The 42,959-nt window shown below is 61.0% G+C and carries 35 protein-coding genes (1 of these 35 only partly in view); 23 read left to right on the forward strand and 12 right to left on the reverse strand.

Going from position 1 to position 42,959, the window contains the following annotated elements; all coding sequences use genetic code 11:
• The 3 genes in view from DW112_RS08365 to DW112_RS08375 are tightly spaced (at most 2 nt apart) and all read left to right on the forward strand, a layout consistent with a single transcriptional unit that may run on beyond the window.
• Positions 1–1,564, forward strand: partial view of a hypothetical protein gene (locus DW112_RS08365; RefSeq protein ID WP_118328753.1) — the 3' end only. Its footprint begins 3,893 nt before the window's first position; the window shows 1,564 of its 5,457 coding nt (coding positions 3,894–5,457); its start codon lies off the left edge, out of view; it ends in the stop codon at positions 1,562–1,564.
• Position 1,565: 1 nt separating this feature from the next.
• The gene (locus tag DW112_RS08370; protein WP_118328754.1) at positions 1,566–2,135 is read left to right on the forward strand and encodes a hypothetical protein; all 570 of its coding nucleotides are present in this window, start codon (positions 1,566–1,568) and stop codon (positions 2,133–2,135) included.
• Between the two features lie 2 nt (positions 2,136–2,137).
• A complete protein-coding gene (locus DW112_RS08375) occupies positions 2,138–2,836 on the forward strand; it encodes a hypothetical protein (RefSeq protein WP_117848708.1) in 699 nt (232 codons plus the stop codon).
• Positions 2,837–3,539: 703 nt separating this feature from the next.
• On the opposite strand, the gene DW112_RS08380 is transcribed toward DW112_RS08375, so the two are convergent.
• Positions 3,540–5,840: an LTA synthase family protein gene (locus tag DW112_RS08380; RefSeq protein WP_118328755.1), complete on the reverse strand. Its 2,301-nt coding sequence runs from the start codon at positions 5,838–5,840 to the stop codon at positions 3,540–3,542.
• 213 nt (positions 5,841–6,053) lie between these two features.
• Between DW112_RS08380 and DW112_RS08385 the strand changes: the two genes are divergently transcribed.
• The 5 genes from DW112_RS08385 to DW112_RS08405 all read left to right on the forward strand — a co-directional run bounded on the left by DW112_RS08385 (position 6,054) and on the right by DW112_RS08405 (position 11,830).
• The gene (locus DW112_RS08385) at positions 6,054–6,926 is read left to right on the forward strand and encodes a nitroreductase family protein (protein ID WP_118328756.1); all 873 of its coding nucleotides are present in this window, start codon (positions 6,054–6,056) and stop codon (positions 6,924–6,926) included.
• Positions 6,927–7,085: 159 nt separating this feature from the next.
• Entirely contained in the window at positions 7,086–9,113 is a 2,028-nt protein-coding gene (locus DW112_RS08390; protein WP_118328757.1) for a KUP/HAK/KT family potassium transporter, read from the forward strand.
• A 68-nt stretch (positions 9,114–9,181) separates the two neighbouring features.
• Positions 9,182–9,376 carry a hypothetical protein gene (locus DW112_RS08395; protein WP_117582963.1) on the forward strand — a complete coding sequence of 65 codons (195 nt, stop codon included), beginning with the start codon at positions 9,182–9,184 and terminating at the stop codon, positions 9,374–9,376.
• 110 nt (positions 9,377–9,486) lie between these two features.
• Entirely contained in the window at positions 9,487–11,112 is a 1,626-nt protein-coding gene (locus DW112_RS08400) for an ATP-binding protein (protein WP_118328758.1), read from the forward strand.
• A gap of 4 nt (positions 11,113–11,116) precedes the next feature.
• Positions 11,117–11,830 (forward strand): response regulator, encoded by a 714-nt coding sequence (locus tag DW112_RS08405; RefSeq protein WP_118328759.1) that lies wholly within the window; start codon positions 11,117–11,119, stop codon positions 11,828–11,830.
• 92 nt (positions 11,831–11,922) lie between these two features.
• Here the strand turns inward: DW112_RS08405 and rlmKL are convergent, their stop codons facing one another.
• Entirely contained in the window at positions 11,923–14,508 is a 2,586-nt protein-coding gene (gene rlmKL, locus DW112_RS08410) for a bifunctional 23S rRNA (guanine(2069)-N(7))-methyltransferase RlmK/23S rRNA (guanine(2445)-N(2))-methyltransferase RlmL (protein ID WP_118328760.1), read from the reverse strand.
• Positions 14,509–14,583: 75 nt separating this feature from the next.
• On the opposite strand from rlmKL, the gene DW112_RS08415 reads away from it, so the two are divergent.
• Positions 14,584–15,411, forward strand: coding sequence for an HAD hydrolase family protein (locus tag DW112_RS08415; protein WP_158571746.1), 828 nt, complete (start codon positions 14,584–14,586; stop codon positions 15,409–15,411).
• Positions 15,412–15,456: 45 nt separating this feature from the next.
• Here the strand turns inward: DW112_RS08415 and DW112_RS08420 are convergent, their stop codons facing one another.
• The gene (locus DW112_RS08420) at positions 15,457–16,248 is read right to left on the reverse strand and encodes a DeoR/GlpR family DNA-binding transcription regulator (protein ID WP_128620070.1); all 792 of its coding nucleotides are present in this window, start codon (positions 16,246–16,248) and stop codon (positions 15,457–15,459) included.
• 348 nt (positions 16,249–16,596) lie between these two features.
• Here DW112_RS08420 and DW112_RS08425 point away from each other — a divergent pair, with 348 nt between their 5' ends.
• The 5 genes from DW112_RS08425 to DW112_RS08445 all read left to right on the forward strand — a co-directional run bounded on the left by DW112_RS08425 (position 16,597) and on the right by DW112_RS08445 (position 20,606).
• Positions 16,597–17,307: a transaldolase gene (locus tag DW112_RS08425; RefSeq protein WP_117564350.1), complete on the forward strand. Its 711-nt coding sequence runs from the start codon at positions 16,597–16,599 to the stop codon at positions 17,305–17,307.
• A 9-nt stretch (positions 17,308–17,316) separates the two neighbouring features.
• Positions 17,317–17,763: a PTS sugar transporter subunit IIA gene (locus DW112_RS08430; RefSeq protein WP_117582968.1), complete on the forward strand. Its 447-nt coding sequence runs from the start codon at positions 17,317–17,319 to the stop codon at positions 17,761–17,763.
• Positions 17,764–17,838: 75 nt separating this feature from the next.
• Positions 17,839–18,114 carry a PTS sugar transporter subunit IIB gene (locus DW112_RS08435; RefSeq protein WP_022094539.1) on the forward strand — a complete coding sequence of 92 codons (276 nt, stop codon included), beginning with the start codon at positions 17,839–17,841 and terminating at the stop codon, positions 18,112–18,114.
• A gap of 71 nt (positions 18,115–18,185) precedes the next feature.
• Positions 18,186–19,577, forward strand: coding sequence for a PTS ascorbate transporter subunit IIC (locus DW112_RS08440; RefSeq protein WP_117635569.1), 1,392 nt, complete (start codon positions 18,186–18,188; stop codon positions 19,575–19,577).
• 324 nt (positions 19,578–19,901) lie between these two features.
• Positions 19,902–20,606: a transaldolase gene (locus DW112_RS08445; RefSeq protein ID WP_199585354.1), complete on the forward strand. Its 705-nt coding sequence runs from the start codon at positions 19,902–19,904 to the stop codon at positions 20,604–20,606.
• A 381-nt stretch (positions 20,607–20,987) separates the two neighbouring features.
• Here the strand turns inward: DW112_RS08445 and DW112_RS08450 are convergent, their stop codons facing one another.
• The 4 genes from DW112_RS08450 to DW112_RS08465 form a co-directional block, all read right to left on the reverse strand.
• Positions 20,988–23,135 (reverse strand): Tex family protein, encoded by a 2,148-nt coding sequence (locus DW112_RS08450; RefSeq protein ID WP_118328763.1) that lies wholly within the window; start codon positions 23,133–23,135, stop codon positions 20,988–20,990.
• A 411-nt stretch (positions 23,136–23,546) separates the two neighbouring features.
• The gene (locus DW112_RS08455) at positions 23,547–24,587 is read right to left on the reverse strand and encodes a Gfo/Idh/MocA family protein (protein WP_117766751.1); all 1,041 of its coding nucleotides are present in this window, start codon (positions 24,585–24,587) and stop codon (positions 23,547–23,549) included.
• 69 nt (positions 24,588–24,656) lie between these two features.
• Complete coding sequence (locus tag DW112_RS08460) at positions 24,657–25,913, reverse strand: MFS transporter (RefSeq protein ID WP_118328764.1); 1,257 nt, start codon at positions 25,911–25,913, stop codon at positions 24,657–24,659.
• 84 nt (positions 25,914–25,997) lie between these two features.
• Complete coding sequence (locus DW112_RS08465) at positions 25,998–26,879, reverse strand: SDR family NAD(P)-dependent oxidoreductase (protein WP_118328765.1); 882 nt, start codon at positions 26,877–26,879, stop codon at positions 25,998–26,000.
• Between the two features lie 233 nt (positions 26,880–27,112).
• Here DW112_RS08465 and DW112_RS08470 point away from each other — a divergent pair, with 233 nt between their 5' ends.
• Positions 27,113–27,991 carry a LysR family transcriptional regulator gene (locus tag DW112_RS08470; protein WP_233514967.1) on the forward strand — a complete coding sequence of 293 codons (879 nt, stop codon included), beginning with the start codon at positions 27,113–27,115 and terminating at the stop codon, positions 27,989–27,991.
• A gap of 203 nt (positions 27,992–28,194) precedes the next feature.
• On the opposite strand, the gene DW112_RS08475 is transcribed toward DW112_RS08470, so the two are convergent.
• Genes DW112_RS08475 through DW112_RS08485 form a run of 3 tightly spaced genes read right to left on the reverse strand, consistent with a single transcriptional unit; the run spans position 28,195 to position 32,417 of the window.
• A complete protein-coding gene (locus DW112_RS08475) occupies positions 28,195–30,114 on the reverse strand; it encodes an ABC transporter ATP-binding protein (protein ID WP_118328766.1) in 1,920 nt (639 codons plus the stop codon).
• Positions 30,107–31,921: an ABC transporter ATP-binding protein gene (locus DW112_RS08480; protein ID WP_117637688.1), complete on the reverse strand. Its 1,815-nt coding sequence runs from the start codon at positions 31,919–31,921 to the stop codon at positions 30,107–30,109. The genes DW112_RS08475 and DW112_RS08480 overlap by 8 nt, the downstream gene beginning before the upstream one ends.
• Complete coding sequence (locus tag DW112_RS08485; protein WP_118328767.1) at positions 31,914–32,417, reverse strand: MarR family winged helix-turn-helix transcriptional regulator; 504 nt, start codon at positions 32,415–32,417, stop codon at positions 31,914–31,916. Before DW112_RS08485 ends, DW112_RS08480 begins: the two co-directional genes overlap by 8 nt.
• Before the next feature lie 695 nt (positions 32,418–33,112).
• Between DW112_RS08485 and DW112_RS08490 the strand changes: the two genes are divergently transcribed.
• Positions 33,113–33,937, forward strand: coding sequence for a PfkB family carbohydrate kinase (locus DW112_RS08490; RefSeq protein WP_118328768.1), 825 nt, complete (start codon positions 33,113–33,115; stop codon positions 33,935–33,937).
• Positions 33,930–34,259, forward strand: coding sequence for a TIGR04076 family protein (locus DW112_RS08495; protein ID WP_192934641.1), 330 nt, complete (start codon positions 33,930–33,932; stop codon positions 34,257–34,259). The genes DW112_RS08490 and DW112_RS08495 overlap by 8 nt, the downstream gene beginning before the upstream one ends.
• A 132-nt stretch (positions 34,260–34,391) precedes the next feature.
• Here DW112_RS08495 and DW112_RS08500 read toward each other — a convergent pair whose 3' ends face one another.
• Together DW112_RS08500 and DW112_RS08505 are read right to left on the reverse strand one after the other, a co-directional pair.
• Positions 34,392–34,838: a low molecular weight protein-tyrosine-phosphatase gene (locus DW112_RS08500; protein ID WP_199574594.1), complete on the reverse strand. Its 447-nt coding sequence runs from the start codon at positions 34,836–34,838 to the stop codon at positions 34,392–34,394.
• A gap of 51 nt (positions 34,839–34,889) precedes the next feature.
• A complete protein-coding gene (locus DW112_RS08505) occupies positions 34,890–36,134 on the reverse strand; it encodes an MFS transporter (protein ID WP_233539654.1) in 1,245 nt (414 codons plus the stop codon).
• 251 nt (positions 36,135–36,385) lie between these two features.
• Between DW112_RS08505 and DW112_RS08510 the strand changes: the two genes are divergently transcribed.
• From DW112_RS08510 to DW112_RS08535, 6 genes are all read left to right on the forward strand, one after another.
• Complete coding sequence (locus DW112_RS08510; RefSeq protein WP_118328769.1) at positions 36,386–37,255, forward strand: hypothetical protein; 870 nt, start codon at positions 36,386–36,388, stop codon at positions 37,253–37,255.
• 79 nt (positions 37,256–37,334) lie between these two features.
• Complete coding sequence (locus DW112_RS08515; RefSeq protein ID WP_118328770.1) at positions 37,335–38,228, forward strand: aldose 1-epimerase family protein; 894 nt, start codon at positions 37,335–37,337, stop codon at positions 38,226–38,228.
• 256 nt (positions 38,229–38,484) lie between these two features.
• Positions 38,485–39,411 carry a transporter substrate-binding domain-containing protein gene (locus tag DW112_RS08520; protein WP_117646267.1) on the forward strand — a complete coding sequence of 309 codons (927 nt, stop codon included), beginning with the start codon at positions 38,485–38,487 and terminating at the stop codon, positions 39,409–39,411.
• 9 nt (positions 39,412–39,420) lie between these two features.
• Positions 39,421–40,569, forward strand: a complete 1,149-nt coding sequence (locus DW112_RS08525) for an amino acid ABC transporter permease (protein ID WP_117640969.1) — start codon at positions 39,421–39,423, stop codon at positions 40,567–40,569.
• 22 nt (positions 40,570–40,591) lie between these two features.
• Positions 40,592–41,377 (forward strand): amino acid ABC transporter ATP-binding protein, encoded by a 786-nt coding sequence (locus tag DW112_RS08530; RefSeq protein ID WP_118328771.1) that lies wholly within the window; start codon positions 40,592–40,594, stop codon positions 41,375–41,377.
• A gap of 72 nt (positions 41,378–41,449) precedes the next feature.
• Entirely contained in the window at positions 41,450–42,877 is a 1,428-nt protein-coding gene (locus DW112_RS08535; protein WP_118328772.1) for a M20/M25/M40 family metallo-hydrolase, read from the forward strand.
• Positions 42,878–42,959 lie beyond the last annotated feature (82 nt).

Genomic DNA, 42,959 nt, shown 5'->3' on the forward strand with positions numbered 1-42,959 from the left:
ATACAACGCCTTCGTAGGTTGGACGGATAATAAGCCAGAGCCTAGCAGCGGTTATGTCGTTTGGTCGGACGGCGTTTCCATGGTGACTAAAAACACGGTGGTCAACGCCCCCATGGAGCTGTACCCGGTCTACCGTGCCAGCGCGGTAAGTGTCCAATCGAATATCGATGCTAATCTGGATGATCCCTATGCCGTACGCTCCCTTGCGCGTACCGACTCTGGTGATCAGATTTCGCTGGAGGTAAAAGCTGCAACTGAGGTTGTCGGCAAGGACGGCACCAAGTACGACTTTGTCGGCTGGTCGCGTGACTATACATCCGATGGCAACTACACCCTGATGACCGATGAGGAGAAGTATCCCCTCGAGGGTAATGAGCCCTTTAAGAACGTGACCTACACTGCGGTGTACAAGATTGCGCCGTATAAGGTGCGCTATCACGGTATCGACGGGTCGGTCATCTTTACGGCGACCGTCGACTCGGGCGATGAGCGCGCACAAGACGGCAAGTCCGGTTTTATCCACACGGTCGATGTCCCTAAAATGTACGAGAGCGGCAACCCCGTCTATGACAAGGACGGCAACCCCGTGATGGAGCAAAAATCCGTGGCATATGACCCGGATGCCCACTCCAAGATCGTTGCGCTACTCGATGAGCAGGCGGCCGCCAATGGCGATAAGCGTGAACTCTTCTTGGAATGGCGATATGTGGGTGCCGAAGGTGCTGCGGAGGCTTGGGATACGTTTAAGGACGAGCCGGTCAAGGGCGATATGGACCTGTATCCCGTGACGTATCGCGTGGTTGCCAACGATACGTCTGATGGAAAGCCCGAAAACATGACCGCGCAGCTTAAGTGGCTGCTCGATCCTTCCGCCGCCAACACCGTCGACGACGCCGCCGATAAGGCGCCGTTTAAGGTCTGCTTTGCCAAGCCGTTTATGGGAACGCAGTTGACCGTCACGGTAACGCGGGCAAGCTACGGCCCTGGTGCAGAGGAAGCTCCCGTGGACGGCAAGTTTGTCTCGCTCTACAGTCTGGGTTCGGGTAATGGTTCGTTTGACCTGGCCAACCGTCTGGAGTCCAAGAAGACAGGCGAAGGCGAGCAAGGTCCCGGTAATGCCGTGTTCAAATTTACCCAGAATCATGCGCTGACGATCGTTAAAAAGACTACCGACGCCAGCGCAATGGGGCAAACGTTCCGCTTCAAGGTAACGCGAAAGGCGTCGGAGGGTTCTCCTGCCGAGACGCGCATGGTCGAGGTGAAAGTTAGCGAGCAGCGCGACGAAAACGGTGAGGTCTGGTATGTCGGCAGCGTGCAATTTGCTGCTCCGGCGGGCACCTATACCGTCGAGGAAGACACGGCTTGGGCATGGCGCTACGAGGGTGAACTGAGTACGCCGGGCAAGGCGCCCGGCAAATCTGCCGAGCTCATCATCTCGTCTGCCTCGAGTGCGGGCGACACCGTGGTGACGTGCGTCAACACGCGCGCGAATGACAAATGGGTCGATGGTGGCTCGCGTGCCAAGAATGTTTGGAAAAACGGCACGCTGAAGAAGGAGGACTAGGATGACTAAGCGCAAGCAAATCGTCGCCCTCCTTGTTGGCGTTCTCCTGTTGGCTGGCGCTGCCGGTACCTTTGCGTGGCTTTCGGTTACGGGCGTGCTGGTCAACGAGTTTGGTTTTGGTTCGGTGGCGCCCTCGGTAGATGAGAAGCTCGATGGCAATGTGAAGAGCAACGTCATGATTACAAACAACGGCTCGGCCCCGGCATACCTGCGTGTTGCGGTGGATATCTACTGGCAGGACCAGAATGGCGCGCGCCTGTGGGATGAACCAGTTGCCGGCACCGACTACGTCATTGCGTGGGGCAGTGTGTCCAAGGCATCTGCTTCTAACACCGCCTCGTCTTGGGTTGTCGCGTCCGACGGGTACTACTACTGGACGTCTCCCGTTGCTCCGATGGGCAAAACCGATGTGCTCATCAAGAGCGTGACTGAGCAGAAGGCAGATAGGAAGAACCTGGTCGTTGACATTTCGACCCAGGCAATTCAATCCACGCCCGGCGATGCAGCTGCAGAGGCATGGGGCTGTGCAGTCAAGGATGGCGTGCTGGTGCCGCCGCATGGAGGTGCGTAAGTATGGCCTCTCCGATTCGTAAAGACGTTGCGTGTTTCTTGCATTGCGTGATGGCGGCAATCGTCTGCCTTATCGCGCTCGCCGTTCCTGCACGTGCGTTTGCTGACATTCCCACGATTGCCTATGACGGAAATGCACGCCAGCTAACGGTATCGGGAGCGACGGACTCCTCGGGGGAGCCCGATCTGTTTCCAGCCTTTAAAGATCTAATGCCCGGCGATGTACGCGAGCAACAGATTGGGGTTCGTGCCACGGGTGTAAAGTCCCAGGTACGTGTGTTTGTGCGGGCCGTTGTCGATCACGAGACGGCACATCTGCTGTCGCCCATTACCCTAACGGCGTCGGCGGCCGATGCGTCTGCCGGTTGGCTCCAGACGGGAACGCCGGGCAGCGTGTTTGCCTATCCCACGCAGGTCGCAACGTTTACGAGCGATGGCAGCACGGTACTCAATTTGCAACTAAGTGTCCCGACGTCGGTGGGCAACGAGCTTGCCGACGCAAACAAGGCAATTCGCTGGGAAATCACCGCCGAAGACGATGGCGAGAAGATCCCCGTACAACCTGCTGGCAGCAAGAAGCCCGGCTTGCTTGGTCTGGCGGCAACGGGCGACAACACGCTCGCTTTGCTTTTGGTGTTGCTGGCGCTTGCCATCATCGCTTTTATAGCCGCGCTTCTTTTGTCCCGGAGGAACAAGCGCTAGGTCCATCTTCTAAACGCAACGCCCTCCTGGGCGGCGGGCACGAAGTTCCCTGCTCTACAGTCCTGCGCAAGACGAAGGCCACATTAAGTGGCCTTCTTTGCGTGCGGAACTCGCGATGAACTTCGTGCCCGCCGCCCGGGAGGGTGTCTCTTTATTGATAGAAGGCCTAATAAGCTGATGATTTCATGCCTGGATGTATACGGAGTGGGACGGGCTTTCCGGATGGGCGGGGTTTCGGAAAGTGTGTCCCAGAATCGACGCTCAGAGTGGTCCCCACTTTCCGTTTGATGTCTTGTCCGGAAACTACGTCCCGGAATTAAGGCTTGGAATGGGATGCACTTTCCGCTTGAGAGCCTTAGCGGAAAGTGCGACCCGGAATTTACTCTTGAAGTGGGATGCGCTTTCCCGACAGGCCCTCAAGTGGAAACTGCGTCCCATTCCGAAGGCAGATTCCGGGATACACTTTCCGAATACAAAGAAGGCCACTTAATGTGGCCTTCAACTTATATATGTTGCGGATGCTTTCATGACAAGCCGCGCTTCAACACCGAGGCGTCTGCCCGGCGACGCGGAATGTAAGGTTCATCGCGAGTTCCGCACGAGCCGGAGAGCACTTAATGTGCTCTCCGTGCGAGCAGGACTGTCCGAGCAGGGAACCTTACGTTTCGCGCCGCCGGGCAGACGAACCAGTTAAGACGTGTCGCTACTTGATCTTGGTCGTACCCGGCGCCAGGTTGGGGTCGGTCTCGTTGGCCTCGGTCTGGAAGTGCTCGGTGTAGACGTTCTTGCCATCGCGGAACATCTCGTAGTACTGCATCTTGGCGTAATCCTCGCGCGCCTTGGTGGCGGCTGCGGCAGCGGCGTCGTCACCGGTGACGTTGGAGGAAAGCGCCCAACGCAGGCTGGCGTCCTCGTAGCCGACGGAGTTGATGGCGGGCAGCGACTCGCGCAGCGTCATATGCGCCTTCTGGTAGTCGGTCAGCGGTGCGCCGATCAGCTGCATGAGCTGGGTGGACAGGTAGTTGGTGGACAGGTCGTCGACCTCACTCGTCTGGTCGCAACCGGCAACGTCGTAGTTAGCCCAGATGATGTAGTCAGTCTGCCACAAGCGCTCCTGATGCGTGGCGTCGTCCTCGTCGGTAAACCACTTATCGTTGAACTTGGACGGGAAGAACGGCTGATGGTCGCCCCAGAACACCACGACCACCTTGCGGTCAAGCCTGCTCAAGGCGTTGAGGAAGTAGCGCAGCGCCTGGTCGGACTGCTCGATGCACGAGACGTACTCGTCGACATCGGACAGCGTGCCGTCCTCGACGGTCTTGGCGTCCAGATCGGTCGTGTCGATGTTGAGGTGCATCTGCTTATCTGCCGGCAGCAGGCCCGTGTCGTAGCCCGAGTGGTTCTGCATGGTCACATCGAAGATGAACTGCGGGTCGGCGTTCTGGTCGAGCAGCTCCAGAATCTTGTCGTAGGTAGCCTGGTCGGTCACCATGCCGCGCAGGGTATCGGCGCCCTGGAAATCGTTGATGGACAGGAACTGGTCAAAGCCAAAGTCCTTATAGACGTTCTCGCGGTTCCAGTTGGTGGCGTGGTTGGGGTGCATGGCCGTGGTGGAATAGCCGAGCGATTTGAACTGCTCTGCCAGGTTCCCGGTCGTCTCCATGTTGTAGATGGTGTAGGGGTACACGCCCGAACCCAGGTTGGCCATGGAGTTGCCGGTCATAAACTCAAACTCGGTATTGGCGGTGCCGCCGCCGTAGGCACTCACGTAGAGCTTGCCGCGGCTGAGGCAGTTGGACAGGTTCTTAAAGTACTGCGGGCCCTCGTAGCCGGCGCGCATTTTCTGGTAGATGGACAGGTCCGAGAAGGTCTCGTTCATGATGGCGATGACCGTGGGCTTCTCGCTGTCGAATTGCTCCTTTGCGGCGGCGCGCTCGTCGCTCTTGGCCGCGTCGGACTTGTCGTAGGCCTTGGCGTACTTTTTGAGCGTGGCCTTGGCATCGTCGACGGAGTAGTCGGCGGGTTTGGGCGGCTTGATGGACTGCGCCGCACTAATAAAGGCAGGCAGGTAGCCCTCGCGCCAGTAGCTCTCGAGCGGACGCCAGGTGTAGACGGTGATGCCGAGAGTGTTGTAGTAGTCGATGAGCGTGACATGCGCGGTCACACCGCCCAGGCATAGCACTGCCACGAGCAGGTTGGTGAGCAGCATGCGCTTGGCGCTGGCGGCACCCTTCTGACGGTGCGGTGCCACCAGGCCGGCGTACTCGCACAGCAGCATGGCGATGGCGGTAAAGCCCATGGACAGCACGCAGAACAGCGAGATCGAGAAGGTGTAGCCGTTGCCGGCGACCGCGGCGGCGGTGGAGATGGCCGAAAGGTCGCCCGGCTGGATGGGCATGGATTTAAACGTGATGACGAAGAACTCGGCAATGCCCAGGACAAAGAGGGCAAAGGCTAGGACGGCCGGTGCTGCGCCGTGGCGCTGGAACAGGAAGAACAGGCCGACCATGAGCACGGTGATGATGGCCCACTCGAGCAGGATGCACAGGGGGTAGACCCAGGTAAAGTCGTGGTTGGACGAGACCTCCATGCCCAGCAGCGCAAAGACGCCGGCGAGCAGCAGGCACAGGACGGCGGCGACGAGCGGTTTGCCCACAAAGGCACCGCGCAGGCGGGCGAGCTTGCCAGTGGGGGCGGGAGCGTCGGCCGAGGCGAACGCAAAGACGCGCGGTGCGATGCGGTCGCGGGCGATGCTGGCCCAAGCGCATCCGGTGAGAATGGCGTTGGTCAGGATGAGCATCACAAAGGCGAGCGGCTCGTTTTGAGCGACGAGGCCAATGGCGCCCCAAATGGTCAAAAAGAGCTGGAACAGGCCGAAGGCGACGCTCCACCCAAGAGCGCTTTTGGCAACGGTGCCCGACTTTGCGCAAATGGCCTTGGCCTCGCGCAAGACAAGGTAGACGGTCGCCGCAAGACCGACGAGCGAGATGGCGGCAGCGAACATGCTGAGACTCCTCACAAACTAAAACCTACGAAAGCGGGGATTTGCCCGATTGTTACCAAGATATGCGCAGCGATTGGTGGCTGCGCACAACAACCAGCCATATTAACGCGCGCGTGTGGCGGTGTGACGCAATGTAGTGGCGACCTGCGCGATAATGGACGGGAATTACACGGAAACGTAAAGGCTTCTTAAAGAAATGGCGAGGGTAGGGCGATGAGCGAGCAGGTTTGCGAGGCGGACATGGGCGGCGACGGAGCTGCGGGCGTGGATACGTACGGCTATCCGGTCGAGACTACGGGCAACGCGGTACTGGACATTTTGGAGCACCGTTCGTCCACGCGCGCTTTTGCGCGCGATGACAACGACCGTTCCGTGGCGGTGACCGACGAGCAGCGGGCGGCGGTTTTGCATGCGGCGAGTCGCGCACCGTCGGCGGGCGCCATGATGATGTATTCCATCGTGAGCATTCGCGAGCAGGCTACGCTGGACCGTCTGGCCGACCTGTGCGACCACCAGCCCATGATCGCCAAGGCGCCCTGGGCGCTCGTATTTGTGGTCGATTATGCCAAGTGGATCGATCTGTTTGAGCACGTGGGCTGCTTTGAGCCCGAGTTTGTCGAGCGCACGGGCAAGGCGCCCCGCCCCGCGCCGGGTTTGGGCGACTTTGCCATCGCGGCGCAGGATGCCGTGATCGCCGCTCAAAACGCCGTGGTTGCCGCCGAGGCCCTGGGGCTGGGGAGCTGCTACATCGGTGATATCGTCGAGAACGCCGAGGAAGTTGCCGCACTGCTGGACTTGCCTGCCTATACCATGCCGCTGTCGATGCTCATCATCGGCACGCCCCGTAAGGAGCGCCCGGCAATCGCACATCCCGTGGTGAACCTGGTGCACGAGGAGCATTATCGTCGCGCCGACGCCGCGACGATGGATGCGCAGGTGGCCGAGATGGATGCGATGTTTCGCCCGCACGCCCGCGAGGTGGGCGAGCGCGTCATCGACATCTACACCCGTAAGCACACGAGCCCCTTTATGGCCGAGATGAGCCGCTCTATGGAGTGGTGGTTCAAAAACTGGCTCGGAAAATGACGAATGTGACAAAGGGGGCGTCCCTTTGTCACATTCTATATCGCCGCGGTGGCCTAAAGGCCGCATAAATGTTTATCTAGCTGGGAAAACGGTGCCATTAAAATATGGGCTGATTACATATAATCCCGTCGAACGTTAAAATTGGGAGGAAACCGGCTTATGGAACAAAAGGCAAAGGAAGTAGCCTCGCACGCTGCGATTCCTGTGAGCATCTCGGCGATGCTCGTCACGCTGGGCGTGGTGTATGGCGATATCGGCACCAGCCCCATGTATGTAACCAAGGCACTCGTTGCCGGCAACGGCGGCATCGGAAGCGTCACGCAGGAGTTCGTGCTCGGCGCGCTCTCCCTTGTCGTGTGGACGGTCACGCTGCTGACGACCGTCAAGTACGTGCTGATCTCGCTGCGCGCCGACAACCACGGCGAGGGCGGCATCTTTGCCCTGTACAGCTTGGTCAAGCGCTGCGGCAAGTGGCTCATCATCCCCGCCATGCTGGGCGGCGCGGCGCTCCTCGCCGACGGCATCCTGACGCCTGCCGTTACCGTCACTACGGCCATCGAGGGCCTGCGCACCATCCCGGCGGTCCATGCCGTGCTCGGTGACGACCAGGGTCGTGTCGTCGCCATCACGCTTGCCATCATCATCGCGCTCTTCTTGGTGCAGCGCATCGGCACGGCCAAGATCGGTCACGCCTTCGGCCCCATCATGACGCTGTGGTTTTTGTTCCTGGGCGGCACGGGCCTGTTCTTTGTCTGCCAGTATCCCGCGGTGCTGCTGTGCCTCAACCCGTTGCGTGGCATCGCTTTTCTGCTGAGCCCCAACAACCATGCGGGCATCATGATTTTGGGCAGCTGCTTCCTCGCTACCACCGGTGCCGAGGCGCTCTATTCCGACATGGGCCATGTGGGCCGCGGCAACATCTATGCCACCTGGCCGTTCGTTAAGTGCTGCCTGCTGCTGTCCTACATGGGCCAGGGCGCGTGGCTTATCAACAACGCCGGCAACCCGGAGCTCATGGGTATCGCCGACCTCAACCCCTTCTACCAGATGCTCGCCCCGGGTCTGCGCCCCTTTGCCGTCGGCCTTTCCACCGTCGCGGCCATCATCGCCTCGCAGGCGCTCATCACCGGCGCATTCTCGCTGGTGTCCGAGGCCAGCCGCCTGGACCTCATGCCGCATATGCAGGTCTTCTATCCTGCCGAGACCAAGGGCCAGCTCTACATCCCCATGGTCAACAACGTCATGCTTGTCGGCTGCGTCATCGTGGTGCTGCTGTTCCAGAACTCGGCTCATATGGAAGCCGCCTACGGCCTGGCCATTACCCTGACCATGATGTGCACGACAATGCTGCTCTTCTTCTATCTGCACGTGGAGCGCAATCTCAAGGTCGCGCCGTGGATCTTTGCCGCCTTCTTCCTTTTGCTCGAGGGCTTCTTCTTTGTGAGCTCGCTCACCAAGTTCTTCCACGGTGGCTACTTCACCATCCTCATGGCTGCACTCATCATGGGCATTATGGTGTGCTGGTACAATGGCACGGCGGTCGAACAGCGCCAGTTTACGCTGCTGCCGCTGCGCAGCTATCTGCCGCAGCTCAAGCGCCTGCGCGACGACGACCGTTACGAGCGCATGAGCGACAACATCGTGTACCTGACCAAGGACACCCATACCGACTACATCGACCGTGATATCGTCTACTCGATCTTGGACAAGCATCCCAAGCGCGCTCGCGCCTGGTGGTTCGTGAATGTCGAGACCATGGAGGAGCCGCATACCTTTGCCTATTCGGTCGAGACGTTCGGCACCGACTACGTGTTCCGCGTGCATCTGTACCTGGGCTACAAGATTAACCAACGCGTCAATGCCTACCTGCGTCAGGTTGTTCAGGACCTGGCTGCCAGCGGCGAGCTGCCGGCGCAGACGCACGACTACTCGGTCTACAAGGATCCGGGCAACATCGGTACGTTTAAGTTCGTCATGATCCGCAAGCTGCTGGCGCCCGAAAGCGACGTTGAGCCCAGCGAGCGTACGGCCATCACGCTCAAGTACATCATCCGCCGCGCCGCCGGCACGCCTGCGCGCTGGTACGGCCTGGAGAACTCCAACGTGAGCTTTGAGTACGTGCCGCTGTTCACCAAGTTTAAGGCCGTGAGCAAGATGCAGCGCCTGGCTCCCGACGAGCGCCCGTAGTCGACGCTTAAGGTATGGCTGCGAACGGGCGGCTTGCAATGACAGGGTTTGAGCCTGGGGAGGAAACCATGGATGCAAAGGGGCTTGACGGTCGCGATCTTGCGGCCGAGCTGGTACGTGAGGCACGCGCCGACGCCGCCGAAGATCGGTTCTTTACGAATCGCGCCAACATGGACATGGCCGACCGCGTGATCTCGATCGTGGTGACGCTGCTTGTCGCGGCGTGCGTGTGCGCCCTGCTCGCGCACGTGCTGTTTGTCTAGCGACCGCCGGCTGCAAAGGCTATACACTTGGAACCACCACAAGGGAAACCACCACAAAGGTGCCTGTCCCTTTGTGGTGGTTTTTGTTTTGAGAGAGGGGCGGGGCGCTAATGGATGTCCATGCGGACGGCGATATTGCCGATAACTTTTGGTGGCGGCGCACAACGCAGACGCGACGCGGTCCTCTGTATGACGCTTGCGTATCGGCGGGGTTGCTGGTCGCGGCGACGATTGTGGGCGCGCTGCTCGACCATCCGGGTCTCGCGCCGAGCATCATGATCGTCTATGTGTTCGCCGTTCAGCTGTGCGCATTCTTTACCTGGAGTCGCCTGTATTGCTTGCTGAGCTCGGCTGCCGCCGTGGCGCTCTACAACTTCTTGTTTGTCGACCCGCGCTGCTCGCTGTCGTTTATCGACCGTGTCTATCCCGGCATGTTCTTCATCATGTTCGTGGTCTCGCTTGTATCGAGCTCGATTGCGTTGGCCCTGCGCCGTGCCTTGGCACAGGCTGCCGCCAGCGACCGCCGCACGCATATGGTGCTCGAGACCAACCGCATGCTGCAGCGGTGCGCTGATCAGCAGCAGATTGTCCATGCCATGGCAACGCAGCTGGCGCGTCTTTCGGGCTGTCCGGTCGTGTGGTACAGCGCCGACGCCGAGGGCGATGACCTGCTGCCGCGTGCGACATACACGGCCGTGGGCGATGCCGCGCCGGTGCATGAACTGGCGCCGCAGATGCCGCCGCGGCTCTCGGCGTCCGCCTATGTGGGAACGCCGCTCGATGCCACCTATGGCGGCTCGACGTTTTATGGCATCTACCTGACGGTTCGCACGGGCGACGGCTTCGTCCGTTCGGGCGACCCCGCCTCGGTGGTGGGCGTGCTGGCTATCGTTGCCGAGCCCGACGTGCTGACGCATGAGGAGCGGACGCTTGCCGATGCCATCGTGAGCGAAGGCGAGCTGGCGCTCGACCGCGCCCGCGCCATGGAGGCCCGCGAGGAGGCGGCGGTGCTCGCCAAAAACGAACAGCTGCGCGCCAACCTGCTGCGCTCCATCTCGCATGATCTGCGCACGCCGCTTACCAGTATTTCGGGTAATGCCGACGTGCTGCTCGATCAGGGCTCGACCGGCACCGCGGTGCTCGATGCCCAGACGCGCCGCGGCCTGCTTCTATCCATTCGCTCGGATGCGCTGTGGCTCAACGCCACCGTCGAGAATCTGCTCGCCATCACCAAGCTCGAGGGTGGCGGTATGCGCCTGTCGACCACGCTCGAGCTCATGGACGATATCGTCGAGGAGGCGCTGCGCCACGTGAACCCTGCCGTGCGCGAGCACGACCTTAAGGTGGTGGCGTGCGATGAGCCGGCGCTCGTCAACGTCGATGCACGCCTGATGGTGCAGCTGGTGGTCAATCTGGTGAACAACGCCATCACCTATACGCCCGCGGGCTCGCATATCATGATTTCGATTAGCGTCGACGATGGACGCGTGGCGTGCTCGGTGGCCGATGATGGTCCGGGCATCGCGCCCGAGGATCGCGAGCGGATCTTCGAGTCGTTCTATACCGCCAACCATGGTCTGGCCGACAGCCACCGCAGCGTTGGCCTGGGTCTTTCGCTCTGCCGTTCCATTGCGTTGGCACATGGCGGTAGCATAGAGGTTGCCGCGGCGGACCCGCACGGTTCGGTCTTTACGATTGAACTTCCCGCCGCCGACGTTTCGTTTGATAAGGAGTAGCGCTGTGCCGAACTCTGCCGTAAAACCGCTCATCTTGGTCGTTGAGGACGACCCCGCCGTTCGCAATCTTATTGTTGCCGCGCTCGAGGCGCACGGCTTGCGCCATATGGCTGTGGAGACCGCCCATGCCGCCATCGCCGCCGCCTCATCGCAGGCACCGAGCATTGTGCTGCTCGATCTGGGCCTGCCCGATATGGACGGCGTCAAGGTGGTGGAGTCGGTGCGTGCATGGTCGGGCATGCCGATTATCGTGGTCTCGGCGCGCAGCGAGGATGCGGACAAAATCCGCGCGCTCGATGCCGGCGCCGACGACTATCTGACCAAGCCGTTTTCGGTCGAGGAACTGCTCGCGCGCATTCGCACGACGCTCAGGCGCCTTTCGTATGCGCAGACGGGCGGCGTTGTCTCCGAGGGCTCGTTCGATACCGGTGAGCTGCATATCGATTTTGATGCCGGCATCGCCACAATGGATGGCGAGGAACTGCATCTGACGCCAATCGAGTATAAGCTCCTGTGCCTGCTGGCGCATAACGCCGACAAGGTACTGACGCACCAGTTTATCCTGCACGAGATTTGGGGCACGGCGACCAAGAGCGACCTGGCGAGCCTGCGTGTCTTTATGGGCACGCTGCGCAAGAAGATCGAGTCCGACCCCGCGCATCCGCGCTATATCCAGACGCGCGTGGGTATTGGTTACCGATTGGTCATCCAGGGATAGGTCGGCATCCGCCATCCCAATATGAGTTGCGGTGAAATACGGTCTAAATTTACCTAATTCCAGGCAAAAGTCCGTATTCCACCGCAACTTTGTTATCTGCCCTTGGGCTTGCTGGCGTAGAACTTCTTCTTTTTAGGTTTGCCGGCGGGGGAGGGCTTGCCGGCAAAGCTGGACTTGCCGTTGCCGCGCGGCCCTCGGTCGCCGGCCTGCGCGTGCGCGGGCGCTGCTGCACGTGTCTTGCGGGCCTCGGGGTTGCGCAGTTCCTCGACGCGCTCGGCAATTTCCTCGGCGCTAAAGCCGACCTCGGCCATGGCGTCCTCGATGGGCAGGCGGCGCACGATGTAGCAGTGGTGCACTTTCTGGTTGCGCGCGAAGTCCTCGGGGATGGTCTGCGCCGTAATGTCCTCCAGCACCACGCCCGCGCGGGCGAGCTTGCGCGTTTCGGGGCGGAAGCCGCGCAGGTTGCAGCTAAAGATGGCATGGCCGCCCTGCGCAAGCAGGCGCGATACGCCGGCCAAAAGCTCAACATGGTCGCGCTGGACATCCCAGGTGCGACGGCCCATCTTGGACGAGTTCGAGAACGTTGGCGGGTCGACAAAGATCAGGTCCCAGCGGTTGCGCGTCTGGCGCTGGTCGCGAATCCAGGCGAGCACGTCGTCGCGCACAAAATGATGCTGAGGCCCCACAAAGCCGTTCTGGCACATGTTGCGCTCGGCCCAGTCCAGATAGGTGTTGGAGAGGTCGACCGTCACGGTCTCCTCGACGCCGCCATCGGCCGCGTAGCAGGTGGCAGTGCCGGTGTAGGCAAACAGGTTGAGGAAGCGGCGCGCCTGCTTGGCGTGCTCGCGCACCAGGTTGCGGGTGACGCGGTGGTCCAAGAAGATGCCCACGTCCAGGTAGTCGTCAAAGTTGACGGCAAAGGTGAGGCCGCCCTCTTCGATGAGCGGGAGGCGACGGCGCGCGATGTTGGCGCGTTCGCCCGATCCGCCCTTGCCGGCGCCCTGCTTGCCGTACTGCGAGCCACCGCGCGAACGCATGCGGGCCTTGGCGTGCACATGCTCGGCGGGAACATCTAGGATGCGCGGCGCGATAGCCAGAATGTCGAGCATACGGGCCTGAGCCAGTGCGGGGTCGATGGTCTTGGGCGCGGCGTATTCGGCGATGACGAGCCAGCGGCCCGGAGTCTGCGGGCAACCCTCGTACAGATCGATGGCGGCGGAGTAGTCGGGCAGGTCGGCATCGTAGACGCGGTAGCAGCTCACGCCCTCGCGCTTGGCCCACTTGCGGCGCAGACGGGCATTCTTGCGCAGGCGGTTGGCGAACTGCCCGGACTCGGGGATGAGCACGGGCAGCGGCTTGCCGTCGCCCAGGTCGAGCGTGGCGGCAGGTTCGGGCATGGCGGAAGCGGCAGCTTTGTCGTTGACTTCGTTGGCATCCGCAACCTCGGCCTCGGTATCCGCACTGGTCGCAGCCTCAAACGCTGCGGCGGCGTGGTCGAGCGAAGGCCAGACTTCGACGGTCGCCTCTTCGTTGTTGGGCATGACGGCGATGGAGCGCGCGGGCTCGGCGTGGAGCGCGCGGGCCAGCAAGCCGTCGCGGGTGAGTGCGGCGACCGGCGCCGCGGCAAACTCGGGCGCGCGGCGCAGCTCGCCGACCAGCGTCATGGCGTCGTGCATGAGCGAAAGCGGTGTCTCGGTCGTATCCGCGACCACGGCGGCGCCGGCGACAGCGCCCGCGTGGTCCAGTACGGTGGCGGACTTGGCGGCGCAAAAATCGACAAAGCGCTTGTAGCCGGCACATTTAACCATGCGCTCAGCGGTCTTACGGGCGGCGGGGTCAACATCCACGGCCACGATGCGCGCCTGGCGCTCGCGCGCTGCCGCCTCGCGCTCGCGCGCCTCGGCAAGCAGCTGCTCCCACAGGGCGGCATCGTGCAGCTGCCAGCCCTCAAAACCCCAGCGCTCGCGTGCGGCGCCCGGGGCGCGGTCGGTCAGAATGTTCACGGCCTCCAGCAGCAGACCGCCGCCGGCGCACGAGGCATCGATCAGCGTGGGAAGGGCTTCGTTCTCGTAATCGTCGGCCGTCAGCTCGCGCTCGCATAGTGCGGTCCAGCCGACCTGCGCCAGCACCAGGGCGGCGTAGTCGGGGCGCAGCACGTGCGCGCCCTCGCCGGCGCGGGTCGCAGCGGGCGGCAGACGTTTGAACAGCGGGTCGCCCGAAAGGTCCAGGCTGATGCTCGCGCGGCGCTGACGCAGCGAAAGCAGTAGGTGAACACCGGGGTCGGCGGCATCGACGTCGGCGCGACGGCCCGTGGTCTCGGCCAGACGGTCGCACAGCGCGTCCTTGGCGCGCAGGGCCGAGAAGCGCGTGTTGCGCAGCTGCTCGGTCACGCCGCGGGCGGTGATGGCGATGGTAGCGCCCGGGCGGACGATGCTCTCCCAGGCGATGTCGTAAACGCTATCGTACAGTTCATCGGCATCCTGCGCCTCAAAGCGCCCGAGTACCACGAACACGCGGCTGGCCAGGCGCGACCACAGACAGGCGCGATAGCCTTCTTCGAGCTCGCTCTCAAATGTAGCGCGGCCCTTCAGGCGGCGGACATGCGAAAGCCCGAGGCGTTTAAGCTCATCGGCGAGTGCGGACTCAAAGCCCTCGGGGCAGCTTGCGTAAAATTCCATGGGTGACCTCTCTGGTTGCGTCGCTCCATTATATGATGGATGCTTCGTTTGCCCTTATCCTCGAAAGGAACCCATATGATTGATGCGTGTCCCGAACCCGCTGTGCTCTTTTTTGACGTGGACGGCACGCTGACGTCGTTCGATCCCGACGATATGACCGATAAGGACTTCAATGCAATCCATCCGTCGAAGGCCGTTGTCGATGCATTTGGTCGCCTGCGCAATGCGGGTCACCAGGCATTTATCTGCACGGGTCGCCCCTTGTGGCTGATTGCCGATGGCCTGCGCGCGCTGAACCCGGCGGGTATCGTTGCCATGGCGGGGGCCACGCTAGAGGTCGAGGGCCGCGTGGCACACGAGGACTGCATTGACGAGGACATTGTTGAGGAGCTCGCGCGTCGCATTACTGTGGCGGGCGGCGAGGCGTTGTTCGAGACGAACGGTGCCACCTATTCACTTGAGCCAGTTGGTGTCGAACAGTCATTTCTGCTAGGCGCCGGCGTGGTGCATGGCGTTGATCAGATGCGCGTCGATGGCCGCTTGCGCGTAGGCAAGGTGTGCATTAACGCGTGCGACCTGGCTCGCGTAGCCAACGATGACGGCTTTATCGAGCGCGAGTTTGAGCTGTGCAACACCGGTGGTCAGAATCGCGAGCTGAGCCCCAAGGGCATCGACAAGGGCGTGGGCGTGGCGCGGGCGCTGGAGTATCTGGGTCGCGCGGGAAATGCGCGCACCTTTGGCTTTGGCGATTCGGGCAACGACCTGGGCATGCTCGCCGCCGTCGAGACGGCTGTCGCCATGGGCAACGCCATGCCCGAGGTCAAGGCGATCGCCGACTACGTGACCGACGATGTCGCACACGATGGCACCGTCACAGCGATGCGCCATTTTGGGTTGATTTAATAAATGGCCGGGTCGCCCGCAGTGGGGGCGACCCGGCCATTTGAGCTATTTTGCAATATAGAGCTTGGGATGACTGCGACTGCTCTCGATCGCCGCCGTCATGATGCCCTCGTTGTCTCCATCAACGATGATGCCGTCGAGGTCATCGATCTGCGCGGACTGATAAAAACTGGTCTTGTTGAACTTTCCCTGGTCAACCATCATGTAGCCCTGGTTTGAGTTGGTAAGGTACATATGCTTGATCATGGCCGAGAAGTCGTGCTCGACGGTAAAACCGTGGTCGGGGTGGAATCCGTCAGCACTGACAAACGCCTTGTCGGCATGTAGTTTGCTCATGCAGTCGAGCGTCAGTGCGCCCGCGAGATAGAGGTGGCCCTTGCGCACGGAGCCGCCCAGCAGCACTACCGAAGCATTGGGGAGATTGAAGCTGGCGTAGTTCGCGATTGCAAGATCGCCGGTGATAATGGTGATCTCACGCTTGTCCATGAGGGCCTTAGCGAAGTAAAAGCCTGTGGTGCCGATATCAATTACCAGAACATCGCCATCATCAACAAGAGTTGCTGCGGTTGCGGCGATGGCTTCCTTGGCCTCGACTTGGACATTGATGCGCTCCTCGGGATACGAGATTGCGTTGGAGCGAGAAAGCGATACCGCTCCGCCGCGTACGCGACGCAGCTTGCCTTCGGATTCCAGCGAGATGAGGTCGTGTCGTGCGGTGACTTCCGAAACCGAAAAACGGCGAACGATGTCGGATACCGAGATATTTGGCTTTTCGGCCAGCCAATTCATGATAAATCGCTGACGCTCGGCCGGTGAAAGGTCTGAAGTAGATGCCATATGCCGCTCCTTTTGAACAAAAGGTAAAAGATGCGCCTTTCGTAATCGAAATATAACGTATCGATATGAAAAGAACAAGGCAAATTCGAATGAATCAAAAGAACGGAATGGCATGTCACAAATGCATGCGTAGCAGATAGTTCGCACGTAAACGGGCTATAAAGAGTCTCATTCTGAAGGTGCCGCCCAAAAGAAGTACGTTCACGCCCGATATTCGACCGTTCACGGAAAGTTGACAATTGAGCTTTCGATAGCTTTTGAAATGGTTTATAAAAGAAAACCGAAAAGCTTTTGAAACAAAGAAGAAGGCTTTCGATAGCAATAGTGTTAGATGAGAAAGGACCGAACATGGCGATCAAGGTGTTTGCCGACGGCGCTAACCTCGAGGGTATGCTTGACATGCATGACAATGGCAACGTTCAGGGCTTCACGACCAATCCTTCCCTTATGAAGGCCGGCGGCGTGACCGACTACCGCGCTTTTGCCAAGACGGTTCTTGAGCACATTACTGATGTGTCGGTCTCTTTTGAGGTATTCGCCGACGACGAGGCGGGTATGGAAGCCGAGGCTCGCGAGATCGCAACCTGGGCAGACAACGTCTACGTTAAGATCCCGGCGCTCAACACCAAGGGTGAGTCCACTGCCGCGCTGGTCAAGCGCCTTTCTGCCGACGGCATCAAGGTGAATGTCACCACTATCTTCACGCCCGAGCAGGTCGACGAGTTTGTCGATGCCGTCTCTGCTGAGACCCCCTCTATTCTGTCCATCTTCGCCGGTCGCATTGCCGATACCGGCGTCGATCCGCTGCCCCTCATGGCGGAGTCCGTAAAGAAGGCTGCCGTTAAGCCTGCTGCCGAGGTTCTCTGGGCGTCTACGCGCGAGGTCCTCAATATCTTCCAGGCGGAGTCCGTTGGATGCCAGATCATTACGGTCCCCAATGCCCTTCTTGCCAAGCGCAAGAATTTCGGGAAAGATTTGCTTGAGTACTCGCTTGATACGGTCAAGGGTTTTGCCCGCGACATTCAGGCGCTTGGTTTTCATATCCTGCCCGAGGAGTAGGGGACGAGCATGCTGACCGATCTTCTTAAGCCCGAGCTTGTTGCCTGCCACGTCGAGGCCTCCGACTGGGAGGAAGCGATCAGGGCATGCGGTAAGTTGCTCGTAGACGCTGGCAAATGCGATCAGAGCTATGTTGACGCCATGATTTCATCGGTTCACAAATTCGGCCCCTATATGGTCTTGGAAGAGGGCATCGCCATGCCCCACGCTCAGGCAGATGGCAATGTGAGCGAAGCGGGAATCTGTATCGTCACGCTTGACCCAGCCGTTGCGTTTGGACACGAGGATTTCGATCCGGTTCACGTGCTCGTGGGTATTTGCGCACCCGACCCCAAGGCTCATCTTGGCTGCTTGGCGGAGCTTTCGCAGATGTTCGAGGACGAGGACTGCGTTGCCAAGCTCAGCGCATGCGATACGCCCGAGCAGGTTTTGGAGACCATGCGTTCATTCTTTTAGGCCTTAATGGCACGGCGATGCGTCGCCGCTTTTGGATAGACGGAAAACCGTCACGTGTAGGAGAGGAAGGTTGCCATGCATATCATCACCGTATGCGGAAACGGCATCGGGTCCAGCCTGATGCTCGCTGGCAAAGTCGAGGAGCTTTGCGAGGAGGAGGGCATCAAGGCCGACGTTGAGTCTATGGACCTGAACGGTGCTTCTTCCGCAAATCCGGATCTGTTCATCACCGTTAAGGAACTCGCCCCCGAGCTCCACGGCAACGTTGTGATCGTTCGCAGCTATGTGAACAAGAAGAAGATCCGCGAAGACGCCCTCGAGGCAATCAAGGCGGCCGCCGCTAACGCCTAAAGCGGCACAAAAAAGGGCGGTTCCCTGTGGAAGAGGGAAACGCGCCCACGTTAGAGAGAAAGGAAGCGCAGATGCAAGCCATCCTTCCCATACTTGAGTTTATCCAATCGATTCTGACCAAGCCAGCGTGGATTATGGGTCTATTTGCCTTTGTGGGCCTTGTCGCGCTTAAGCGTCCTGCCCACAAGGTGATGACGGGCACCCTGAAGCCCATTCTTGGTTACATCATGCTGTCTGCCGGCGCCGCTGTTGTTCAGGAGAACCTTGCTCCGCTGGGTACCTTCATCGAGACCGGTTTCCACATCACCGGCGTCGTGCCCAACAACGAGGTCGTCGTTTCGATGGCTCAGAGCGTCCTCGGCGTTCAGACCATGATGATCCTGATTCTCGGCTATGTCGTGAACATTATCATTGCCCGCTTTACCAAGTTTAAGTACATCTTCCTGACGGGCCATCACAGCATGTTTATGGCCTGCCTGCTGTCTGCCGTTCTGCAGGCATCTGGCTTCCAGGATGTCCAGCTTGTCATCGTGGGCGGCATGTTCCTGGGCCTCGTGAGCGCTATGCTTCCCGCCGTTGGTCAGCGTTTCACCGAGAAGGTTACCGATGGCGATGAAATCGCCATGGGCCACTTCGGTTCACTCGCCTATTACATCTCCGCTGCAGTCGGTACGCTTTTTGCTAAGGACGCCGAGGAGAACAGCACCGAGAAGATCGAGGTTCCCGAGAAGTTCGCCTTCCTGCGCGACACTACCATCTCCACGGCTCTTACCATGGCCTTCTTCTACCTGGTTACCGCTTTCGCCGCTTACATCGCAGATCCTGCGGTCGTTACCAAGACCGCTGGCGGCGACAACGTGATTGTCTATGCCCTGACCTGTGCCCTGTCCTTCGCCGTCGGTGTCACTATCGTCTACAACGGCGTTCGTATGATCCTTGCCGACCTGGTCCCGGCTTTCCAGGGCATCTCCAACAAGCTGATCCCCGGTGCCATCCCCGCCGTCGACTGCGCCGTCTTCTTCCCCTATGCTCCCACCGCCGTCATCCTCGGCTTTGTCGCTTCCTTCATCGGTGGCGTGGTCGGTATGTTCATCGTGGGCGCTACCCTGGGCATCTTCATCATCCCGGGCATGGTTCCCCACTTCTTCTGCGGTGCTACCGCGGGCATCTACGGCAATGCTACCGGCGGTCGCAAGGGCGCAGCTCTTGGCGCTTTCGTCAACGGCCTGCTCATCACCTTTGCCCCGGCCCTGCTCCTGCCCGTTCTTGACGTCTTTGGCTTCAAGAACACTACGTTCGGCGACTTCGATTTCTCCGTCATTGGTATTACGCTTGGCCGCGCTGCCGAGGCCTTCGGTACCACCGGTGTCTACGCGATTCTTGCTGTCCTTCTGATCGTCGCCTTCGTCCCCAACTTCATCCACACCAAGGGTGCTGTGATCAATCACGTTGAGGAAGAGTAATCCAGGCATACGTTAAGCCCTAATCGGGCGGAGCTCCGATAACCGGCTCCTACACGGAAGCGGTGGCGTCTCAAATGAGGCGTCACCGCTTTTTGTTTTGGAGCGGTTGCGAAAACGCACCGGTGAAGTGCTGTCTCTGCGCCGCGAACGGAATCAACCGCGATGATCAGCAAAAACGTTTTGCCGCTGGGGTGTCGATATAAAAATGGTAAAACTGCAAAACCGTTCGCCGAGAAGATAAAAAACCGCAGTTCACGCCTTGGTAAACGTAGGTAAAGTGTTTAGCAGTTTAACGCCCATGTGCAAGCGAAAGGAATCAGGCAGATGGCAATCAAGGTGTTCGCTGACGGTGCAAACCTCGAGGGCATGCTCGACATGTACGAGAACGGCAACGTTCAGGGTTTCACGACCAACCCGTCCCTTATGAAAAAGGGTGGCGTGACGGATTACCGCGCGTTTGCCAAAGAGGTCTTGACCCACATCACCGATGTATCCGTGTCGTTTGAGGTCTTTGCCGACGACGTCGAGACCATGGAGGTCGAGGCGCGCGAGATCGCTACCTGGGCCGAGAACGTCTATGTCAAGATTCCGTGCGTGACTACCAAGGGCGAGTCCACCGCCGAGCTGGTCCGCAAGCTTTCGGCCGACGGCATCAAGGTCAACGTCACCACCATCTTTACGCCTGCGCAGGTCGACGAGATGGTCGAGGCCGTTGACGCCGAGACGCCGTCAATCATCTCGCTCTTTGCCGGCCGCATCGCCGACACCGGCGTCGATCCCATTCCGTTTATGACGGAGTCGGTCAAGAAGGCCGTCGCCAAGCCCAACTGCGAGGTCCTGTGGGCGTCCACGCGTGAGCTTATCAATATTTACCAGGCGGAAGGATGCGGTTGCCGGATCATCACGGTGCCCAACAGCATCCTGGCCAAGCGTAAGAACATCGGCCGTGACCCGTACGAGGTCTCGCTCGATACCGTGCGCGGTTTTGCCAAGGATATCGCCTCGCTCGGTTTCCATATCCTGCCGTAACGCGAACGCTGGCTACATCGCGGGTTGTTCGCCCCGGCCTTTCCTTTCCCTATCGCTCACGCGCTTCGCGAGGGTCGCGCTAGGCAAAGGAAAGGCCGGGGCTGCCGACACGAACTTGCCGGTAGGTTGGTGATAGGCTTCCATATCCTGCCGTGGACAAAGGTACCCCCGCCTGCGCCGTGCAAAATTGAGAGTATTCAGCAAGGTAAAGGCTTTTACCAGCTGGGTGAAGCATGGAACAGCCCCCGTTTTGGCTCTGATGACGCTAAAACGGGGGCTGTTTCTTGCTTTTTCGTCTCTGAGGGGCATCCGGAACGGTGGAATTTGCAGAATACTCGCGATTTTGCACGTCGCGAGAGGGGGGACCCTTGCTTTGGCGGTTTACTTCCCCTGCACCATGGTGAGGGAGATCTTCTTGCGGTCGCGATCGACCTTTTCAACCCACACCTTGACCGTGTCACCGACGCGCACCACGTCGCTGGGGTGCTTGACGAAGCGGTTGGCCAGCTTGGAGATGTGTACGAGGCCGTCCTGGTGCACGCCCACGTCGACGAAGGCGCCAAAGTCCACAACGTTGCGCACCGTGCCCTTGAGTTCCATGCCGGGCTCCAGGTCGTCGATCGAAAGCGCCGAGCGGCTAAAGACTACCTCGGGCGCGTCGTCGCGCGGGTCGCGACCGGGCTTCTTGAGCTCGTTGACGATGTCGATGAGCGTGAGGGTGCCGCAGTCCAGGTCGCTTGCCAGCGCCGAGATGCTGCCCAGGCGGCGCTCGATATCGGGCACGCCGCCGCGGCTGAGCTCGCTTGCCGCAACGCCGGCGCGCTCCAGGACGGCCGTGGCCACCTCGTAGCTTTCGGGGTGGACGCTTGTCGCGTCGAGCGGGTTCTTGCCGCCGCTGATGCGCAGGAAACCTGCGGCGTTGAGGTACGCCTTGGGTCCCAGCTTGGGGACCTTCTTGAGCTGGCGGCGATCGGTAAAGGCGCCGTTTTCCTCGCGGTAGGCCACGATGTTTTTGGCTACGCTCGGCGTAATGCCCGACACGTAGCCCAGCAGGCTTGCGCTCGCGGTGTTGACGTCGACGCCCACACGGTTGACGACGTCTTCCACCACGTGGCCCAGGGTGCGCGAAAGCTCGGCCTGGTCAAGGTCGTGCTGGTACTGGCCAACGCCGATGGACTGGGGCGGAATCTTGACGAGCTCTGCCAGCGGGTCTTGCAGACGGCGGCCCAGGCTCATGGCGCCACGTACGGTGACGTCTAGGTCGGGATATTCCTGGCTGGCGAGCTCGGAGGCGGAGTACACCGACGCGCCGGCCTCGTTGACGATGGTGTAGCGAAGGCTGGGTGCCTGCTCGGTAATGAACTCCGAGACGACTTCCTCGGTCTCGTGGCTGGCGGTGCCGTTGCCGATGACGATGGTGTTGACGCCGTCCTTCTTGACGAGGCGGGCGAGCTCGCGCTTGGTGCCGGCGACGTCGTGGCGCGGCTTGGTGGGATAGACCACGCCGTGGTCGAGTAGCTTGCCGGTCTCGTCCATGACGGCGACCTTGCAGCCGGTGCGGTAGCCCGGATCGAGCGCGAGCACGCGGGCGCCGCGCACGGGGCGCGCCGAGAGCAAGCCCTCGAGATTCTTGGCAAAGACGTTGATGGCCTCGGTCTGGGCACGAACGGTGAGTTTGGCGCGGGCCTCGCGCTCCAGCGAGGGGGCCATGAGGCGCTTGTAGCCATCGGCGATGGCGGCGTCAAAGACGGGAGCAAACACGCCCTGGCGACGGGGCCAGCGGCTGCCGAGGCGTGCCGTAGCGGCAGCGCCGTCGACGTTCACGCGCACGCGGAGCTTGCCCTCACGCTCACCGCGGTCGATAGCCAGCACACGGTGGTTGGGGATGCGACGCAGCGGCTCATCATAGCTGTAGTACGGCTCGTAGGGGGTCTTCTCGGCGGGGTCGGTGGCCTCGACGACGATGTCGGCGGTGTTTTGCGTAAAGGCGCGCAGGTCGGCGACGTTCTCGGGGTCCTCGGCCACCGTCTCGGCCACGATGTCGGCGGCGCCGGCGAGCGCCTTCTCGGGCGTGTCGAAGCCGGCCTCCTCGTTGACGTATGCCGCGGCGGCGTCGAGTGCGCTGCCCTTGGCCGAGGCCTGCATGATGATCATGTTGGCGAGCGGCTCCAGGCCGGCCTCGCGTGCCTTCTGCGCGCGGGTCATGCGCTTTTTGCGGTAGGGCTTGTAGAGGTCCTCGACACGCTGGAGCTGTGTGGCCTCGCGAATCTGTTGCTCGAGTTCGGGCGTGAGTTTGCCCTGGGCATCGATGAGCAGGATGACGTCCTCTTTACGCTGCTCAAGATTGCGCAGGTAGGACAGGCGCTCGTCGAGTGCGCGCAGGGCGACGTCGTCCATGCCGCCCGTGGCTTCCTTGCGGTAGCGCGAGATAAAGGGAATGGTGTTTCCCTCGTCGATGAGCTTGACGGCCGCCTCGACGTTGGCGGCCTTAAGGTTGAGCTCGCGCGCGAGCTGGGCGATAAGATCCATGGGACTCCTTGCGTTTGAGGTGCGTTTGTAGCGCGGAGCTACAAAGGATACCACCCGTCCCAAAAGACTGTTTTGGGGCCGCGCCACAAAAACGGCCTATCTACTACGTTTTACCCGTAGGGGCTGGCCATACCTGGGTTTTCCGAAAATGCGCAACCCGTCTACCTGCGGTTTTTATTTCGCGAAATTCGGTATGGATGAGGGTGATTGGTTAAACGTAGTAGATAGGCACATTTCGTGGCGAACGAATCAAGCTGAGGTGCAAAAAGTCCCCCGTCCCAGAAAAATCATTGGCAACGTAGCAAAATGCCCCGCGGGCAGGAGGCTGCTCGCGGGGCAAAGAAGAGGGGCTTATTTGTGGCGGACCGAGGGACTCGGCATGGGGTTTCTGCCGCGGCCGCTCTCAAGGCATTACAGCTCGACGAGCTGGCCGGTCTCGGCGGCCTCCTTGATGGCGTTGAGAAGCGTGAGCGTCTTGACGTTGTCGGCGGGGGTCACGACGGGCTCGACCTCGCGGCGGACGACCTTCACAAAGTGCTTGAGCTGCATCTTGTGCGGCAGCGCCGGGTCCACAGCCGGGATCTCCATCTGCAGCGGCTTGTGCCAGTTGGAGGCACCGTCGTAGGAGAACTGGTGCAGGCGGGGTAGCGAAAGGGCGCCCTTGGTACCGCCAATAAAGTAGGCATCGGCGTCGAAGGGGCGATACTGCGGATCCTCGCGAGCGGTTGCCTCCCAGTTCCAGGGGCTGGCGGTGGCGTCGGAGATGGTCATGCTTGCGAGCGCGCCATCGGCAAAACGGACGTTGACCACGGCGGAGTCCTCGGTCTCAAAACCGCGGGCGGCGCTGGACTGCATGCCCTGGACGGCAACGGGCTCGCCCAGCAGGTAGCGGAGCAGGTCGACGTCGTGCACCAGGTTGACCAGGATCGGGCCGGCACCCTTCTTGCGGCGCCACTCGACATCGAAGTACTCGTCATTCTTATAGATCATATAGTGGAAGCTCGACACGGTGAGCTTGCCCAGCTCGCCGGACTCGATGATCTCCTTGGCCTTGTTGACGAAGGGGTTGTGACGACGGTGCTGACCCACGAGCACGGGCACGCCGGCGGTCTCGGCCTCGGCGGCGAAGGCCTGGGCATCCTCGAGGTCGTTGGAGATCGGCTTTTCGACCAGCGGCACGATGTTGCGCTTGATGGCCTCGCGGGCAACGCCCAGGTGCAGGTCGTTGGGGGTGGCGATGATGACGGCCTCGGGCTTGGCCTCGTCCATCATCTGGGCGGGATCGGTGTAAAACGGCACGCCGGCGGCCTCGGCCGTGGCGCGGGCGCCCTCAAAGGCGTCGGCGATGGCGACGAGTTCGGCCTCGGGCTCCTCGGTGACAAAGCGGATGTGGTTGCGGCCCATGGCGCCGGCGCCGATAACGGCAATGCGGACGGGGTTGAGCTCAGACATTTCGACTCCTTAATGCTGGTGGCTGGTGGAATGTGACAAAGGGACAGTCCCTTTGTCACATCGGTAAAACTAAGCGGACTTCTTCTTGCTGTCGGAGACCATCATGTAGACGGTGAGCACGACGGCGATGGCGGCAATCACAATGGCGCCGTAGAAGGACTGCTGGTAGGCGGCGCTGCCGGCCTCGGCGTGATACAGCACGGCGGTGATGGGCTGGCTGATCCAGGTGGAAGCGGCATAGCCCAAAAACATGATGCCGTAGTTGACGCCGATGTTGCTGGTGCCAAAGGCGCCACCGGTGAGCGGCGGGTAGATGACGAGCAGGGCGCCAAAGCTAAAGCCGAGCAGGGCGAGCGCCACAAAGAACATGCTCTGCGTAAAGCTCATCGACATGATGACGAGCGCGACGATGGTGACGACAAGGCTGATGAGCAGCGACTTGTAGGCGCCGAGCTTGTCGATGATCTGGCCAAAGGACAGACGGCCGACCAGGTTGGCGCAGGTGTTGACGGAGACGACCACGCCGCCGAGGGCGACGGCCGCGGCGCTCGTGGGGTCGGCGAAGAGCTGGACAGCGGCGATGGAGGCAACCTTGCCCACGAGCAGGGTGCCCGCGGTGGCGGCGAAGGCGAAGGCGGCGATGAGGACCCAGAAGCGCGGGGTTTTGACCATCTCGCCCGGGGTGAGGTCGCCGAAGGTGCCGGCGTGCGCGCCGCCCTTGGGGGCCTCGAAGCCCTCGGGCAGCCAACCGGCCTCGGGGGCCTTCAGGAACAGGGCGGAGGCGGCGATCGCCACAAAGAAGATGACGCCGAGTGCCTTAAGGGCGCCAAAGATGCCAAGGCTCGGGATGAGCAGCGAGGCGAGCACCGGGGACAGCACGGCGGGGCCGGCGGTCGAAGCGGCCAGGGTGATGCCGGAGGCGAGGCCCTTTTTGTCGATGAACCACTTTTGGCCGGTGGTGAGCGCGGGGTTGTAGCCCAGGCCGTTGCCGATGGCGGCGACGAGCGAGAACCACAGGTAGAACTGCCACGGCTCGGTGACGGTGCCGGACATGAACCAGCCCACGCCGTAGCACACGGCGGCAGCGATCACGACGTTGCGCGGGCCGATCTTATCGGAGATGCGGCCGGCGAAGATGCCCGTCACGGCCATGATGGTCTGAAAGGCCGGGAAGGCCCAGGTAAGAGCGCTGGACCACTCGGGATAGACGGCGAGCAGGTTCTTGCTCACAACGGAATACAGCGCGATGGAGCTGATGAAGAACATGGTGACGCACGCGGCGGAAAGCACGACGGCGCGACCCTTGTTGGAGTTGGTGGAAGCCATTGGACTCTTTCTAATCGATACGGGGGAGGGGAGGGGCAAACGCCGCCTAGGTGCTTGCCACGCGTCCCTTTCTACCGGGCTTGTTTACTGGTCAGTCGGCTTTGCGACGCCGGACTCATCGGACCAAAGCTCGACACCCTTGTTCTTGAGGTAGTTGTCGGCAAAGGCTCGACGGCCGCCGGGCTTGGCGGTGAGGTCGCCCATCATATTGGAGAAGCCGCCGTCGACTTTGATGGCGTCGCCGGTGGTAAAGTCCGAGCGCTTGGACGCCAGGAACATGACGGCGCTGGCGATATCGCTGACCTCGCCGATGCGGCGCGTGGCGATGAGGCGGCTGCGGCTCTTCTCGACCTCGGGGTCGGCGTAAAAGCTCGCCGACATCGGGGTCTTAACAAAGCAGGGCTCGACGCAGTTGGAGCGCACGCCGTAGGGGCCCCACTCGGCGGCGAGCATCTTGGACATCATGTTGACGCCGGCCTTGGTGGAGCTGTACACGCCCGAGAACGTCTCGGGGGAGTGGCTGGCAACGGTCGAGATGTGAACCAGGCGACCCTGGCCGGCCTTAATCATCTCGCGACCAAAGCGCTGCGAGGTGATGAAGTAGCCGGTAAGGTTGACGTTGAGGACCTCGTTCCAGTCGCTCAGCGGCAGGTCCTCCATGGCGGCGAAGCGCAGGATGCCGGCGGTGTTGACGAGAACGTCGACGCGACCGAAGTCGGCGATGGTGGCGTCGACGGCAGCCTGAACCTCGGCCTCGTCGGTGGCGTTCATCTTGTAGCCCTCGGCATGGATGCCAAACTCGGCAGCGAGGTCGGCGGCAGCGGCCTTGACCTTCTCCTCGTCCAGGTCGAGCAGGACGACGTTGGCGCCATTGCGGGCGAACTCGCGGCAAATCTCGACGCCCATGCCGCCGAGCGCTCCAGTCACAGCGCAGACATCGCCCTCGAGCTTAAGCCAATTGCTCATAGGAACTTCCCTTCTTGTGCCTCCCGGTGGGTCGCTCCCATTAACCGACCCACGTGGTTTTCGCTGGTTATCGTATGCTTTGCATTTGCGCAGGTGAATTGCATATTTGTTAGAATGGCGTTAACCATAGGTTTACACTGTGCGATGCAGTTTATTCTCAATTGAGCGCATGACCTGCGAAAACAACCTCCTGTGGCACCATGTGGCCACGGGCGCGAAAACGGGAGATTGACGTGTACGATCGACGACTTGAGGCCATATCGGCCGCTGCGGAGCTGGGAAGCTTCTCGCGTGCGGCGGCACAATTGCGCGTGTCGACTCCGGCGCTCGTCAAGCAGGTGTCGGGCTTCGAGGCCGAGTTCGGCATCACGCTGTTCGAACGCTCGCACTCGGGCGTCAAAGTGACGCCGGCCGGCGCACTGCTGGTGGACGACGCGCGCTCGATCATGCGGCAGTCCGAGGACGCGCTGCGCCGTGCCCGACGCGCGGCGGGCGATGGCGGTGCCGTGCGCCTGGGCGTGTCGATGATGTGCCCGGGGCGCCAAACGCTGTCGATGTGGTCGGGCATCCACGATCTGGAACCGTCGCTGCGATTTGAAATCGTGCCGGTAAGCGATCTCTACGACGAGCGCGAGACCGTCATGCGTAGCTTGGGCCGCGAGGTCGATGTGGTGCAATCGAGTTTTTCTACCCCACGCTGGGGTGATGCCTGCCAAAAGCTCCGCATTGTCAACGTGCCGTTTTATATCGATCTGCCGCGCACGAGCCCGCTGGCGCGCAAGAATCGCATTACGGTTGCCGACTTGGAGGGTATGCGTCTGCGCGTACTGCGCCACGGCAACGACGCCATGGACAGCCTGCGCATCGATCTTTTGGCCGATGGCGGCGTGGACGTGATCGACGTGGACAGTTTTGACTTTGCGCTCTTTAACGAGGCGGAGGAAAAGGGCGACGCGGTGCTCACCTGCGGCGCATGGTCGGGCGTGCACCCGGCTTTTGTAGGCGTGCCGTTCCTATGTGGCCGCGAGGTGCCGGTCTTCTTGCACTACCCGCTCGAGCCCACCCTCCAAGTACAAAAATTCGTCAACGCCATGGCCCAACTCCTCAAGTAGCTTACACAAAACGAGGCCCTGGCCAAACGGCCAGGGCCTCACTAACCTTTATTCCGTTTTAAACAACGGGCTGATTGCGCGCAGGAGGGTGCCCCGGGGCGGCGGGGTATTTCCTCCGCGCGCAGTTTCGCAGCGAAGCGAGAATGTTTGAGCACGGAGGAATTACCCCGACGCCCCGGGGAGCCCTCCGTCAGTAACCGTTCCTACTCCAGCTCAAACGCTCCCGTGTACAGCTGGTAGTAATACCCGCGCTTGGCGATCAGCTCGTCGTGGTTGCCGCGCTCGATGATGCGGCCGTGATCCAGACAGATGATCGCGTCGGAGTTGCGCACGGTGGACAGGCGGTGTGCGATGACAAACGTCGTGCGGCCCTCCATGAGCTTGTCCATGCCCGCCTGTACGATGGCCTCGGTGCGGGTGTCGATGGAGCTCGTGGCCTCGTCCAGGATCATCGCCGGCGGATCGGCGACGGCGGCGCGTGCGATCGAAATTAGCTGACGCTGGCCCTGCGACAGTTGGGCGCCGTTGCCGGTGAGCATGGTGTCATAGCCGTCGGGCAGGCGTGTGATAAAGTCGTCCGCGCCGGCAAGCTTGGCCGCCGCGATGCACTCCTCGTCGGTGGCATCCAGGTTGCCGTAGCGGATGTTATCCATCACGGTGCCGGTGAACAGGTTCACGTCCTGCAGCACGACGCCCAGTGAGCGGCGCAGATCGGCCTTGCGAATCTTATTGACGTTGATACCGTCGTAGCGGATCTTGCCGTCGGCAATGTCATAGAAACGGTTGATGAGGTTGGTGATAGTCGTCTTGCCGGCACCGGTGGCGCCGACAAACGCAACCTTCTGGCCCGGCTTGGCGTATACGGACACGCCGTGCAGCACCTCGTGGTCGGGCGTGTAGCCAAAGTCCACGTTGTCCATAACCAAGTCGCCGCGCAGCGGCACGTACTCGATCTCGCCGGTTGCGCGGTGCGGATGTTTCCATGCCCACATGCCGGTGTGGTGGTCGGCCTCCTCGAGCTCCCAGGTCTCGGGGTTTACCTGCGCGTTGACGAGCGTCACGTAGCCTTCGTCGGCCTCGGGCTCCTCATCGATGAGCTCAAAGATGCGGTCGGCGCCGGCCAGACCCATGACCACGGCGTTGATCTGCTGCGAGATCTGGCCGATCTGTCCGCAGAACTGCTTGGTCATGTTAAGGAACGGCACCACGACGGCGATGGACAGCGCCATGCCCGAGATGCTCAGGTTGGGCACGCCCAGCGCCAGGAAAATGCCGCCGGCGAGCGCCACCAGCACGTAGAGCAGATTACCCAGGTTCATAAGGATGGGCATGAGGATGTTGGCGTACATGTTGGCCTTCTGCGAGACCTCGAAGAGCTTTTCGTTGCGCTCGTCAAAATCGGCCTCGGCGGCAGACTCGTGGCAGAACGCCTTGACGACCTTCTGACCGTTCATGACTTCCTCGATATGGCCCTCGACCACGCCGAGCTCGGTCTGCTGCGCGATGAAGAAACGCGCGGAGTTGGAGCCGAGCAGCTTGGTCATAAAGGTCATAAAGGCGACGCCTGCCACAATGACCAGGCACATCCACACGCTGTAGTACAGCATGATAAAGAACACCGTGACGATGATGATGATCGTCATGAGCAGGTTGGGCAGCGACTGGCTGATCATCTGACGCAGCGTGTCGATGTCGTTGGTGTAGTGGCTCATGATATCGCCGCGCTGGTGCGTGTCGAAGTAGCGGATCGGCAGGTCCTGCATGCGGTTGAACATCATCTCGCGCAGCTTCTCCAGCGAGCCCTGCGTGACGATAGCCATGGCGCGGTTCCAGAAGAGCGAGGACAGGACACCGACGCCGTAGATGCAGGCGAGGGTGGTCACGAGCTGCAGAATCTTGGGCTGTGCGGCTTCCCAATCGCCCGACTGCCACGATTCGCTAATGATCTGTAGGGCGCTCTGAAGGAAGGTCGCGCCGATGGAGTTGATGATGGCGCAGAGCACCACGCCGACGACGACGAGGGGCAAAAGCACGGGGTAGAAGCCAAAGAGCGTCTTGATGAGGCGCGACATGGTGCCGCCCTTGCGGTTGAGCGCGCGCTCGGCGGTCGTTGCCTTACTCATGTGCCTCGCCTCCTTCCTGGGTCTGAGCTTGCGTTGCGGATGCCTCGGTGTCGGCCTCGACGGCCCCTTCGCCCTCGGCAGACATCTTGTTTTGCGAGGTAAAGGTCTCGCGGTAGATCTCGCTCGTCTTGAGTAGCTCGTCATGGTTGCCGATCTGCGCGATACGGCCGCCCTCCATGACGATGATGCGGTCTGCGTCCTGCACGGAGCTGATGCGTTGGGCGATGATGAGCTTGGTCGTGTTGGGCAGATAGCTTGCCAACCCTGCGCGGATCTTGGCGTCGGTCTTGGTGTCGACGGCGCTGGTGGAGTCGTCCAGGATTAAGATCTTGGGGCGACGCAGCAGGGCGCGTGCAATGCACAGGCGCTGCTTCTGACCGCCCGAAACATTAGAGCCGCCCTGTTCGATCCAGGTGTCGTAGCCCTTGGGGAAACCGTCGACAAACTCGTCGGCGCAGGCCAGATGAGCTGCCTCGCGGACTTCCTCGTCGGTGGCGTTCGGGTCGCCCCAACGCAGGTTCTCGGCGATGGTGCCGCTAAACAGCACGTTTTTCTGCAGCACCATGGCGACCTGGTGACGCAGCGCGTCCAGGTCGTAGTCGCGCACGTCCACGCCGCCCACGCGCACAGCGCCTTCGGTGGTGTCGTACAGGCGGGCGATGAGGTTAACGAGCGTGGACTTGGCCGAGCCGGTGCCGCCGATGATGCCGATGGTCTCGCCGCTCGTAATGTGCAGGTCGATATCGTCGAGCGCCTGGCGCTTCGCATGCTTGGAATACTTAAAGCTCACGTGGTCAAAGTCGATGGAACCGTCGGCAACCTCGAGCACGGGCTCGGCGGGATCGGCGATCGTGGGCTCGGCGGCCAGCACCTCGGCAATGCGGTGTGCCGATTCGTCGGCCATGGTCACCATGACAAAGATCATCGACAGCTGCATCAGGCTCATGAGAATCTGGAAACCATAGGTAAAGGTCGAGGAGAGCTGGCCCACGTCGAACAGCGTGCCCTGGCTCGTGATGATGAGCTTGGAGCCCAGGTAGATGATGACGACAAACGCGCCGTTGACGCAGATGTTCATCATGGGGTTGTTAAAGGCGAGCAGCTTCTCGGCGCGGGTGAAGTCCATCTGGACGTCGCGCGCGGCGGTCGCGAACTTCTCCTTCTCAAAGTCTTCGCGCACATAGCTCTTGACCACGCGCATGCCGGTGACGTTTTCCTCGACGGACTCGTTAAGGGCATCGTACTTGTGGAACACGCGCGAGAAGATGGGGCGCACCTTAAAGATGATAAAGAACAGTCCAAAGCCCAGCAGCGGAATGATGACCAGGTAGACCATGGCGACGCTGCCGCCCATGATAAATGCCATGGTAAAGGCGAAGATCAAGACCAGCGGCGCGCGCACGGCGATACGGATGATCATCATAAAGGCCTGCTGAACGTTGTTGATGTCGGTGGTCAGACGCGTGACGAGTGAGGAACTCGAGAACTCATCGATGTTGGCAAAGCTGAACGTCTGGATCTTGTAGAACAGGTCGTGACGCAGGTTCTTGGCGAACCCGCAGCTCGCATGGCTGCAGGTGACGCCGGCCGCGGCGCCAAAAGCAAGCGACGTCAGCGCGATGAGCACCAAAAAGCCTGCGGTGGGAAGCATCTCGGCTACGGTGGCGCCGTCTTTGATAGCGTCGATCAGGTTGGCGGTGATGAATGGAATCAGCATCTCGCAGAGCACCTCGCCAAGCACGAGCAACGGCGTGGCAACGGTGACTTTCATATAGTCGCGGATGCTGCCCATGAGGGTTTTAATCATCCAGTTCCTCCCAGGTTACGCGGATTTTATCGAGCATTTCGGCGAGGTCCTCGCGCTCGTCATGGGTGAGCGCGCTAAAGGCCTGCTCTCTAAAGCGAATGCGGGCCGCCTGGTCGATGCGGGCGTTTTCCCGGCCGGTTTCGGTCAGGCGAATGGTGAGCTGCCGTCGATCCTTGGGGTTACGGCTGCGCTCGATGAGGCCGTTGAGCTCGAGCTTGGACAGGATCTCGGAAAGCGATCCCGGCTTGAGGTCAAAGTGCATGCCGAGCTCCTGCTGCGACATCTCGCCGCCGGGTTGCTTGGCCAGCAGGCAGATGATGGGCGCCTTGCCGGACACGCCTCCGCCATGAAAATGCATGTAATGGCCGCAAAAGCCCAGATTATTGAGGATGCGCTTGGCAAGCTTATCCTGCTCGCTCATCGCGGGCGGCTGGTCTGCCGGCTGCGAGGGGTCGCCGCCGGGTTCGTGCGGATAGACGAGTGGTTCAACACACATGTCGCTGCATTGCTCCTTTCTTTAGTTAGGTAGAGGGATTGTTTTGTACCTAAGTGATTCTAGAGGTACCTAACTGATTGTCAAGGTACCAAACTTATTAAGTTACGGCGTTTTACCAAACGCCGTAACCGCTCGACGCTGCAAACGCTCCTAAGCGGCAATCTGGCGTTCAATCGTCGGGCATGGCCACAAGGCCTATGCCCTCCTCTTTCACGCCACCTTGCTCGCTTAGGAGCGTTTTCGCTGTCCGTCCTCAACATGTGATTCCGCCACGGTCCGCTTCGGTGCATGTGATCCCTTGGGGACGGAGGAAAAGGGATTACTTTGGGCCGCGATGATGCCTTTCGAAGCGGCCTTGCCAAAAACTATGCCTAATTACTACGATGAATCCAGCATCACTGACCACAACAGCTGTTTCTGAAAAAACGCAAGCTATCTACCTGCGGTTTTGTTGGAGAGAAATTCGTTGTGGTTAGAGGCGGGCGGTTAAACGTAGTAAATAGGCATAGTTTTTGGCAAGGCCGCTATATGAGTAGCATTAACTAGGCCGCCATGGAGCAAACAGCCCCCATTTCCGAAACCTTTCCGCAACAATTTGCACTTCGCACCGCTCACCTCCGCTCACAACGTTCCCTGCGCTACACTTGGTTGCACTGTGGTGCCGTCGCGCCATGCCCGACCCAAGGGGGACATTCATGAAGAACACTCAGCTGCTGCTGATTAACGATATGTGCGGCTACGGCAAGGTCGCGCTTTCCGCCATGCTGCCGGTGCTGTCGCACATGGGCTATCGCATCCACAACCTGCCGACGGCTCTCGTTTCCGACACGCTCAACTACCCCAAGTTCTACATCTACGACACCACCGAGTACGTGTGCCAAAGCCTCGCTATCTGGGAGGAGCTCGGCTTTGAGTTCGACGCCATCTCGACCGGCTTTATCGTGACCGAGGAAGAGACGCGCATCATCTCGGACTTTTGCCACCGCCGTGCGCAAAAGGGCACCAAGGTGTTCGTCGATCCCATCATGGGTGACAACGGCAAGCTCTATGCCGGCGTGCCCGAGTCCACGATTGGCCTCATGCGGCACCTGCTGGAGTGCGCAGACTACGCGGTGCCCAACTACACCGAGGCCTGTCTGCTCGCCGATACGCCTATTGCAGAGCAGATCACGCCCGATGAGGCCCGCGCCCTTGTGGACGCCGTGCGCGAGTTGGGTGCCAAGTCGGTGGTCATTACGAGCGCCGTGGTCAATGGCACGAACGCGGTTATCGGTTACGACCATGTAGCGGGGGAGTACTTCACGATTCCCTTTGAGCTCATTCCGGTCTATTTCCCGGGTACGGGCGACACGTTCTCGGCAGTGCTCGTCGGCCGCGTTATGGCAGGTTGGAGTCTGCAGCGCGCGACGTCCGATGCCATGCGCGTGGTGGCTGAGCTTATCGAGCGCAATGCCGATCAAGAGGACAAGTCGGCCGGCCTGCCCATCGAGGCCTGCTTGGACGTGATCGACCATGAGTAATGCTGGCGAGGGCGGCGTCAAGCCTGCGGGCGAGAACAAGCCGCTCGGCGCGCCGCGTGGCAAGCGTCCGCGTATCCGCGTGAGCTGCGTGGACCAGCTAGGTGCGTGCCGCTGCCACCATGGTCACAAGCCGGGCGACGTTTTTGACTTCGACCGAGACCGCGGCAAGATGTGCGCCATGGCCTGCCATGTGGGCTTTCCCTATATCGATATCCTGCGCTATGGCGGAACCGTGCCTGGCAACGAGCCTGGTACGGCAAAGTTCTGCTGCCCCGAGGTCGACACCCTCAACGTCTGGCTTGCCGAGATCGTCGACGAATAGGTGAGCGTGGATTTTCTCCCGTTTAGAGCGCACTTGAATGCTCAAAGTGGGAGAAAATCCACGCTCATTTTTCATGCGGGAGATTATCCACGCTCGTTTCGCGCCGAAGGCGTGGCCTGCGACCTCGCTTTCCTACAGCTGCTCGAGCATAGCGGCGCAACCGGCGAGCACGTCGCGGTAGGTGGCATCGAAATTGCCGGTGTACCAGGGATCGGCCACGTCGCCGGGGCGCCCGGTCCAATCGAGCAAGCGCGTAATCTTGCCGTCGGGGTCGTCGCCAAAGATGCGACGCAGGCCACGCGCGTTCTCAGCATCCATATAGACAATGTGGTCCCAGTTGCCATACTCTGCTCGACGCACCTGGCGGGCACGGTGCGCAACGACGGGAATCCCGACTTCGCGCAGCTTGGCGACCGTGCCATGATGCGGCGGGTTGCCGATCTCCTCAGTTGAGGTCGCTGCGGAATCGATGACAAACTCCGCCTCGCGCCCAGCGCGGCGCACGAGCTCGGTAAACACCGACTCAGCCATCGTCGAGCGGCAGATGTTACCATGGCAGATAAACAGTACACGTTGCATATGCGGTTTCCTTTCGATCGCCATCATCGAGCTCGAGTATCGCATCTGCGCTTACGCCCTCGCCCGCTTGCGCTCCCAGCGAGCCAGCTTAATCGTCACCAGCGTAAGCGCCCAGGCCACAAGCGAGAACGCGGCACCAACCGCGCCAACGTAGGCAATGCCAACGCTGCTCACCACGGCGCCGCCCACTGCGGTGCCAAACGAAATGCCGACGTTAAACGCCATGGGTTCTACCGAGCTCGCGAGTACCATCGATTTGGGATGGCGGCTGCGCGCCACGTCCATAAAGTGCGTGATGCATGACACCGAGAACAGGTACATGAGCAGCGCTAGGCTAAAGACAAAGACCAGCGCGAGCGGCATGGTGTCGCCCACGGCAAACAGCCCGAGTAACGCCGCAGCTTGCAGCACAAACGTCACAAGCAGCGCCTTCATGCCAAAGCGCGCGTCGATCCATCCGCCCAAGATGTTCGAGACCAGGCAGAACACGCCGTAGGCCATAAGCGTGGTGCTCGCCTGAACAGTGCCCATGCCCAGCACCTGCTCAAGATAAGGCGTCACGTAGCCGTAGAACACATAGACTGATCCCACGCCAAACAAAAAGATGAGCATGCCGGTGATGATGCTCGGTTCGCGTAGCAGACCCGCCTGCTCGCGGAAGGTAGCGGGTTCGTCGGTCTGTCCGGCGCGCGGCATAAACGCCACGAGCGCTCCGCAGATCAAAACGGCAAAGGTCAGCGTACCGTACATGGCCACGTGCCAGTCGAGCGTGTCGGCCACAAACTTGCCAATCGAGGTCACAAAGACCATCGCCACGGAAAACGCGCCGTACACGACCGAGATGGCAAGCGAAGTTTGCTGCGGGGACAGCAGCTCGGGGATGTACGTCACGCCCACGGCGAGCAGTGCGCCCGAGACGGATCCCAGGACAATGCGCGAGATAAACAGTACCTGGAAGTTGGGCGCCAACGCCATGACCAGATTGCCGAGCACAAAGATAATGCTGTAGCACACGAGCAGCTGGTAACGACGGAAGCGCCCCGTGCTGAGCGCAAGCACCGGCGTCGCGATGGCGTAGACCAGTGCAAAAACGCTGATGAGCTGGCCCGCAGCGGCAAGCGATATGCCGAGTTCCGTCGCCAAGTCACTTTCGATGCCGATGACCACGAACTCGGAGCAGCCGAGCGAGAATCCCAGCAGCACGAGCAGCGCTAGGCAGAGCCTGGTGCGCGCGGGGGAGAGCGCGGCGGCGGTTGACTTACTTTTAGGCGTGGTTGCGGCGGTCAAGGTTGTCACTCCAATGTCGCATGAATAAGCGGGATTCAATCCCTGCAACTCTAACAGAATGCGACAAAGGGGCAGTCCCTTTGTCGCATTGCGCTGCCAGCCAGTCGACCAAACCGTCACAACATTCGATGAAAATCTCGAAAACGAGGAAAAGCGTCGAATGTTGTGACGGTTTTCCTGTCTGTGCCGGCGAGCTCCAGCGCCGTCTGGGGGTATAAGGCTAGCAAGTGTTTATTTGCGAGGCCAAGGGGGCGCCCCGTATGGATATCGATAACTTTGAATGGTGGTATAGCGAGGGCGAGGCTCCGGACGAGGAGTGGGACGAGCCTACGCCGTGTGACGTGTCGAGCGACGAGGACGAGACCGGCAATGATGCCGGTGTCGAGCCTGAAGCCGCCTCCGATGCCGCCGAACCCCTAACCTTCGAGCAGGCTTGGGCCCAGGCCGAGGCCGACGAGGCAAAGGCCGATGCCACGGCCACGCTGGGTGAGCCGGCTGATATGTCGATCTCGCCGGCAAAGACCCCACAGCCGCGCCATACCATCGACCCCGGCAGCACGGCATCCTTCAGCATACTCGACGTGCCCGCGCAGGGTGCCCAGGCGCCCGCCCCCACTCATCGCCCCAACCTGGCTCGCGAGGAAGACGCGGGCCGTCGCTCTCCGCTCGGCCCCATTCTCATCGCCTTTATGGCCGGCGTCATCGCTTGCTCGGCGATCGGAAATGTCTGGAGTCACGTGGAGCAACAGCGCAAAGACGCCGCCAAGGTCGAGATGTCTGTCGAGCAATCGCTCAGCCGTACGCGCTCGGTGCATGTGTCGGTCGAGGTCAAGGACGGTGCGACATGGGACACCGCCCGCGGCGACAGCCAGATGCTCATCCATATCGTGGGCCGCACGCTCAAGGGACAAGCAATCGACGAGTACCAATACGTCAATTCCGAAGGTGACGGCATCGAGCTCAAGCCCGGCGACTACGAGCTCACGGTCGATGAGCCGCCCGTCGCCACCGACGGCACGCGTTACCGTGCCTCAAAGCGCATGGTTCCGGTGAGTTTTAATTCACAGGCGCCCGATACGGTCGATAGCACGCCGCAGGGCGGGTTTGACCTTTACGCTATTGCTCAATAACTGCACCTGTCGCTCAACCCCGCCGCCAAGAGTGGGACAATAGCCCTCGACACTGTTGTTTACTTTTGGAGGAAGTAGCATGTCCACCGTCACCACCATCAAGCGCGGCGGCCTTACCGCGGCCATCGATTCCATGGGAGCCCAGCTCACGAGCCTTGCCCTCAACGGCAACGAGTATCTGTGGCAGGGCGACCCGGCCTTTTGGGGCAAGCACGCGCCCATTCTGTTCCCCATCGTGGGCTCGCTGCGCAACAACACGGCGACGTCTGCGGCTGGCACCTGCGAGATGCCGCGCCACGGCCTCGCGCGCATCGTCGAGCACAAGCTGGTCGAGGTCTCCGAGGACGGCTCGTCCGTCACCTACGAGATCACCGACACGCCCGAGTCGCTCAAGGCGTTCCCGTTCCACTTTAAGCTCAACATGACCTATGCCCTGACCGGCGACGCCACGCTCACGCAGACCTTTGCCGTCACCAACACCGGCGACGTGGCCCTGCCGTTCTCGGTGGGCGGTCATCCTGCATTCAACGTGCCCGCCCCCGGTGCCGAAGACGAGGCGTTCGAGGATTACGAGCTGGCGTTTACCGAGGCTTGGACTAACGAGGCCCCCATCATCACGCCCGACGGTCTTATGACGTTCGAGGGCAGCTACAAGGCTCCCGATAACTCGGACGTGCTGCCCATCACGCACCGCAGCTTCGATAACGACGCCATCATGTTCACCGATGCCCCGGGTTCCACGCTCACGTTGCGCGGCCGCAAGTCGGGCCACGGCGTCAAGATCGACTTTGAGGGCTTTAAGTACATCGGCGTGTGGTCTGCCGCCAACGACGCCCCGTTTGTGGCGCTCGAGCCCTGGACCGGCCACACCACCATGGACACCGAGGACGACGTCTTTGAGCACAAGGTCAACACCATTACCTTGGCACCGGGTGAGACGGACGTTCGCAGCTTTAGCGTTACCCTGCTCTAGAGGTTCCGCCGTTCTAACGAACGACGGACCGGTCGACGCTGCGCGCCACCCAGAGCGACAATTTGGCATGAAAAAGGCAAGGCATGACCAGAAGGTCTATGCCTTGCCTTTTTCATGCCAAGTGGTACATGGGGACAGGTTACTTTGTGCCAATCGTCCTCGTGTGTCTATTAATTTTTCGCGCACATGCCGCGCTGCTGGTTGTTGACGTATATCCTGTCTTATTGTCAGCAAAACGACATAGGGAAGGCATCAGATGCAACCTCGACTACAGCGCGACGCGCAGGCCCAGCCGGTGTGCAGTCGTCGCATCTTCTTGGGTAGCGCCCTCGCTGCGAGCGCAACCGTTGTCGCCGGCGCGCTTGCCGGCTGCCAGCGTCCGTCCACACTCAAGGTGGTCCAGCCCACGACGGGCGGCGGTCGCGATGACCTGTCCGATTCCGTTATCGGCAAGGATAAGATCCGCATCGGCATGGAGGCGGCCTACGCCCCGTACAACTGGCAGGTTTCCGAGGCCAGCGAGTTCACGATCCCCATCGACAACGTGCAGGGCGCCTATGCCGATGGCTACGACGTGCAGATCGCCAAGATCGTCTGCAAGGCTCTCGGCGGCGAGCCCGTTGCCGTCAAGCAGAGCTTCTCGGGCCTTATCGACTCGCTCAACAACGGCCAGATTGACCTCATCATCGCCGGCATGAGCGCCACGCCCGAGCGCGAGGAGTCCGTCGGCTTTTCCGACCCGTACTTCATTGGCTACTTTGGCCTGTTCGTAAAAGAGGGCTCGCCCTACCAAAACGCCACCAAGCTCAGCGACTTCAGCGGTGCCACGGTGCTCGGCCAAAAGGACACCATGCTCGATACCGTCATCGACGAGATTCCGGGCGTTGTGCACAAGAACCCGGTCGATTCGGTCCCCACGGTGTTCTCGAATCTGCTGCAGGGCACGTGCGACGCCGTGACCTACAACACGGAGAACGAAAAGGGCTATATGGCCCAAAATCCCGGTATCGTCCCCATCCACTTTGCCGAGGGCGAGGGCTTTAAGCAGGAGGTCACGGCAAATGTCGGTTGCCGCAAGGGCTCGGACAAACTGCTTAAGCTCATCGACAAGACACTCAAGGGCATTAGCCAAGAGGAGCGCGACCAAATGTGGGACGCGTGCCTCGACCGTCAGCCGGCATAGGGAGGCAGCATGAAAGGCATCAATCGTCTGGCCTCCTTTATCAAGGCCGACCACCGTTATGTGTACCTGGGCACGAGCGTTATCGCGGCGCTCGGCTTGGCATTTAGCCAGCGCAACCCCACGCCGCTGAGCTTTTTGGCGCCCACCGGCATCTTCCAGGATTGCCTTTGGGCGATTCTTTGGGCCTGGATCGTCGTGTCGGCGGCAGCGCTCGTCACCAAGGTTATGCACTGGAGCGACTATCGCGAAAAGTCACCGTTTGCATCCGAGCGTTTTCGTCGCGGCGCGCGCCTGGGCAGCTATGTCGTGGTCGTCATCGCGGCGATCTTCTTTGTCGACCGCTGCGTCATGTCGTTTATCGATCTGGTGCAGGTGAGCATTGTCTCGGATTCCAACCCCAGCGACTTTTTGTCGAGCTTGGTCTACATGACCTACAAGAGCGGCGACTTCTTCATCCGTGGCATCGAGATCACCATCGCGCTTGCCACCTTCGGCACCGTCATCGCATTCTTCCTGGCGCTGCTCTTTGTGTTCCTGCGTATTCAGACCTTCGACCGCGTAGACAACGACCTGGTGCGCTTCTTTAAGAGCATCGGCCGCGGCTTTGCGACCGTCTACTCCACCATCGTGCGCGGCACGCCCATGATGGTCCAGGGCCTGCTCATCTATTACGCGGGCTTTACCGTTCTGCGCGGCATGGGCTTCGAGACCGCCCAGGCCAACCAGATCTGGAGTACCTTCACCGCCGGCCTCGTCACCATCTCGCTCAACTCCACCGCCTACATGATGGAGGTCCTGCGCGGCGGCATCGAGTCCATCGATCCCGGCCAGGCCGAGGCAGCGCGCTCGCTGGGCCTGTCGCAGTGGCAGGCTATGCGCAAGGTCGTGTTCCCCCAGGGTATTAAAAACGCGATCCCGGCGCTCACCAACGAGCTCATCATCAACATCAAGGATTCGTCGGTGCTCTCGGTCATCGGCGTGTTCGACCTCATGTACGCTACTACCACGGTCGCCGGCGTGTACTACCGCCAGATGGAGGTCTACTGCGTGGCGCTCGTGGTCTACCTGATCCTGACGCTCGTGGCGAGCCGCCTGCTCGAAGCCTTTGGCAAAAAACTCGGTGCCGAGGCCCCTGCCACGCTGCCCAGCTCCAACTAGGCTCAAGACGAGGAGAATCATCATGGCAGATACCGCCACTACCGGCGTTGCGGCCGCCGCACAGACCAATGAGCCGCTCATCCGCGTCGAGGGCCTGCGCAAGAGCTTCGGCCCGCTCGAGGTACTCAAGGGCATCGACCTGTCCGTTAACCCCGGCGAGGTCGTCACCATTATCGGCGCCTCGGGCTCGGGCAAGTCGACCTTCCTGCGCTGCCTCAACCTGCTCGAGACCCCGGACGCGGGCCATATCTGGTTCCACGGCCAGGACCTTACGGCCGAGCGCTGCAATATCAATAAGCTGCGCGAGGACATCGGCATGGTGTTTCAGGGCTTCAACCTGTTCAACAATATGGACGTGCTCGACAACTGCACGCTCGCGCCCGTCACGCTCAAAAAGATGAGCAAGGTCGAGGCCGAGAAGGTCGCGATGGAGCATCTGACCAGCGTGGGACTCGAAAAGTTCGCGCACGCCGCCGTGGGTCGCCTGTCCGGTGGTCAAAAGCAGCGTGTGGCCATCGCTCGTGCCCTGTGCATGAATCCGCAGATCATGCTGTTTGACGAGCCGACCTCGGCGCTCGATCCCGAGATCGTGGGCGAGGTGCTCGAGGTCATGCGCAAGCTCGCCGCCGACGGCATGACCATGGTCGTCGTCACGCACGAGATGGCCTTTGCCCGAACCGTATCCGACCGCGTGGTCTTTATGGACAAGGGCGTGGTACTCGAGGACGCCGCGCCGGCCGAGCTCTTTGGCAATCCCAAGCACCAGCGCACCCGCGAGTTCCTCTCGCGTTATCTCGAGGACAAATAACCGACCGCAAACGCTTACGTTGCAGGGCCGCTCCCGTGGGGCGGCCTTTGTCGTCACAATCGAAAGGATGTCATGGCCGAGGTTTGGCGCTTCTTTGCGCATGAGGACGATTTTGCCGATATAGACGAGGCCGGCGCGTGCGAGCGCTTGGGCCGCGTGCTGTCGTTTCCGACCATTTCGAGCATGGATGCCGAGGCGGTGGATTGGCAGCCCTTCGACGACCTGCGCGCGTATATGCAGCAGGCCTGGCCGCACGTATTTGCGGCGGGTAAGGCTGAGCTCATCGATCGTTCGTTGCTGGTGACGCTTTCCGGCTCCGACTCCGCCCTCAAACCCGTCATGCTCATGGGCCACATGGACGTGGTCCCCGTGGTGCCGGGTACCGAGGCCGACTGGACGCACGCCCCCTTTAGCGGACAGGTGGACGACACCTACATTTGGGGTCGCGGCGCTATCGACATGAAGGATCAGGTCGCAGGCATTCTCGAGGCGGTTGAGTATGCGTTGGCGCACGGTTGGGAGCACAAGCGTTCGCTGTTGCTCGCCTTTGGCCAGGACGAGGAAACCACGCAGTACGGCGCTGGAGCTATCGGCCGCGTGCTCGAGGAGCGCGGTGTTGAGCTCGAGTTCCTGATCGACGAGGGTGACTACCGTATCGTTTCGGCTGCCGAGTACGGCGCGGGCGAGGGCTGGCTTATGCATGCCGACCTGGCCGAAAAGGGCTACGCCGATATCGTGTTGAGGACGCGTAGCGAGGGCGGGCATTCGTCCAACCCCTACGGCGGCACGTCGCTCGAGGTGTTGAGCCGTGCCATCACCGCAATCTGCGATATCGAGTGGCCGACGCGCGTCACGGACCTGCTTGCCGCACAGCTCGTCGAGCTGGAGCTCTACACGGCCGACGAGATTGCTTCCAACAAGGACGCCATCGTGCGCGAGTGCCTCGCCAGCAAGAAGCTCTATCCGCTCGTGACCACCACCTGTGCACCGACCCAAATCGAGGGCGGTAGCACCGGTGCTAACGTGATGCCGCAGGATATGTGGGCCAATATCAATTTCCGCATGCTCGAGGGCACGAGTGTGGCCGATGTCGTGGCCTGCTGCCGCGTCGCCGTTGCCGAGGCGGGGCTCGCCGACCGTGTCGAGATCGAGCTCGGTCCTGGCAGCTCCGAACCCTCGCCGTCTCCGCGCATCGGCGGACCGGGACTCGAGACCGTCCGCGCCATCGCCGCCCGCTATTTCCGTGATCCAGAGGGGACGGAGGAAAACGGATCATCAGCGGCGGGCGGAGCTCCTATCGGTATCGTTCCCTCGACCGTGATTGGCGCGACCGATGCTGCCAACTACCAGCGCATTTGCCCCGAGTGCATTCGCTTCTCGGCCTTTGTGGTAGACGATGACGAGTGCGAGCGCGGTGTCCACGGCACCAACGAGCGCATCACCCGCCGCGCCTACCTCCAGGGCGTACGCTTTTTCATCGCTCTGCTTCAAACGCTCTAGAATGTGACAAAGCGACAGTCCCTTTGTTAGTCGTTGGGTGTTCCTATAGTTTTGTCAACCTTCGACGCTACTCCCGGTAGGG

Source organism: Collinsella sp. AM09-41 (assembly GCF_003473245.1).
Lineage (GTDB): Bacteria > Actinomycetota > Coriobacteriia > Coriobacteriales > Coriobacteriaceae > Collinsella.

Excerpts from the sequence above, each read along its gene's own strand:
- DW112_RS08370 (WP_118328754.1), top strand. The coding sequence starts at position 1,566 with ATGACTAAGCGCAAGCAAATCGTCGCCCTCCTTGTTGGCGTTCTCCTG.
- DW112_RS08375 (WP_117848708.1), top strand. The coding sequence starts at position 2,138 with ATGGCCTCTCCGATTCGTAAAGACGTTGCGTGTTTCTTGCATTGCGTG.
- DW112_RS08380 (WP_118328755.1), bottom strand. The coding sequence starts at position 5,840 with ATGTTCGCTGCCGCCATCTCGCTCGTCGGTCTTGCGGCGACCGTCTAC.
- DW112_RS08385 (WP_118328756.1), top strand. The coding sequence starts at position 6,054 with ATGAGCGAGCAGGTTTGCGAGGCGGACATGGGCGGCGACGGAGCTGCG.
- DW112_RS08390 (WP_118328757.1), top strand. The coding sequence starts at position 7,086 with ATGGAACAAAAGGCAAAGGAAGTAGCCTCGCACGCTGCGATTCCTGTG.
- DW112_RS08395 (WP_117582963.1), top strand. The coding sequence starts at position 9,182 with ATGGATGCAAAGGGGCTTGACGGTCGCGATCTTGCGGCCGAGCTGGTA.
- DW112_RS08400 (WP_118328758.1), top strand. The coding sequence starts at position 9,487 with ATGGATGTCCATGCGGACGGCGATATTGCCGATAACTTTTGGTGGCGG.
- rlmKL (WP_118328760.1), bottom strand. The coding sequence starts at position 14,508 with ATGGAATTTTACGCAAGCTGCCCCGAGGGCTTTGAGTCCGCACTCGCC.
- DW112_RS08415 (WP_158571746.1), top strand. The coding sequence starts at position 14,584 with ATGATTGATGCGTGTCCCGAACCCGCTGTGCTCTTTTTTGACGTGGAC.
- DW112_RS08420 (WP_128620070.1), bottom strand. The coding sequence starts at position 16,248 with ATGGCATCTACTTCAGACCTTTCACCGGCCGAGCGTCAGCGATTTATC.
- DW112_RS08425 (WP_117564350.1), top strand. The coding sequence starts at position 16,597 with ATGGCGATCAAGGTGTTTGCCGACGGCGCTAACCTCGAGGGTATGCTT.
- DW112_RS08430 (WP_117582968.1), top strand. The coding sequence starts at position 17,317 with ATGCTGACCGATCTTCTTAAGCCCGAGCTTGTTGCCTGCCACGTCGAG.
- DW112_RS08435 (WP_022094539.1), top strand. The coding sequence starts at position 17,839 with ATGCATATCATCACCGTATGCGGAAACGGCATCGGGTCCAGCCTGATG.
- DW112_RS08440 (WP_117635569.1), top strand. The coding sequence starts at position 18,186 with ATGCAAGCCATCCTTCCCATACTTGAGTTTATCCAATCGATTCTGACC.
- DW112_RS08445 (WP_199585354.1), top strand. The coding sequence starts at position 19,902 with ATGGCAATCAAGGTGTTCGCTGACGGTGCAAACCTCGAGGGCATGCTC.
- DW112_RS08450 (WP_118328763.1), bottom strand. The coding sequence starts at position 23,135 with ATGGATCTTATCGCCCAGCTCGCGCGCGAGCTCAACCTTAAGGCCGCC.
- DW112_RS08455 (WP_117766751.1), bottom strand. The coding sequence starts at position 24,587 with ATGTCTGAGCTCAACCCCGTCCGCATTGCCGTTATCGGCGCCGGCGCC.
- DW112_RS08460 (WP_118328764.1), bottom strand. The coding sequence starts at position 25,913 with ATGGCTTCCACCAACTCCAACAAGGGTCGCGCCGTCGTGCTTTCCGCC.
- DW112_RS08465 (WP_118328765.1), bottom strand. The coding sequence starts at position 26,879 with ATGAGCAATTGGCTTAAGCTCGAGGGCGATGTCTGCGCTGTGACTGGA.
- DW112_RS08475 (WP_118328766.1), bottom strand. The coding sequence starts at position 30,114 with ATGAGTAAGGCAACGACCGCCGAGCGCGCGCTCAACCGCAAGGGCGGC.
- DW112_RS08480 (WP_117637688.1), bottom strand. The coding sequence starts at position 31,921 with ATGATTAAAACCCTCATGGGCAGCATCCGCGACTATATGAAAGTCACC.
- DW112_RS08485 (WP_118328767.1), bottom strand. The coding sequence starts at position 32,417 with ATGTGTGTTGAACCACTCGTCTATCCGCACGAACCCGGCGGCGACCCC.
- DW112_RS08490 (WP_118328768.1), top strand. The coding sequence starts at position 33,113 with ATGAAGAACACTCAGCTGCTGCTGATTAACGATATGTGCGGCTACGGC.
- DW112_RS08495 (WP_192934641.1), top strand. The coding sequence starts at position 33,930 with ATGAGTAATGCTGGCGAGGGCGGCGTCAAGCCTGCGGGCGAGAACAAG.
- DW112_RS08500 (WP_199574594.1), bottom strand. The coding sequence starts at position 34,838 with ATGCAACGTGTACTGTTTATCTGCCATGGTAACATCTGCCGCTCGACG.
- DW112_RS08510 (WP_118328769.1), top strand. The coding sequence starts at position 36,386 with ATGGATATCGATAACTTTGAATGGTGGTATAGCGAGGGCGAGGCTCCG.
- DW112_RS08515 (WP_118328770.1), top strand. The coding sequence starts at position 37,335 with ATGTCCACCGTCACCACCATCAAGCGCGGCGGCCTTACCGCGGCCATC.
- DW112_RS08520 (WP_117646267.1), top strand. The coding sequence starts at position 38,485 with ATGCAACCTCGACTACAGCGCGACGCGCAGGCCCAGCCGGTGTGCAGT.
- DW112_RS08525 (WP_117640969.1), top strand. The coding sequence starts at position 39,421 with ATGAAAGGCATCAATCGTCTGGCCTCCTTTATCAAGGCCGACCACCGT.
- DW112_RS08530 (WP_118328771.1), top strand. The coding sequence starts at position 40,592 with ATGGCAGATACCGCCACTACCGGCGTTGCGGCCGCCGCACAGACCAAT.
- DW112_RS08535 (WP_118328772.1), top strand. The coding sequence starts at position 41,450 with ATGGCCGAGGTTTGGCGCTTCTTTGCGCATGAGGACGATTTTGCCGAT.